Source organism: Alteromonas oceanisediminis (assembly GCF_018474025.1).
In the GTDB taxonomy this organism is placed as follows: Bacteria; Pseudomonadota; Gammaproteobacteria; order Enterobacterales; family Alteromonadaceae; genus Alteromonas_E; species Alteromonas_E oceanisediminis.
The window spans coordinates 1-57,156 of sequence record NZ_JAHCTA010000009.1; the positions used below are offsets into that span (position 1 = coordinate 1).

At 48.1% G+C, this 57,156-nt stretch carries 60 protein-coding genes and 1 pseudogene (1 of these 61 only partly in view); 26 read left to right on the forward strand and 35 right to left on the reverse strand.

The window, feature by feature from the left end:
- Positions 1-399: 399 nt before the first annotated feature.
- Positions 400-648 carry a hypothetical protein gene (locus KIU71_RS14680; protein WP_214132057.1) on the reverse strand — a complete coding sequence of 83 codons (249 nt, stop codon included), beginning with the start codon at positions 646-648 and terminating at the stop codon, positions 400-402.
- A gap of 191 nt (positions 649-839) precedes the next feature.
- On the opposite strand from KIU71_RS14680, the gene KIU71_RS14685 reads away from it, so the two are divergent.
- On the forward strand, positions 840-1,730 hold the full coding sequence (locus tag KIU71_RS14685) for a hypothetical protein (protein ID WP_214132058.1): 891 nt from the start codon (positions 840-842) through the stop codon (positions 1,728-1,730).
- 61 nt (positions 1,731-1,791) lie between these two features.
- Here the strand turns inward: KIU71_RS14685 and KIU71_RS14690 are convergent, their stop codons facing one another.
- Positions 1,792-3,714 (reverse strand): alpha/beta hydrolase family protein, encoded by a 1,923-nt coding sequence (locus tag KIU71_RS14690; protein WP_214132059.1) that lies wholly within the window; start codon positions 3,712-3,714, stop codon positions 1,792-1,794.
- Between the two features lie 93 nt (positions 3,715-3,807).
- Positions 3,808-4,470 carry an alpha/beta fold hydrolase gene (locus KIU71_RS14695; RefSeq protein WP_390881913.1) on the reverse strand — a complete coding sequence of 221 codons (663 nt, stop codon included), beginning with the start codon at positions 4,468-4,470 and terminating at the stop codon, positions 3,808-3,810.
- A gap of 190 nt (positions 4,471-4,660) precedes the next feature.
- On the opposite strand from KIU71_RS14695, the gene KIU71_RS14700 reads away from it, so the two are divergent.
- Complete coding sequence (locus KIU71_RS14700; protein WP_214132061.1) at positions 4,661-5,734, forward strand: CNNM domain-containing protein; 1,074 nt, start codon at positions 4,661-4,663, stop codon at positions 5,732-5,734.
- Positions 5,735-5,767: 33 nt separating this feature from the next.
- Here KIU71_RS14700 and KIU71_RS14705 read toward each other — a convergent pair whose 3' ends face one another.
- The gene (locus tag KIU71_RS14705; RefSeq protein WP_214132062.1) at positions 5,768-6,217 is read right to left on the reverse strand and encodes a DUF2059 domain-containing protein; all 450 of its coding nucleotides are present in this window, start codon (positions 6,215-6,217) and stop codon (positions 5,768-5,770) included.
- A 376-nt stretch (positions 6,218-6,593) separates the two neighbouring features.
- Here KIU71_RS14705 and KIU71_RS14710 point away from each other — a divergent pair, with 376 nt between their 5' ends.
- The 3 genes from KIU71_RS14710 to KIU71_RS14720 are packed head-to-tail and all read left to right on the forward strand — an operon-like array spanning position 6,594 to position 8,697.
- Positions 6,594-7,034 carry a DoxX family protein gene (locus tag KIU71_RS14710; RefSeq protein WP_214132063.1) on the forward strand — a complete coding sequence of 147 codons (441 nt, stop codon included), beginning with the start codon at positions 6,594-6,596 and terminating at the stop codon, positions 7,032-7,034.
- A 56-nt stretch (positions 7,035-7,090) separates the two neighbouring features.
- Positions 7,091-7,786, forward strand: coding sequence for a pirin family protein (locus tag KIU71_RS14715; protein WP_214132064.1), 696 nt, complete (start codon positions 7,091-7,093; stop codon positions 7,784-7,786).
- Positions 7,787-7,800: 14 nt separating this feature from the next.
- Positions 7,801-8,697: a LysR family transcriptional regulator gene (locus KIU71_RS14720; protein ID WP_214132065.1), complete on the forward strand. Its 897-nt coding sequence runs from the start codon at positions 7,801-7,803 to the stop codon at positions 8,695-8,697.
- Here the strand turns inward: KIU71_RS14720 and pdsS are convergent.
- Together pdsS and pdsR are read right to left on the reverse strand one after the other, a co-directional pair.
- Positions 8,687-10,858 (reverse strand): proteobacterial dedicated sortase system histidine kinase, encoded by a 2,172-nt coding sequence (pdsS, locus tag KIU71_RS14725; RefSeq protein WP_214132066.1) that lies wholly within the window; start codon positions 10,856-10,858, stop codon positions 8,687-8,689. The genes KIU71_RS14720 and pdsS overlap by 11 nt on opposite strands.
- A gap of 2 nt (positions 10,859-10,860) precedes the next feature.
- Entirely contained in the window at positions 10,861-11,559 is a 699-nt protein-coding gene (gene pdsR / locus KIU71_RS14730; protein ID WP_214132067.1) for a proteobacterial dedicated sortase system response regulator, read from the reverse strand.
- A 265-nt stretch (positions 11,560-11,824) separates the two neighbouring features.
- On the opposite strand from pdsR, the gene pdsO reads away from it, so the two are divergent.
- The 4 genes from pdsO (at position 11,825) to KIU71_RS14750 (ending at position 15,073) form a co-directional block, all read left to right on the forward strand.
- Complete coding sequence (gene pdsO, locus KIU71_RS14735; protein WP_214132068.1) at positions 11,825-12,544, forward strand: sortase-associated OmpA-like protein PdsO; 720 nt, start codon at positions 11,825-11,827, stop codon at positions 12,542-12,544.
- 170 nt (positions 12,545-12,714) lie between these two features.
- Positions 12,715-13,647, forward strand: a complete 933-nt coding sequence (locus KIU71_RS14740; RefSeq protein WP_214132069.1) for an ABC transporter ATP-binding protein — start codon at positions 12,715-12,717, stop codon at positions 13,645-13,647.
- Positions 13,644-14,414: an ABC transporter permease gene (locus KIU71_RS14745; RefSeq protein ID WP_214132070.1), complete on the forward strand. Its 771-nt coding sequence runs from the start codon at positions 13,644-13,646 to the stop codon at positions 14,412-14,414. The genes KIU71_RS14740 and KIU71_RS14745 overlap by 4 nt, the downstream gene beginning before the upstream one ends.
- On the forward strand, positions 14,414-15,073 hold the full coding sequence (locus tag KIU71_RS14750) for an SAM-dependent methyltransferase (protein ID WP_214132071.1): 660 nt from the start codon (positions 14,414-14,416) through the stop codon (positions 15,071-15,073). Before KIU71_RS14745 ends, KIU71_RS14750 begins: the two co-directional genes overlap by 1 nt.
- On the opposite strand, the gene KIU71_RS14755 is transcribed toward KIU71_RS14750, so the two are convergent.
- Entirely contained in the window at positions 15,070-15,792 is a 723-nt protein-coding gene (locus KIU71_RS14755; protein ID WP_214132072.1) for an EAL domain-containing protein, read from the reverse strand. The genes KIU71_RS14750 and KIU71_RS14755 overlap by 4 nt on opposite strands.
- A gap of 178 nt (positions 15,793-15,970) precedes the next feature.
- Between KIU71_RS14755 and panP the strand changes: the two genes are divergently transcribed.
- A complete protein-coding gene (gene panP / locus KIU71_RS14760; protein ID WP_214132073.1) occupies positions 15,971-17,584 on the forward strand; it encodes a pyridoxal-dependent aspartate 1-decarboxylase PanP in 1,614 nt (537 codons plus the stop codon).
- Between the two features lie 188 nt (positions 17,585-17,772).
- Here the strand turns inward: panP and panC are convergent, their stop codons facing one another.
- From panC to sfsA, 7 genes are all read right to left on the reverse strand, one after another.
- Positions 17,773-18,621, reverse strand: a complete 849-nt coding sequence (gene panC / locus KIU71_RS14765; protein ID WP_214132074.1) for a pantoate--beta-alanine ligase — start codon at positions 18,619-18,621, stop codon at positions 17,773-17,775.
- Positions 18,622-18,631: 10 nt separating this feature from the next.
- Entirely contained in the window at positions 18,632-19,426 is a 795-nt protein-coding gene (panB, locus tag KIU71_RS14770) for a 3-methyl-2-oxobutanoate hydroxymethyltransferase (RefSeq protein WP_214132075.1), read from the reverse strand.
- Positions 19,423-19,965, reverse strand: a complete 543-nt coding sequence (gene folK, locus KIU71_RS14775; RefSeq protein ID WP_214132076.1) for a 2-amino-4-hydroxy-6-hydroxymethyldihydropteridine diphosphokinase — start codon at positions 19,963-19,965, stop codon at positions 19,423-19,425. Before folK ends, panB begins: the two co-directional genes overlap by 4 nt.
- Positions 19,958-21,247 carry a polynucleotide adenylyltransferase PcnB gene (gene pcnB / locus KIU71_RS14780; protein WP_214132172.1) on the reverse strand — a complete coding sequence of 430 codons (1,290 nt, stop codon included), beginning with the start codon at positions 21,245-21,247 and terminating at the stop codon, positions 19,958-19,960. Before pcnB ends, folK begins: the two co-directional genes overlap by 8 nt.
- A 151-nt stretch (positions 21,248-21,398) precedes the next feature.
- A complete protein-coding gene (gluQRS, locus tag KIU71_RS14785) occupies positions 21,399-22,301 on the reverse strand; it encodes a tRNA glutamyl-Q(34) synthetase GluQRS (RefSeq protein WP_214132077.1) in 903 nt (300 codons plus the stop codon).
- 6 nt (positions 22,302-22,307) lie between these two features.
- Positions 22,308-22,757, reverse strand: coding sequence for an RNA polymerase-binding protein DksA (dksA, locus tag KIU71_RS14790; protein ID WP_214132078.1), 450 nt, complete (start codon positions 22,755-22,757; stop codon positions 22,308-22,310).
- A 192-nt stretch (positions 22,758-22,949) separates the two neighbouring features.
- On the reverse strand, positions 22,950-23,666 hold the full coding sequence (gene sfsA / locus KIU71_RS14795) for a DNA/RNA nuclease SfsA (RefSeq protein ID WP_214132079.1): 717 nt from the start codon (positions 23,664-23,666) through the stop codon (positions 22,950-22,952).
- A gap of 57 nt (positions 23,667-23,723) precedes the next feature.
- Here sfsA and pepB point away from each other — a divergent pair, with 57 nt between their 5' ends.
- Complete coding sequence (gene pepB, locus KIU71_RS14800; RefSeq protein WP_214132080.1) at positions 23,724-25,007, forward strand: aminopeptidase PepB; 1,284 nt, start codon at positions 23,724-23,726, stop codon at positions 25,005-25,007.
- A 58-nt stretch (positions 25,008-25,065) separates the two neighbouring features.
- On the opposite strand, the gene KIU71_RS14805 is transcribed toward pepB, so the two are convergent.
- Positions 25,066-25,248: a helix-turn-helix domain-containing protein gene (locus tag KIU71_RS14805; protein ID WP_214132081.1), complete on the reverse strand. Its 183-nt coding sequence runs from the start codon at positions 25,246-25,248 to the stop codon at positions 25,066-25,068.
- A gap of 128 nt (positions 25,249-25,376) precedes the next feature.
- On the opposite strand from KIU71_RS14805, the gene KIU71_RS14810 reads away from it, so the two are divergent.
- Positions 25,377-25,982 (forward strand): YhgN family NAAT transporter, encoded by a 606-nt coding sequence (locus tag KIU71_RS14810; RefSeq protein ID WP_214132082.1) that lies wholly within the window; start codon positions 25,377-25,379, stop codon positions 25,980-25,982.
- Positions 25,979-26,572 carry a DUF416 family protein gene (locus tag KIU71_RS14815; RefSeq protein ID WP_214132083.1) on the forward strand — a complete coding sequence of 198 codons (594 nt, stop codon included), beginning with the start codon at positions 25,979-25,981 and terminating at the stop codon, positions 26,570-26,572. Before KIU71_RS14810 ends, KIU71_RS14815 begins: the two co-directional genes overlap by 4 nt.
- A gap of 23 nt (positions 26,573-26,595) precedes the next feature.
- Here the strand turns inward: KIU71_RS14815 and KIU71_RS14820 are convergent, their stop codons facing one another.
- A complete protein-coding gene (locus KIU71_RS14820) occupies positions 26,596-27,540 on the reverse strand; it encodes a choice-of-anchor A family protein (RefSeq protein WP_214132084.1) in 945 nt (314 codons plus the stop codon).
- A 121-nt stretch (positions 27,541-27,661) separates the two neighbouring features.
- Complete coding sequence (rsmD, locus tag KIU71_RS14825; RefSeq protein WP_250207542.1) at positions 27,662-28,285, reverse strand: 16S rRNA (guanine(966)-N(2))-methyltransferase RsmD; 624 nt, start codon at positions 28,283-28,285, stop codon at positions 27,662-27,664.
- Positions 28,286-28,494: 209 nt separating this feature from the next.
- Here rsmD and ftsY point away from each other — a divergent pair.
- The 3 genes and pseudogenes from ftsY to ftsX form a co-directional block, all read left to right on the forward strand.
- Positions 28,495-29,472, forward strand: a pseudogene (gene ftsY, locus KIU71_RS14830) (signal recognition particle-docking protein FtsY); the annotation flags it as partial.
- 25 nt (positions 29,473-29,497) lie between these two features.
- Positions 29,498-30,187, forward strand: coding sequence for a cell division ATP-binding protein FtsE (gene ftsE, locus KIU71_RS14835; protein ID WP_214132085.1), 690 nt, complete (start codon positions 29,498-29,500; stop codon positions 30,185-30,187).
- Positions 30,184-31,167, forward strand: coding sequence for a permease-like cell division protein FtsX (ftsX, locus tag KIU71_RS14840; RefSeq protein WP_214132086.1), 984 nt, complete (start codon positions 30,184-30,186; stop codon positions 31,165-31,167). Before ftsE ends, ftsX begins: the two co-directional genes overlap by 4 nt.
- Positions 31,168-31,171: 4 nt before the next feature.
- On the opposite strand, the gene KIU71_RS14845 is transcribed toward ftsX, so the two are convergent.
- The gene (locus KIU71_RS14845; RefSeq protein WP_214132087.1) at positions 31,172-32,425 is read right to left on the reverse strand and encodes an EAL and HDOD domain-containing protein; all 1,254 of its coding nucleotides are present in this window, start codon (positions 32,423-32,425) and stop codon (positions 31,172-31,174) included.
- Positions 32,426-32,482: 57 nt separating this feature from the next.
- The gene (locus KIU71_RS14850; RefSeq protein WP_214132088.1) at positions 32,483-33,706 is read right to left on the reverse strand and encodes an EAL and HDOD domain-containing protein; all 1,224 of its coding nucleotides are present in this window, start codon (positions 33,704-33,706) and stop codon (positions 32,483-32,485) included.
- 283 nt (positions 33,707-33,989) lie between these two features.
- Between KIU71_RS14850 and rpoH the strand changes: the two genes are divergently transcribed.
- Positions 33,990-34,844, forward strand: a complete 855-nt coding sequence (rpoH, locus tag KIU71_RS14855) for an RNA polymerase sigma factor RpoH (RefSeq protein WP_214132089.1) — start codon at positions 33,990-33,992, stop codon at positions 34,842-34,844.
- Between the two features lie 78 nt (positions 34,845-34,922).
- Here rpoH and KIU71_RS14860 read toward each other — a convergent pair whose 3' ends face one another.
- The 4 genes from KIU71_RS14860 to pip are packed head-to-tail and all read right to left on the reverse strand — an operon-like array spanning position 34,923 to position 37,845.
- The gene (locus KIU71_RS14860) at positions 34,923-35,408 is read right to left on the reverse strand and encodes a SixA phosphatase family protein (protein ID WP_214132090.1); all 486 of its coding nucleotides are present in this window, start codon (positions 35,406-35,408) and stop codon (positions 34,923-34,925) included.
- Positions 35,409-35,452: 44 nt separating this feature from the next.
- Positions 35,453-36,358 (reverse strand): bifunctional GNAT family N-acetyltransferase/hotdog fold thioesterase, encoded by a 906-nt coding sequence (locus tag KIU71_RS14865; protein WP_214132091.1) that lies wholly within the window; start codon positions 36,356-36,358, stop codon positions 35,453-35,455.
- Between the two features lie 43 nt (positions 36,359-36,401).
- Entirely contained in the window at positions 36,402-36,839 is a 438-nt protein-coding gene (gene dtd, locus KIU71_RS14870; protein ID WP_214132092.1) for a D-aminoacyl-tRNA deacylase, read from the reverse strand.
- 37 nt (positions 36,840-36,876) lie between these two features.
- Positions 36,877-37,845, reverse strand: a complete 969-nt coding sequence (gene pip / locus KIU71_RS14875) for a prolyl aminopeptidase (protein ID WP_214132093.1) — start codon at positions 37,843-37,845, stop codon at positions 36,877-36,879.
- Positions 37,846-37,922: 77 nt separating this feature from the next.
- Between pip and KIU71_RS14880 the strand changes: the two genes are divergently transcribed.
- The 3 genes from KIU71_RS14880 (at position 37,923) to KIU71_RS14890 (ending at position 40,563) form a co-directional block, all read left to right on the forward strand.
- Positions 37,923-38,159 carry a hypothetical protein gene (locus KIU71_RS14880; protein ID WP_214132094.1) on the forward strand — a complete coding sequence of 79 codons (237 nt, stop codon included), beginning with the start codon at positions 37,923-37,925 and terminating at the stop codon, positions 38,157-38,159.
- Entirely contained in the window at positions 38,159-38,812 is a 654-nt protein-coding gene (locus KIU71_RS14885; RefSeq protein ID WP_214132095.1) for a DUF2959 domain-containing protein, read from the forward strand. The genes KIU71_RS14880 and KIU71_RS14885 overlap by 1 nt, the downstream gene beginning before the upstream one ends.
- Positions 38,813-38,979: 167 nt before the next feature.
- Complete coding sequence (locus KIU71_RS14890) at positions 38,980-40,563, forward strand: ABC-F family ATPase (RefSeq protein WP_214132096.1); 1,584 nt, start codon at positions 38,980-38,982, stop codon at positions 40,561-40,563.
- Positions 40,564-40,573: 10 nt separating this feature from the next.
- Here KIU71_RS14890 and KIU71_RS14895 read toward each other — a convergent pair whose 3' ends face one another.
- The 3 genes from KIU71_RS14895 to KIU71_RS18135 all read right to left on the reverse strand — a co-directional run bounded on the left by KIU71_RS14895 (position 40,574) and on the right by KIU71_RS18135 (position 42,860).
- The gene (locus KIU71_RS14895; protein WP_250207553.1) at positions 40,574-41,437 is read right to left on the reverse strand and encodes a virulence factor BrkB family protein; all 864 of its coding nucleotides are present in this window, start codon (positions 41,435-41,437) and stop codon (positions 40,574-40,576) included.
- Between the two features lie 64 nt (positions 41,438-41,501).
- Positions 41,502-42,386, reverse strand: a complete 885-nt coding sequence (metF, locus tag KIU71_RS14900; RefSeq protein ID WP_214132175.1) for a methylenetetrahydrofolate reductase — start codon at positions 42,384-42,386, stop codon at positions 41,502-41,504.
- A gap of 375 nt (positions 42,387-42,761) precedes the next feature.
- Positions 42,762-42,860: a hypothetical protein gene (locus KIU71_RS18135; protein WP_390881914.1), complete on the reverse strand. Its 99-nt coding sequence runs from the start codon at positions 42,858-42,860 to the stop codon at positions 42,762-42,764.
- Positions 42,861-43,260: 400 nt separating this feature from the next.
- Here KIU71_RS18135 and metJ point away from each other — a divergent pair, with 400 nt between their 5' ends.
- The gene (gene metJ / locus KIU71_RS14905) at positions 43,261-43,605 is read left to right on the forward strand and encodes a met regulon transcriptional regulator MetJ (protein WP_214132097.1); all 345 of its coding nucleotides are present in this window, start codon (positions 43,261-43,263) and stop codon (positions 43,603-43,605) included.
- A gap of 29 nt (positions 43,606-43,634) precedes the next feature.
- On the opposite strand, the gene KIU71_RS14910 is transcribed toward metJ, so the two are convergent.
- A complete protein-coding gene (locus KIU71_RS14910) occupies positions 43,635-44,888 on the reverse strand; it encodes a malic enzyme-like NAD(P)-binding protein (RefSeq protein ID WP_214132098.1) in 1,254 nt (417 codons plus the stop codon).
- A 518-nt stretch (positions 44,889-45,406) separates the two neighbouring features.
- Here KIU71_RS14910 and KIU71_RS14915 point away from each other — a divergent pair.
- Positions 45,407-45,724 (forward strand): hypothetical protein, encoded by a 318-nt coding sequence (locus KIU71_RS14915; RefSeq protein WP_214132099.1) that lies wholly within the window; start codon positions 45,407-45,409, stop codon positions 45,722-45,724.
- Between the two features lie 25 nt (positions 45,725-45,749).
- On the opposite strand, the gene rpmE is transcribed toward KIU71_RS14915, so the two are convergent.
- Complete coding sequence (gene rpmE, locus KIU71_RS14920) at positions 45,750-45,962, reverse strand: 50S ribosomal protein L31 (protein ID WP_214132100.1); 213 nt, start codon at positions 45,960-45,962, stop codon at positions 45,750-45,752.
- Between the two features lie 199 nt (positions 45,963-46,161).
- Between rpmE and priA the strand changes: the two genes are divergently transcribed.
- From priA to hslU, 4 genes are all read left to right on the forward strand, one after another.
- Complete coding sequence (priA, locus tag KIU71_RS14925; protein ID WP_214132101.1) at positions 46,162-48,333, forward strand: primosomal protein N'; 2,172 nt, start codon at positions 46,162-46,164, stop codon at positions 48,331-48,333.
- 45 nt (positions 48,334-48,378) lie between these two features.
- The gene (locus KIU71_RS14930; protein WP_214132102.1) at positions 48,379-48,915 is read left to right on the forward strand and encodes an SPOR domain-containing protein; all 537 of its coding nucleotides are present in this window, start codon (positions 48,379-48,381) and stop codon (positions 48,913-48,915) included.
- Positions 48,916-48,998: 83 nt separating this feature from the next.
- Positions 48,999-49,523: an ATP-dependent protease subunit HslV gene (gene hslV / locus KIU71_RS14935; protein WP_214132103.1), complete on the forward strand. Its 525-nt coding sequence runs from the start codon at positions 48,999-49,001 to the stop codon at positions 49,521-49,523.
- Between the two features lie 37 nt (positions 49,524-49,560).
- A complete protein-coding gene (gene hslU, locus KIU71_RS14940; RefSeq protein ID WP_214132104.1) occupies positions 49,561-50,889 on the forward strand; it encodes an HslU--HslV peptidase ATPase subunit in 1,329 nt (442 codons plus the stop codon).
- On the opposite strand, the gene KIU71_RS14945 is transcribed toward hslU, so the two are convergent.
- The 7 genes from KIU71_RS14945 to KIU71_RS14975 all read right to left on the reverse strand — a co-directional run.
- The gene (locus KIU71_RS14945) at positions 50,869-51,819 is read right to left on the reverse strand and encodes an ATP-grasp domain-containing protein (RefSeq protein WP_214132105.1); all 951 of its coding nucleotides are present in this window, start codon (positions 51,817-51,819) and stop codon (positions 50,869-50,871) included. The two genes, hslU and KIU71_RS14945, sit on opposite strands and share 21 nt — an antisense overlap.
- Positions 51,820-51,903: 84 nt before the next feature.
- Entirely contained in the window at positions 51,904-52,098 is a 195-nt protein-coding gene (locus KIU71_RS14950) for a hypothetical protein (protein WP_214132106.1), read from the reverse strand.
- A gap of 170 nt (positions 52,099-52,268) precedes the next feature.
- On the reverse strand, positions 52,269-52,526 hold the full coding sequence (locus tag KIU71_RS14955) for a hypothetical protein (RefSeq protein ID WP_214132107.1): 258 nt from the start codon (positions 52,524-52,526) through the stop codon (positions 52,269-52,271).
- 106 nt (positions 52,527-52,632) lie between these two features.
- On the reverse strand, positions 52,633-52,860 hold the full coding sequence (locus KIU71_RS14960; protein WP_214132108.1) for a helix-turn-helix domain-containing protein: 228 nt from the start codon (positions 52,858-52,860) through the stop codon (positions 52,633-52,635).
- The gene (locus KIU71_RS14965; protein WP_214132109.1) at positions 52,857-55,049 is read right to left on the reverse strand and encodes a peptidase domain-containing ABC transporter; all 2,193 of its coding nucleotides are present in this window, start codon (positions 55,047-55,049) and stop codon (positions 52,857-52,859) included. Before KIU71_RS14965 ends, KIU71_RS14960 begins: the two co-directional genes overlap by 4 nt.
- On the reverse strand, positions 55,049-56,299 hold the full coding sequence (locus tag KIU71_RS14970) for an HlyD family efflux transporter periplasmic adaptor subunit (RefSeq protein ID WP_214132110.1): 1,251 nt from the start codon (positions 56,297-56,299) through the stop codon (positions 55,049-55,051). Before KIU71_RS14970 ends, KIU71_RS14965 begins: the two co-directional genes overlap by 1 nt.
- A gap of 437 nt (positions 56,300-56,736) precedes the next feature.
- Positions 56,737-57,156: the 3' end of an amidohydrolase family protein gene (locus KIU71_RS14975; protein WP_214132111.1), read on the reverse strand. It continues 2,907 nt past the right edge of the window; 420 of the gene's 3,327 nt are visible here — the last part of the coding sequence; its start codon lies beyond the right edge, outside the window; the stop codon is at positions 56,737-56,739.

The window sequence follows — 57,156 nt, forward strand, 5'->3', positions numbered from 1 at the left end:
GTTGTGGCGAAAATCCTAGCGTAAGCGGGCACCCACACAGTGTATTCGAAAGGCCGCATCAGCGGCCTTTTTTGTGCGTGCGATTTGCTCTGTTGACTCATTGACGAGCGGGTTTAGCCTTCTCAAACACGCCGTGAATACGTCCGTGTAGGCTCGACATCTGCTTCCCTGCAGACGATGGTTTGCGAAGGCTAATCCCACTGCTGTACGCCTGAAACGTAGGACGTAGTCAAAACATTAAGAGTGGTAGCAGGGAAGCGAAGTTGGGCTTGTTGCGTCAAAGGCTGTTTGGCAAGGATGCCAAACACGCAGCCTACAAGGATGTATTGACGGCGACTTTGTAAGCAATTTGCCTGACTACGCTGGGAGTGCGGGGAACAACAGCGATTTAAAAGGAAGTTAACCACCAACTACTCCATTCATCACGCCCATACGCGTCCGACACGAACACGCTGAGCCAATAAGATCTTGCCGGCCTAATGGGCACGCACTGATTTTACACTCTTGGCAGTAACCAATATGACACGTAGACCCGAATGACACACTAGCAGGCTCTTCACCGTTGGCCTGTTTGCGTTCGCCATCTGTGTAGGTTACACACCCTTGTATAAGAAAAAGTACGGCCAAGAGGTATTTGATTTTTGTCATACAAAAAGTCCTTCGATTACATTTCACAATCTCATTATAGCCGTTTCAACCACGGCGCTTTTGTAGGCAGTTTGTATAACTGCCCTGGGAGTGCGGTAGACAGCAGCGACTTTCGACGCCGAGCACAGTCAGTTGCGGTTGTGTCTTTACTCCCCTATAGTTGATCATATCCTAGGGAATGAGCAATGCACGTGCATACTGTAATAATTTTGTTATTACTCTGTTTTATCAGTGCTGGCGTGTATGGCGATGACACGGACGTACCTGCACCCGCCGTGTTAGTGTTACATACAAAAACCGATTTTGAAGACGACTTAGCGTCGGACTCGGTCTTGGGACCTTTAACTCAAGCTCACAAACTACTCTTTGCCCAAATGGATCAGAGCGTAAATCTTGAGTTTACCTCATTGGCGCGCGCCGACCGATTGCTACAGAAGAGCCAGCCGGTTTGTGCCTTGTTTCGGCGCAAAACGCTCTCACGACAACAAGCCTATCTATTTTCATTGCCCATCGCGTTTGGCATCAGCCACGCACTATACCAACAGGCGCTCTCCGCGCCGATTGATCGCAGGTTTTTAAATGAGCAAGGTGAGGTGATGTCCTTATCGGCACTGTTTGATGCCCGACCTCATGAAAATATTGTTGTCATTGCGAACGCGTCTTATGGCAATGCATTAGATAATCATATTGCTGCCATCAATGCTGACCAGAAAGCGCTGCGGTATGCTGCGGATGTGAACAATTCCCAAGCGAAAATGTTGGCGAAAGGTCGCGCTACATTTGCGCTGCTTACGCCGGCGGAAGAGGCTGCTCACCGACAGCAGTATGGGCCACAAAATTTTAGAGTTTATACTATCGAGGGCGTTCCCAAGTTGGCAAAAGCGCATGTCATGTGCAATCGCCAGCCGGCATCGCGGCGTTACATCGCACAAATTAACCGTGCACTTGAGGCAGTGTACACCGCCCCGACTATGCATCAGGCCTACCAACAGACTCACAGCGAAAGCCATTGGGGTATTATTCGTTCCGCGCTGCAGGAGTATTCTAATCAAGCTCGCGTTACGAGCCTGGTAGAACCATAGCTTTCTGCGCGGCTTGCTTAAACCTAGTCTGAAACGTTTAGCAAATGCTCAAACTTTACGATTAGTGCTGCTGCAAAAATGCCAAGCTTTCCTCAAGTAAAGTTTGGCGTGTCGAAGACTGTGTAAACCAGTGGTCAGCTGACGGCGCAATCAACAATAGCGCATCGTTGTTACCCTGATTGGCGAGTTGCGCATACATGTTTTTTGAATGCTGAACGCGTACCACGGTATCGCGTTCGCCGTGAAGGAGCATGAGAGGTAGCGTGTGTTTTCCGCCCAATAGCTCAGGAGAGACCCGATTAAGCTTAGCGGTTACGTCATCGCCTTTAATATAGTGTTGGGCCAATATTTTAGGGTCGGCGCCTTTAATTTCTTCAATTTGAATGAGGTGCTTCAAATTGCTCACCCCAGCTGATGAAAGCGCACAGCGATATAAAGACTGCGCTTCTACTGCAGCCATCATCGCCACATAACCCCCATAGCTATGGCCCAGAATACAGGGTTTTTTACTCGCGACTTTGCCACTTTCCATTACGGCGCGTGTTCCTTCATACACATCTTGTTGCATCCGTTGCCCCCACTCACCAATGCCCGCTTCCTCATAATCTGAACCGTAACCCTCAGAACCTCTGAAATTGGGCTGGTAGACGGCGTATCCATTCGCAACAAAGAAGTCGCGGAGCCAGTCGAACGCAGCATCGTCGCGGCGGTGCGGTCCGCCGTGGGGAAGCACTAATAGCTCCGATTTTTCAGCAGTGGATTGCGGTAGCGTCAGGTATCCATAAATGGTTTTCCCATCACTTGCCTCAAAGTTAAATGCTTGTGTGCGCCCTAGCATCTCACCGCTTACTCGAGGGTAGGATTTGCCCAGCAAACTTAATTCGCCCGCTTTTTGATCGTAGAAAAAATATTGTGGCGCAAAACCGCCGCCGCTCACCCGTAAAGTATAGCGGTTGCGGTCGCGCGAATAGGATGTAATTTCGATCTGTGAATCAGGGAAAGTGGCCACTAAATCGGCATAAACCTTTTGTAACGGCTCATCGAAAACAAAAAAATGCTCCAAGTGGTCTCTTATGGCCGATACGCCAACCAGTTTGCCCGTGTGCAAGTCTTGGCGATAGGCATCATAAGTATCAAATGTGTCGAAGGTAACCAGCGGAGTAGGTTTTCCTTGCAAGTCATTCAGCGGCACTGAATAGAGCCCTAATGTAGAGGATGCAGACCGGCTTAAAATATACGCAGTTTCCCCTTTGACAGAAATGATTTGTGGCATAGCCAAGTCACGCTTGTCGTCAATCGTTGCTTGTGAGTAGTCATCGGTCTCGATGTCTCGCCATTGGGTTTGCCATTGCTCGCTGTTGTCGTCAAATTGTTGGTAGCCTAAAAGCTCACCTTCATCGTCCACGATCCAACGGTATCCCTCAGATTCAGCGCTGAAAAACGACTTGATCAGTGTCTGGCTCCCGTCAGACAGATTAATTTTAAACAAACCGATACTCTGAGGTTGTCTGGCGCCGGCACGATAATAGTTAGACACCAAAATAGCGTCAGGCTGTTTTGGCAGGGTATGAACGAGTTGAGCGCTTTGAACATTGTACCGATATCGCTCTCCCGTAAACGGCCAATACGCTTCGCCGGTTTGCGCGTTTAACAGTGCCGTACGGAAAAGCGTAACCCACATCTGTTTAGCTTCGTTGAAATAGGGAATGGACAACGAAAACATCATGCGTTCGTCACTGACCCAGCGTAAGCCGCGAATATCGCCTTCATTGACGGCAAAGACGACCGGCTTTTCACTTCCTGCTAACCCTTGTATGACGATAGCATAATTGCCTTTATTAAATTGCTTATACGCCAGTCGTTGTCCATCAGGAGAGATTTGCATCGATTCGACTTGAGGCATTTGCGCAAAGGCGTTGACCAGATTTTCATTTGCCAATAGTGAGGTTGTGAAGAAGTACAGTGCTGCAACGGCGTATTTCATGCAGAAATCCTTTTTTGGAGGGGCTATCCATGTTCCCCGATCATAGCCTGAACGTATCACTATTAGCAAAAGATCTGTGAGTGCAATAACACCTTATTTAATCAATTGGTACTGCTTCACGGCGGTATCGGTTTGCAACCCAAAATGACCCAAAACATAGGTATAAGATGCATTCTCATTCCAAATCCTGCTGCTGTGCACGCCGCCAACGCTGCACACCCCGGTAGCGCACACAATCTGATCGATATTACTTTTGATGGAATACACTCTGTCACCCAGAGGAGCACCGCTTAATCCATCTAAAAACGGGCTTTGAATTGATAATCCATAACGACCGCACGTGGATGACCAAACATTAAAAGGGTATGTACCGCAGGTGCGCAATCCACGAAATGCGCCAGCGATACCAACGAACGCGTCAACCCGGTTTGAAACGGCGAGTTTGTCTATCTGCTGTGCTGCCAAAGTCGCTCCCATCGAATGCCCAATCACGTCTATACGTCCTGTGCACGAGCGACTCAGTGCAGATTGGATAGCATTACGTACAGGCGTTTCCTCAGCGCCGCGGTGGTTATTGCATGCTGCACAGGTTTTGCTGCCCCAATTGGGCCGTAGGATGTCATTCGCTGCGTAGCCTTTGCTGCGCAAGTAGTTGTAGGTCTCGTCCCAACTATCGGGTGAAGCGGTGTTCCCGTGCACCAATACTACAGCATCTTTACAGGCAAAAACCGCGCTTGAGCACACAGCAACAAGCATTAACAAGGTAATTTTTAATAAGGATTTCATCGCCGTAATTCTCTTTTATGTTAATTGAATGTTAACAATAGAATGTGGCGCTGCGATTGAATATAGTACTTTGGTGCTGCTTTTTCGAACGAATTGAAATTCCCTTGCTCCTCAAGCTGCGCACTGCATAATAGACACTTAATTAACAAAGGACTTAGTCATGTTTTTGCTGTTGGTATATGTGCTCGTTGCGCTCGGATTTTCATTTTTGTGCTCAATAGCTGAAGCGGTGATCCTGAGTATTTCGCCAGCCTATATTTCGTCACTTAAACAGCAGAAAAGGCCATCAGGTAAGTTACTTGAAAAACTGACCGTTGATATAAACCAGCCCTTAGCAGCGATTCTTTCATTAAATACGATTGCCCACACAATGGGCGCAGCTGGTGCGGGGGCGCAAGCGGCGGCGGTTTTTGGTGATGCTTATCTTGGGTTGATCAGCGCTGTCCTAACCCTGCTGATATTGGTGTTTTCAGAAATTATCCCTAAAACGTTAGGAGCCACTTTCTGGCGTCAACTTGCGCCAATGACGGCATTCTTTTTGAAGTATCTAATCATCGCACTGTATCCGTTCGTAAAAATGTCAGCGTATCTCACTAAAGGCTTCAAAGAGGACTCGCCGTTAAGAGGCTTAAATCGCAATGAGCTGCAATTAATGGCTAAGCTTTCTGCTGAAGAGGGGCAACTGGCATCACAGGAAGTCGCTTTTGTGCAGAACGTATTGAACCTGCATAAGCTACAAGTGAAGGAAGCTGTCACACATCGTACTCAAGTGTTCTCAGTCGACGAAAATACCGCCGTTGAAGTCTTTTTTCACAAACATTCAGGTATTGAGTTTTCGCGCATCCCCGTTTTTGAAGACGGCGATAACGAGAAAATCACCGGTTACGTGATGCGCACTGACCTATTGCTTGCACAGGCTAGAGGGAACGGTGCTAAAGCGTTGCGTGAATACGTAAAGCCATTAGTGACGTTATTGGGAACCATGCCGTTGTCTTCAACCTTCAACTATTTCATTGATAATCAAGTGCATATGCTTTTGGTGGTTGATGAATACGGCGGCATTGAAGGGATATTGACGCTGGAAGACTTGCTCGAGAAACTACTCGGTGTCGATATTATCGATGAAAAAGACAACACTGTAAGCATGAAGCGTTTGGCGCGTTTGTTCGCCAAACGTCGAGATAAAATCCTCGCGGAGTCGAGCGTTGACCAAAATGCGGACGGTATTCAATAGCGTTGTATAAGCGTGAAATTGCAAAGCACCTAGTTATGACGGCTTTGTGTCCTCAATCATCTGAGTTAAATAAGGCCTTATCTTGGTCATGTATTGATGCCCATATTCGATCATTTCTTTATCTATCTCAGGTCTTAAGTCTTGATATTTTTTACCTGTTTGCGTTTCCAGAAAAGAAGATGGAGCGCCATTTTTAAAATATCTAATTAGTTCGTTTAGCTCCTGTTGATTAAACTTTTGAGAATAAATCGGCGTCATATTGTTACGCACTGGTACCCATGAGTAGTATTTTTGTTCCCATTTTTCGATTGTACTTCTATGGGGCTCTAGTGATGGATCACTCATGATGAGTATATCTGTCATTTTTCCTTCGTACTGTGCAAAAGATTCTTTCATACCATTTACTTCCAATAACTCATGAACCAAAGGATTTGCAAAGCTATTAGCATTGATAAAGAAAAGAAAAAATAAAACGAGTCTCATACACCCTCTAAAACAGTTATAGACACAATGACTTCCTGTGAAATCCTAGCCTGGGCATTTTCGTGGGTTAGCTGAAAGCCATCGGGTGCCGACCGGAACCATAATTAGTTTGCTTAAGACTAAATCATTTGGGGGCTGGCATGAATAAACATAGCATGATTTTTATCGACTCGGATACGCACAGCGAGTTCCACAAAGAAGCTTATTGGTAATCCATTAATTATTTAGCCCCTGCGAGGCTTGAAAGCCTTAATTCAAAAAATTTGAATGAGTTGTCTAAAATGTTCCGCTTTCAGTGGTGCGCTACTCACACCATAATTTACATATCAGCTCAGCTGAACATTTAAATATTTTGACAATACAAGGAACTAAAGCTATGAAATCAATCGTATCTACTGTACTTAAAACAGATGAAACCTTAGCACCTGTGGCATTGCGTTTAGTCGCAGGCATCATCTTTACTGCCCATGGAGCGCAAAAATTATTCGGCTGGTTTGGCGGGTATGGTCTAGAGGGTACCGGCCAATGGATGGCATCCATCGGCTTAGAGCCAGGTTACTTTATGGCGCTTATGGCGGGCAGTGCGGAGTTTTTTGGCGGGCTTCTGTTATTGTTAGGCTTGCTAGTGCGCCCGAGTGCGATAGTGTTGGCCATCACCATGCTGGTGGCAATTTTTACGGTGCATTGGCCAAATGGCCTTTTCATGAGTAACAACGGTTATGAGTTTGGTCTGGCGCTGTTAGCCATGGTCGCTGCACTGGGTATGAGTGGTGCGGGTAGATGGTCTTTAGACCGTGTAATCAGTGCAAAAGTGTAGGCTACCTAAGCGGTAGCCTTTTCCAAAAATGATTTGTTAATCTGAGGAGTATCATCATGATCACTACAAGAATGGCGAATGAACGTGGTAGCGCAAACTTTGGCTGGTTGAATAGCCAGCACAGCTTTTCGTTCGGGCAGTATTATGACCCAGCACATATGGGCGTATCTGCCTTGCGCGTGATAAATGATGATAAAGTGAGCGCAGGCGCTGGATTTTCCACACACGGCCACAGCAACATGGAAATCATTAGCTTTGTAACGCAAGGCGAGATGATCCATAAAGACAGTGAAGGCAATGAGCAACGTCTTCCAGCCGGTGAATTTCAGCTGATGTCGGCTGGGCGTGGTATTATGCATAGTGAGTACAATGCTTCTGCCACAGAACCGTTGCACTTTCTGCAAATATGGATCCAGCCGAATGTGCAGGGCGGACAACCGAAGTATCAGCAAAAACGCTTCGCGCGAAGAGAAGGGCTGTCGCCGGTTATCACTCCGGATGGTCAAAATGGTACGCTGTCAATAAAACAGGATGCTCAGCTTAGCGAACTGTACTTAACAGAGCGTCGTGCGGTAGATGTGAGCTTGGCGTCAGCAAGGCGCTACTATGTGCATGTAATAAGTGGCAGTTTGGAAGTTAACGGCGTGGCTTTATCGGCCGGTGATGGAGCGACCATCAAGGATGAGGCGCAATTGCAGCTCACCAAACACTCAGAACACGCTGTGCATGCATTATTCTTCGACCTTCCTTAATAGGAGTGTAAGATTTGGCCTACCCCATCAGTCTGGAAGCACTTAAGGTCATTGCGACGATACAACAGAAAGGCAGCTTTGCGGCTGCCGCTGAGGCGCTGTTTAAAGTGCCCTCTGCACTTACCTACACGGTCAGCAAGTTAGAGCAAGAGCTGGGCGTTACTGTGTTTGATCGCTCAGGTCATCGGGCGAAGCTAACCGCAGCAGGGCATCTGGTGCTATCCGAAGGGCAACAGCTACTGGATGCCGCACAGCGGCTAACTGAAAAAGTCAAAGAACTTGAGTCCGGTTGGGAGCCTCGCTTGACCATTGCTGTTGATACGGTATTGCCGTGCCAACCCGTGTTGCAAACGGTTGCTAGGTTTTGCGAGCTGCAAAAGCCGGTCAATATCCAATTATTAGAAGAAGTACTTGGCGGGGGGTGGGATGCATTGACTACGCAGCGAGCTGATCTCGCCGTGGGGTTAAGTGGCGAAACTGCCATTGGCAATTATGATGTAAAGCCAATCGCCAATGCTGAGTTTGTCTTTGCGGTAGCGGCAACGCATTCTTTAGCGTCTGCCCAAGAGCCGATTGCCAGCGACCATGTCAGTCAATACCCCGCGATTGTCGTAAAAGATTCATCGCGAACACTACCGGATCGTTCATCAGGCCTGTTTGCCGCTCGGCAAACCGTTCACGTTACCTCAATGGCGCATAAAATTGCTGCGCAAGTCAGTGGCGTAGGGGTGGGGTTTCTACCTTTGCATATGATCCGCCAGCATCTTGCAAATGGTGAACTGGTGATCAAATTCACTGATATCCCACGCCCGCCAATTCCCTTGTATATCGCCAAACGCAAAGACACTCAAGGCAAGGCTGCGCAATGGTTTTATCAGCAATTAAGCGATGTGAGCTGGTTTACAACATAAAACTGCACATCACACACACGCCGGTTTTGTCCGGCAAGTTGGTTATTTTAATATCACCGCGATGAAATTCAGCAATGATGCGTGCAATGTACAGCCCCAAGCCTAAATGAACTGAGCCGGGCGGTTCGTTCAGCTGTGCAGAACGGACTGACACCATGCTCTGGAAAAGCTCATTTTGCAGGCCATCGGGCAACAACGGGCCCTGATTAGTCACGGTAAGAAACGCTTTATTACCCTCGCGCCACAAGTGCAGCGTGATGGGCGTGCTTGTGCTGCTGAATTCAACCGCATTTGAGACAATTTTATCGAGCATTTGCGCGAACAAATCGGGAACGCCGTTTAGCGGTATCTGAGGCGCACTGCACTTCAAAGTAATCTCATTGGCGGTGTAGATGGTTCGATAGCTGTCTGCGCACCCATTCACCACGCTAACAACATCAAAAGACACTTTTTCGGTGCTGGCCAATGCCGATTCCAGCCGAGTGGCCTCGCTCATTCGTGTCAGAATATGGCTGAGCCGGTTGATGCCGCCTAATGCGCGCTCCACAAATGGCTGTTGCTGCTCGGCAGATTTTGCGAGCGACAAATTTTCCAGAGATGATCGTACAATCGCCACCGGTGTGCGCAATTCATGCGATAGGCGTGACGCCATGTTCTCCAGATACTGGTTATAGTGACTCAACCGATTTAACACATTTCCGAAGGATGCAGAGAGATCGCCAATTTCATCGAATCGTGCCATCGGCTTGAGCTGGCCGATGATCTTGCCGTTGTCATCAATCACGGCCTCGGTCTGATCGCGCAGTCGACGGATACGATTCGAAATTCGGGTTGAAAACAGCATGATCATTAAAATGGCTAAGGTCATCACCGCCAACATGCCATGAAACAGTTCTTCCAATGCCTGATTTCGAACGGTTCGAATGCCATTGGTCGTTTGTTCAACGATCACAGCACCAATCACTTTATCGGCCAAATAAATCGGGTGAGCTGCGCTTAAGATGACCGCTTTATTGTCTGGGCTGAGCCGCCACAATGCATCGGCCTGACCTGTCAGCGCGTTGGCGATATCTTTGCCTTGCAGCGCATAAGCATTATCCAATTCATCGATAAAGTCGTTACTTGGTTTCGTCAGAACGGTGTAATACAGCGGCAACAGGTAGTTTTGCTCCAGTTGATGCCACCATCGAGGCGCGTTCGACTGCCTGCGCACGGGCTGCAACCCTACGGCATCCTGAATACTCCCAGAGCGGGCGAGCACGCGCAGGTGCTTGTCTACCACCCAAACACGTGAATTAGTATATTGCAGGCTCTTCAACAATCGCTCAATGTCCGTTGACTGTGTGGCGATCGTACCTAAAGACTCCTGTTGATTAGGGTCAGCGGTACCGATAGCGCCCACTTTCGTTCGCCGGCGTGAATCGTCAACATCGACAAGCGCAAACGCTAAGTCACCGGATGTCATGGCTAACGGAAATCGAATTTCGATATTGTAGCCGTCGGGTGTATCCACCCAGCGCCCTTGAATGCGGTTTTCATTTCGTAGTGCTTCATAATTATCGACACCAGGTTTTAATTGGTAGCCATTAACCCAGCCGCTAGCGCGCGGTGAAATCACATAGCGCTGTACCTCAGAGTCTTGTGGAGTCATAGCAATAAGTAAGTGGTCACTCTCATCAACAGCTAAAGAGTTTGGCCCACGAAAAACCCAGACATCGTCTTTAACCGCAAACATCGCGTAAACCCATTGCTGATACTTGCCCACCGCATGGGTAAATGACAACGTATTCGCTGACATTGATGCTTGACCGATGTCAGGTATTTGATGTTGCTCATCATAAAAGCGCGTCAGCGGTAATGCTGACGTCCAGTCATTAAATTGCCCATCAAGTTTGATCGGTTCTCGCATCGGAACAGCGTAAAGATCGGTCCCCGGCCGCACAGTCTCGCGCTGGGTGGCGGGCGAGCTAAACAAGTTTTCGCGCTCGTGCAGTGCAGTAGCCACGGCTCGCGCCGTACCGATCATGGTTTGCTCTTGACCACTGCGCAAGTAGGCTTCTAACTCCCACACATAGCGATAACCGATGAGCGGAATAGCGAGCAGAAAACCTGACATCAACAGCAGTTGAAAACGGATGGGAACGCGTAAACGAAGTTTCATTACTATGAGGTCGTTGGGCTACGCCAGCGGTATCCCATACCATAGAGCGTTTCAATCGCATCGAAGTGTGGATCGATTTGCACAAATTTTTGTCGGATACGCTTGATGTGTGATGTGATCGTCGTGTCATCGACCACCATTTTTGAGTCATCCATCAATTGCTGACGACTCTTCACGTGTCCGTGATGTTTTGCCAAAGAAAATAACATCCAAAATTCAGTGACGGTCAGGTCAACCGGCACGTCGCGCCAACTGACTTGCATGCGATTACTATCAATGGACAGCTCATCAACGTGAATAATGCTGCTTTGGTCGATCGGCTTATTACTGAGCTCAAGCCGTCTGAACAATGCCGAAATTCGGGCAAGCAGGTGGGGCAATGAAATATCTTTGGTTAAATAGTCATCTGCGCCCATGCGCAGCCCACAGACGGTATCAATATCGTTATCGCGCGCCGTAAAAAATATAATGGGTAAACTGGCTGAAATTTGTCGAAGCGCCTGACACAGACGAAATCCGCCGTCATGCTCGTGTTTTAAGCCGATATCAATAATCACCAAATCGGGCAGGCGCTCATTCAGTGCTTTCTCTGCATCTGCGCGATTATCGTAACCGGTGACGTGGTACCCCTGGCTCTTAAGCGCTTCGGTGTAGTTTTCTCTTAGCGCGACATCATCTTCAACCAGTACAATTTTTTTCATGTTGTTGTTACTAATATTTGCCCAAGCCCTATTGTACCGCAGAAAAGCAATGCTGCTGACTTCGTGACACAAATTCCACGATGCTGCCACATTTTCGCCACATTAGGTGCTACAAACCGAATGATTTGGTCTCAACCGGTTTCGCCATAATGTCGACATAATTGTTCAGCAGATTGCCTCAATCCAGCCATGGTGGTGACAAGATTGATTGTTTTAATCAACCTAACAAAAACAGACTGTGGTTCAGCCACGAAAGGAAATTATCATGAAAACAACACGTCATCTTTTTACTGCCTCAGCGATTGCCTTAGCGTTAACCGTGAGCCCTTTAGCGGCAGCGAAGCAAGGTGAGAATGAGTCCAAATCGAACACCGCATTAGTTGGCGGTGCGACCGGTGCCACTATGGGCGCGATTGCAGCAGGTCCTATCGGTGCTGTGGTTGGTGGCGTTATTGGGTTAATGCTGGGGAATGGTGCGCAGCAAGATCAGGAAATTGCCTCGGCTAAAGCCGCATTGACAGAAAGCCAGCGCTCGCTAACTGCACTGAATCAGGAATTGGTTGCGTGGCAGCAAAAAGCGATGACGCAAACGGTCAGTGCAAGCGAACCCGTCTCACAACTGTTACCAGAGCTGAAAACAACGGTGCAGTTTCGTACTGGAAAGAGTCAATTGGAAGCCTCGTACGCAACGCAATTGAATTTGGTTGGTGAGCTGTTAAAAAGTTTTGATGACTTAGCTGTGCACATTACTGGCTATACCGACCCTCGTGGCAATGACGCCGATAATATTGCCTTGTCTCAGGCGCGGGCGAGTGCGGTACAACAGGCCCTGTTAGACCAAGGCGTTGACGCTGATAAAATTTCAATCAGCGGCATGGGTGAGCGTGGTGCTTCGAATGAGCAGTCACTTGAGCAGTATTTCTTTGACCGCAAAGCAGTGCTGATGATTGCACCTCGCGGTAAAGTGTTGACCGCGAAACAATAGCTTGCTATCCAACCGATAACACCAAAGCCCAGCAAATAACGCTGGGCTTTTTTATATGTGAGGTTTTTTCAGTCTGACACGGAGACTTGAATTTTGGCATAATGGTTATACTTAACTCTTCACCGTTTAAAAGGCAGCAAAGCTGTCTTTGTACTGACACTGGATGAAACATGTTTGCACTGGATATATCAGGCCTCACCAAAACATATAAAGGTGGCGTGCAGGCGCTCAGAGGCGTCGACCTTCAAGTCAAGGAAGGTGATTTTTTTGCACTCTTGGGCCCGAATGGCGCAGGCAAGTCAACCACAATTGGCGTTATCGCCTCACTGGTGAACAAAAGCAGCGGTGATGTGAATGTGTTTGGACATTCCATTGACACAGCACTTGAAAGCGCGAAGTCGTGTATCGGGCTGGTGCCTCAGGAATTTAATTTCAATCAATTTGAAACGCTGCAACAGATTATGCTCAATCAAGCCGGCTATTATGGCGTACCGCGTTCGGTCGCGAAGGAACGCGCGGAAGTCTACTTGAAGCAGTTGGACCTGTGGGAGAAGCGCAACGCGGCTGCGCGTGAATTGTCGGGTGGAATGAAGCGCCGCTTAATGATTGCTCGCGCGCTGATGCACGAACCCAAAATGCTCATCCTCGATGAACCTACCGCCGGTGTGGATATCGAAATACGCCGTTCAATGTGGAAGTTTTTAAAACAGATCAATGACCAAGGCATTACCATCATTCTGACTACCCATTATCTTGAAGAAGCCGAAATGTTGTGTCGCAATATTGCCATTATTGATAAAGGCAACATTGTCGAAAACACCAGTATGAAGTCGCTGCTTTCGAAATTGAATGTAGAAACTTTTGTGCTGGATATTGCGCCGGTGAAGAGCGCACCCGAATTAAACGGTTTTACATCTCGACTGATAGATGATCATACGCTGGAAGTCGATGTGGAGAAGTCAGAAGGGCTTAATCCCGTGTTTACTCAACTGAGTACCCAAGGTGTGCAAGTCATGAGTATGCGCAACAAATCAAACCGCTTGGAAGAGCTGTTCGTGCGGTTGGTAGAGTCGGGAAGACAGGCTCAGGGGGATGCGGCATGAATCATCTATATTTTGTGGCGTTACGCACTATCTGGATTAAAGAGTGCACGCGTTTTTTACGCATCTGGATCCAAACCCTGGTGCCACCGGCTATCACCATGAGTTTGTATTTTGTGATTTTCGGTAGCTTAATTGGCAGTCGAATTGGCACCATGGGCGGCTTCAGTTACATGGAGTTTATCGTGCCGGGTCTGATCATGATGGCAATCATCACCAATAGCTATTCCAACGTGTCATCGTCCTTTTTCAGTGCCAAGTTTCAGCGTAACGTCGAGGAATTGCTCGTTGCGCCAGTTCCCACGTGGGTCATCATCATGGGCTTCGTTGGCGGCGGTGTCGCGCGGGCAATGCTCATCGGCGTTATCGTCACCTGCGTGTCGATGTTTTTTGTTGATGTACATATTCACCACTTCGGTGTGATTATTCTGACTTTAATCCTCACCAGCACCCTTTTCGCTACGGCGGGATTGATCAATGCAATTTACGCAAAAACGTTCGACGACATCAGTATGGTGCCGACCTTTGTACTGACCCCACTGACTTACTTGGGTGGGGTATTTTACTCGTTGAGTTTGCTGCCTGAGTTCTGGCAATGGGTAAGCAAAGCAAACCCAGTGGTCTACATGGTGAACGGCTTTCGGTATGGTTTTCTGGGAGTGTCTGACGTGAATGTTGGCATTTCTGTAGCGCTACTGATTGGCTTTAACGCCATTTTGTTCAGTATTGCCTACGTGCTTCTGCAACGTGGCACCGGAATACGTAGCTAGTGCACAGTCAAGCAAGAGCTGTTACGACCACACAACTTGCGCCGCACGAAAAAGTCGCTGAATTGGCATTGCGCTACCGAGACAGTCACACACACAAACCCGTCAGTGAGCACACGCAGAATGCTTTTGGCGAAGTCAGCGATTGGTTAGGCGACTGGCGGGGAGAGTTAATCATTGATGCCTGTTGCGGCGTGGGCGAGAGCACTGCCAAGATTGCCCGGCTTTATCCTGATGCTCGGATTATCGGTATCGACAAATCAGCCGCTAGATTGAATAAGCACGACCATTACGCCACTACGGCGCAAAATTACTGCACTGTGCGTGCTGATGTGATCGATTTCTGGCATTTGGCGGTGCAGCACAAGTGGCGCACCACTCGGCAATTTTTGCTTTACCCGAATCCCTATCCAAAACCGGCGCAGTTACAAAAACGCTGGCATGCCAGTTCGTCCTTGCCTCATATCGTGGCATTGGGAGGCGAGATCCGTGTTCGCAGCAATTGGTTACTCTATTTGCAGGAGTTTGGGATTGCGCTAAGCGTTTATGATAAGCCCTCTTGTATCAGCAAGATTGATAACCAAGCGCCACTGACGCCGTTTGAACGTAAGTATCAGGAAAGCCAGCAGGATTGTTGGGAGTTACGTGCTGCGTTGAACTAGGAAGTTGGCTTGACTGTGGGGTAGGGATGGGAAAACAAAAAGCCTTGAGCATATCGAATTGACAGCGTTTTTATTAAGGCTAAAGCGGCTTCATCTTCGATGTGTTCAGCAACCACACAAACGTTAAATTCATGGGCTTTTTCACACACGTGCTCAACGAAGTCTCTGACGGCCGCATCTTGCCCACAGTGTTGGATCAACGCACCGCTGAGCTTAACGCCAGTGATGGGCAAGCGCAGAAGTCGTCCAATGTTGACGGAGGAAGCGCCCAGATTATCAATGAAAACCCCAATGCCGCAGTCCTGACATAAAGAGACAAACTGCGTAAGTTCACGTTCATGCTTTAACGCAGCATGCGCGGTTAACTCTACGCTAATACGTTCGCTGTGGGGATATTCGGCAATCAAATCCCTGATGAAAGGCATTAGATTGGGATTGAGTAAATCTTGTGTGTCGAGATTAATATTCCAGCGCATCGTATTGTGGCGGAAGTATTGTGCGCTTTGTAGCATCATCGTTTCGGTCAGCGCATATACCCAATTGTTACGCTCAACTAAACTCAAAAATTGGCTTGGTAGAAACGTATGTTCCTGCTCATTGATTAAACGCGCCAGACATTCGTAGCGCCACACGCTACCCGCGTGCAAATCCATGATTGGCTGAAAAAAAGGCACAATTCGTTCAAGCGTAAAACTTTCTGTGATCTCTTTTATTGGCATTCAGTAGATATCCCATGATGTCTGGGTACTGACTATAGCAGATTGGAATCGGAACGCCACGCGGGTTTATAGTCGGAATGAGTGGCAATAATTTGGTTAATTGTGCCATCTAAGGTAAAGTCCGCGATCACCAAATCTTTTGGTCTTCGTTCTAATCTACGGTGTTTAAGGATCCTGTGTGAGTAAAGCACAAGTCAGTATGAGCCACCTTATTCGGGTGTTCACCAAGCCTGAGCAATTAAGCTCTACGCTGGCTAAAATTGAGCAGCAGTTATCAGACAATCTTGCGGATTTTCTGTCTCAGCATGTGGTTGCCAAAAAGACGTCTTTGGAAGAAATCGAGAAAGATTTTGACAGTGCTGTGGTGCCTGAGTCGCCTGAGTTTGTTTCGACACACGCGGAAGTACTACTGGACAAACTGGTAGCGCATTCAGTGAACACCTATTCACCCACGTTTATTGGTCATATGACCTCAGCGCTTCCTTATTTCCACCTGCCATTGGCAAAACTGATGGTGGGGCTGAATCAGAACCTGGTTAAAATCGAAACATCAAAGGCATTTACGCCTTTGGAACGACAAGTGTTGGGTATCATGCATAATCTGGTTTACCGACAACCAGAATCGTTCTATCAAAAACACCTGCACAGTGCGCAGCATTCTTTAGGGGCTTTTTGTTCGGGGGGCACCGTCGCCAATATGACGGCGCTGTGGGTTGCGCGTAACAATTTGCTTGGGCCAGATAAAGGCTTTTCTGGCGTTTCAAGAGCTGGACTCGCCAATGCTTACCGCCATTACGGCATCGAAGGTATAGGCGTCATTAGCTCTAAACGAGGTCATTACTCGTTAGCGAAAGCGATGGATCTTCTCGGTGTGGGCCGGGATTCGATGATTACTCTCGATTGCCCCTCTCAGACGTTATCGGCCGAAAAAGCATTAGCAGAGGGCAAGAAGTATCAACAATCGGGTAAGAAATTATTAGCTATCGTAGGCGTTGCTGGAACCACCGAGACCGGCCATGTTGATCCGCTTGATGAACTGGCAGACGTGGCAAAAGAGCTTGGTTGCTGGTTTCATGTTGATGCAGCCTGGGGCGGTGCCACCTTATTTTCTGAACGATACCGAGATAAGCTCAAGGGCATTGAACGTGCTGACTCGATTACACTCGACGCGCATAAACAGATGTATGTGCCAATGGGTGCAGGAATGGCGTTGTTCAAAGATCCAAAGCACAGTAATTCGGTTCGTCATCATGCTCAGTATATTTTACGACAAGGTTCTAAAGATCTTGGCTCAACCACGCTGGAAGGTTCGCGCAATGGAATGGCCATGCTGGTGTATGCATCGCTGCATATATTGGGGCGGGAAGGCTACGAACTGCTGATTAATGAAAGTATCGAAAAAGCACGCCGTTTTGCTGATTTGATTACGCAGCACGCTAATTTTGAACTGGTCACCTCGCCAACACTGTCGCTTCTCACCTATCGGGTTCTGCCGCAAGGCCTCAGCGAGACGCTACAACGGGCACCACATCAGCAGCGACAAGTCATCAATGAACTCGTTGATCAATTGACTGTGACCGTGCAAAAACAGCAGCGCGAAGCAGGTAAATCTTTTGTATCTCGAACCCGACTTTCGACCCACACCTACGCAGATTCGCCAGTAACGGTGTTTCGAGTCGTATTGGCCAATCCACTCACGACCGATGAAGATTTAGCGCATATTCTTGAAGAGCAGCTTACCATTGCTCAAACCACACAGACGTGGACAAAGCTGCAAAACTATTTAACCTAAACTTGGGATAAGCATTCTGCAAGACTGTGAATTGATAGCTTATCTTAATTAAAGCTGGCCAACAGTGCCTTAATCTCAAGGTTTAGGCCCAGCGCTCGGGTCGAGTCCCAATAATCCACGCTTTTTGTTGTGAGCTATTGGGACCTCTACGTTGCATGATATGAAAGAACAACAGACCCTAGGCTAAACTACAGCCTAATTTGAACATTATCGATTAGCCGCGTTTTTCCTAAAAATGCCGCGGCAAGAATGACCAAGTCATAATCTTCGTGGCCGGGCTGGAGCAGGCTGTTGGCGGCGCGAACTTCGATGTAATCCGGCTTAAAACCCGCATCAACAAGCTCTGCTTTGACCTGTGAGATAAGCAATGAAAAGTCTCTTCGTCCCTGAATGATGTGGTCTGCCATCTCAGAGATACAGGCAAACAGCTGGGGCGCAATTTGACGTTGTTCTGTGGTGAGATAGCCGTTGCGTGAGCTCATCGCCAGCCCGTCACTTTCGCGTTCAGTCGGTACACCGTGGATCTCAAGATTCATCGAGAGATCAGTCACCATGGCTTTGATGACTTGTAGTTGCTGAAAATCTTTTTCACCGAAATAAGCTTTATTCGGCTGTACCATATTAAATAGCTTACACACGATGGTAGCAACCCCCCGAAAGTGGCCGGGTCGACTCGCACCACAAATCATGTATGACAATCCAGGCACTTCAACGAAGGTTTGCTGCTCCAAGCCACGCGAATAAATATCGCTGGCGAGCGGTGTAAACACCACGTCAACACCCATTGCCTCGAGCTGGTCGAAGTCATTCTTAAGGGTGCGCGGATAGGCGTCCAAGTCTTCATCCGGTCCAAATTGCAATGGGTTTACAAAGATCGAGACTACGACCACATCAGCATGACGCTGCGCGTGTTCAACCAACTTCAAGTGGCCTTTGTGTAGATTGCCCATCGTCGGTACAAAGGCGATAACATCGCCATTCAATTGCCATTTCCGGCGCTGCTCACGCATCGCCATGATGTCTTCAATAATTTTCATAGGTCAGATCTTAGTTGAAACTATGCTGTTCGCCAGGAAAGGTTTGGTGAGTCACTTCGTCGATGAAGTTTCTAACCGCTTGACGCACGTCGCCGCAATCAGCCAGATAATTTTTGGAAAACTTCGGCATGTAATTGGCACTGACTCCCAACATATCATGCATAACCAGTATTTGACCGTCGCAATGCACACCCGCACCTATACCGATAACAGGGATGGTTAGCGCATCTGCAACGCGCTTACCTAATGCGACTGGTACACATTCAAGCACTAACATCTGTGCACCGGCTTGTTCCAAAGCAATCGCTGATTCGACCAGCTCATCAGCCTGCGCTGCCTGCCTACCCTGAACTTTGAACCCGCCCAGCACGTGCACCGACTGGGGGGTTAGCCCCAAATGCCCACACACCGGAACGCCACGCACTTTGAGACCTGCAATCGTCTCGGTTAACCAGTCGCCGCCCTCTAATTTAACCATACTCGCGCCATTTGCCATTAACTTGGCGGCATTCTGGTAAGTTTGCTCTGGAGTCGCGTAACTCATAAAGGGCATATCAGCGACAACCATCGCCTGAGTTACGCCTCGTCTTACGCTGCGCGTATGGTAGCTAATGTCGTCAATGCTAACACCGAGCGTATCGGGCTGACCCTGAAGTACCATTCCCAGAGAATCGCCAATCAGAATGATATCGATACCTTCCTGATCAAATAATTGAGCAAAGCTGGCATCATAAGCTGTAAGCGCACTTATCTTTTCGTCATTTGCCTTTTTTGCCTGAATGTCGGCAATCGATTTTGCTTTCATGAACTCAATTCCTCTGCATTACTGGTATCCTTATGGAGTGACTTTACACGCTTTAATCCTTTGAGCGAGCATTGCGCAACCCACGCAGCTATTGGGCGGCCGTCGGGCATGACCATGTCGGGAGCCAATTCGTACAATGGCACGAGAACAAATTCACGTTCGGCCATCCCGTAATGCGGCACGGTAAGTCGCTGACTGTGGATCATTTGTTGGTCAAACAGCAATATGTCCAGATCAAGTGTTCTGGGCCCCCAACGTTCTTGTTTTCGCTCACGCCCAAAATCTAACTCAATGCGCTGCAACAAATCGAGTAACTCATCGGCGCTGGCTGCGCAATTCAGCTGTGCAACGGCATTGGCGTAATCTGGCTGATCGGGAGGCCCCATCGGCGCGCTGGCATAAATCGATGAGACGGATATGACCGTCAACTGCTCCTGAGCAGCAAGAATCTTAATTGCGCGTTCAATTTGAGCCTGTGGCGAGCCAAAATTGGGATGCTGCAAGTTGCTGCCCAGACCAATAAATACTTGCTCATGCATCGGGTTTCTTTGCCTTTCTAGGGCGTCTAGGACGGCGACGTGAAGCCCCTCCTTTGCCACCGCTGTTGGCCATTTTTCGGCGAGCGTCCGGGCTAGCGTCTTGATATGCCGTCCACCACTGTGCAACTTCTAACGTATCGCCCCCTTCTATTTCACCGCGTAGTAATAAAAAATCATACGCAGCACGAAAACGAGGATGCTCAAGCAGTTGCGATGCCCTGCGACCATAGCGTTTAGGCAGTCGCCACTGGAGCTGCCAAATCTCACGCATGGCCGTACTGAACCGCTTGGGGATCATAATACGTTGGGTTTGCTTGCCGAGCACATCACTCATGGCGAGTAAAAATGCATCGTGTGGTTGCAGACCTGATTCGGTGATTAAGCGCTGGGAATGTTCCTCAAGCGGATACCACAAAAAAGCCGCTAATAGGAAGGCTGGAGTGACCCGTTGCTCATTATTAATACGGTTATCCGTGTTGATCAGTACCTGTTCTATCAGTTGATATTCGCGGCTGTCTGGTTTGCTTAAGCTGTCTTTTAATTGAGGGAATAGTGGTGTGAGCAACCCATAGTGTTGCATTAACTCAAAGGTTTTGAGGGCATTGCCAGACAAAAACAGCTTTAGGTATTCTTCGAATAAACGCGCCGCAGGAATATTACTAAGCAGACCGGAGAGCGTATGGATCGGATCGCCCGTTCGCGGCGTTATTTTCATATTCAACTTTGCAGCAAATCGTACGGCGCGTAACATTCTTACTGGGTCTTCGCGATAGCGCGTTTCAGGATCGCCTATGAGCTCTACTTCGCGACGCTTTATTGCCTGCACGCCGTTGGCGAAGTCACTTACGCTGAAATCGGCGGCACTGTAGTACATGGCATTGAACGTGAAATCCCGTCTCTCAGCATCTTCATTGATGCTACCGAAAACGTTATCTCGCGTGAGTTGCCCTTCATCACTACTGCGGCCCAGTTCGGTGGGCTTCTCGTCGGCGCCATGATGGCCACGAAACGTAGCCACCTCGATGATTTCGCGCCCAAACAGGATATGCGCCAAGCGGAAACGGCGGCCTATAAGTCGGCAATTGCGAAATTGGGCTTTAATTTCTTCTGGCGTAGCATTGGTGACCACATCGAAATCTTTAGGTTGCTGACCAAGCATAATATCTCGTACACAGCCGCCTACGAGATAAGCGTCGAAACCAGCATCGTTCAACCGGTGTAACACTTTAAGTGCATTATCACTGATGTCGGTGCGGCTAACCGGATGCTCAGCGCGGGGGATGACAACGCGCTGGATCTGGTTATTTTGCGCAGTCCGCAATGCACTGCTTTCGGATCGAATAGCGTTGCGCATTTTATTGAATACTTTTGAGATGATAAGCGTTGGCTCCTTCGCCACAAATTATCTGTGATAACTGCGTATAATAAGCTGCTTAGCCCTTAGGAACAATCACTTCGCGCACGCGCGGGATTTTAGCGAAGTCAACATGCTCAAGCGCCCATTGCAAAATAGCCTGTACCGAATCATTGCACAGCGTTTTGGGGCAGGTGATCCCGAGTTGGAGCAACGCGTGAATAAGATTCTGTTTTGCATGGCGATGATCAACCGCAGGGGCATGGTTTTGCTTGCTCAGTTTTTGCTGTGCAGACGTGCTCATCACGGGTAAGTGAAGATAGGACGGTGGTGTATGGTTCAAGGCTTCGTAGAGTGCCAAGTGACAGAAGGTGGTGTCGATAAGGTCAGCACCGCGCACAATATGCGTCACGCCTTGTAAAATATCATCGCAAACCACGGCAAGATGATAGGCATAAAGTCCGTCGCGGCGTTTTAACACAAAATCTTCTGATGCGAGTGAGTGAGCCACGTCAACGCTGCCCTGCAATTCATCTGTGAAAGTAGAACGTGGCGATTGGTTGAGAAAGCGCAATGCAAACGGCATGTTTTGTGGCGCTCGATTGCGGCAGGCCGGATCGTGAATTCCTTGATTTTGGCGAATAGATGCCCGAGTGCAATCACATTCATAAAGGTGCGCATCGAGTTTTGTCAGTGCGGCTGCATAATCGTCATGGTGATGAGATTGATAGCGGACTTCGCCGTCCCACTCAAGACCATGTGCGAGCAGACACGTTTTGATCTGCTCGTCTGCACCGGGAACCGATCGCGGGTGGTCGATATCTTCAATCCGCAGCAACCACTTTCCGCGGCGCTGCTTTGCGTGAAGGTAGCTACCAAGTGCAGTGGTGAGTGATCCAAAGTGCAGGGGCCCCGAGGGCGATGGGGCAAACCGCCCCACATAGTTTGAACCTGTATTTATGCCAGCGTCAGCGCGCGACATGGCATACTAACCCTGAAGCTGTTTCTCTTTTATCTCAGCCATGGTTTTGCAATCGATACACAAATCAGCCGTGGGGCGCGCCTCAAGACGACGAATACCGATTTCGATGCCGCAAGAGTCGCAAAATCCAAAATCATCATCTTCGATGCGTTTAAGTGTTTTCTCGATTTTCTTAATCAACTTGCGCTCACGGTCGCGTGTGCGTAATTCAAGACTGAACTCTTCTTCTTGTGCTGCACGGTCAACAGGATCAGGAAAATTTGCCGCTTCGTCTTTCATATGAGTAACGGTGCGGTCCACTTCTTGACGAAGCTGATCGCGCCATGCGCGTAAAATCAAACGGAAATGCTCCATTTGTTTGTCATTCATGTACTCTTCGTTAGCAGACTCTTGATAGGGTTCCAACCCTGCCAGTGCTAGCAAGCCCAACGGTTTGTTTTCTTTTGTTGTTGGCATTTGACACTTCTCCCAGAAAGGACCGGCGCTGATGTGACGTGTGTACCAGCCCAGTCTTTATCGGCGGGCCATGATGGTGTTAATGGCAGGCCGCCGCGCTTAATTCAATGCAGGCTATGTAAATTAGCGCTGACTACATTCAAAAATCAAGCGGCAAATATGGCGCTGTCTCAGCAAAAATCAACCGCTTTTTCAAAAAACGGTGTTGAGGGTTTGATTTATAAACATTTTTTTATCGTCGATTGTGCAACCCAATGCAATCACATTGACACCGGAGTCCATCGCGTGCCTCAATGCATCGGCGTAGTTGGGGTCGATATGTTTGGCCACGTTAACCTCTTTCACGCCACTGTGCTGAACGCAAAAGACCAGTGTACATGCGGTTTCCTCTGTCGCAAATTCAGCAAGCTCAAGGCAATGCCGGGCACCACGCGCGGTGACGGCATCGGGGAAGTAACCCACCCCGTTTTCATTCAACGTCACTGACTTAACCTCGACGATACATGCTTTCGGTAAAGCGTCAGCGACAGGTTCAGACAAGAGAAAGTCAAAACGTGACTGAGCGCCTTGCGGCCTAACTTCTCTGCGCACCTGAGCAAAACCGGCGAGTGGCTCAATGTGCCGCGCCAACAACGCCTCTTCGACTAATTTGTTAGCACGATGCGTATTAATACCAATCCATTCTTTTTTATGGTTTTGCGCCAGTTCCCACGTGTATTTCAGCTTTCGTTTCGGATTAGTCGATTCGCTTACATACGCGGTAAAACCCGGTTCTGCGCAATGGGTCATCGCGCCCGTGTTGGGGCAATGCGCAGTGACAACCGTACCATCAGTAAGCTCGACATCAGCGAAGAAGCGTTTGTAGCGTTTTATTAACGTGCCGCGCAGTAACGGCGCTTTGAAATGCATGGATTCCCTGTGTGGGTTTGGTAGAGTACAGCCACAGATTATCAAAAAGGAATCATCATGTCGGTTTTTAGTTTACGACTTTCACATCAGCCTGCCTCTGGGGCGTGGAGTGATAAAGCCATACTGTCCTATGACAGCAAGGGCGCAACCATACACATAGAAGCAAATAAGTTAAGTTCTCGGGAGATACAAAAAGCGGCACGCTTACTTGAAAGTAACGCCCTGACTGCCATTGCGCTTGAAGGCGACTGGATGAGTGAACAACAGTGGGCTTTCGTGAGCAGTTTTCTGTCAGCAAAGAGCCAGACCAAGGTGCATTTTTGCGATAATGCCGACAAGGCCGATTTAGAAAAACGGCTTGCAGCTCTCATGTTTACACGTGAGCTAATCAATGAAACACCTGAAGTTATGAGCCCTGAGTATTTGGCCAATGCATCAGCAGAGTGGCTGTCATCGCTGGCGCCGGAGCATACGTCAACCCGTTTTATCGTAGGTGATGAATTACAGCAAGCTGGATGGACAGGTATTTATAACGTCGGTCGCGGCAGCGAGCGTCCACCCGTCATGCTAGAGCTGGATTATAATCCTACCGGGAACGCTGACGCGCCAGTAGACGCTGCGTTGGTGGGCAAAGGTATTACTTTCGACTCAGGCGGTTACAGTATTAAGTCCAGTCAGGGCATGTTGGACATGAAGTGTGACATGGGCGGAGCTGCCACCGTCGTGGGTGGGCTTGGGCTCGCTATTTCACGAGGGCTTGCGAAGCGCGTCAAGCTGTACTTATGCTGTGCTGAGAACTTAATCAGTGGCCACGCTTACAAACTGGGCGACATATTGACGTACAAAAACGGGCTCACTGTTGAGATCGTAAATACTGACGCGGAGGGGCGTTTGGTTCTGGCAGATGGCTTGTTGGCTGCGAGCGAAACACAAGCACCGCTTATCATCGATGCCGCCACGTTAACGGGGGCGGCCGTCGCGGCTGTCGGGAACGACTACAATGCGCTGTTTACGTTAGATGATGCATTGCGCCAGAAAATGCTCGACTGTGCAGCTTCAGAACATGAATTGACCTGGCCATTGCCCTTGGCAACTTGGCATCAAGAAAAGTGCCCCTCTAACTTTGCTGATACAGCAAACAGCCGGGCGGTTAAAGGCGGTGGAGCCGGTGGTGCGTCAAATGCGGCAGGTTTCCTTTCACGATTTGTTGATCGCAATGGTCAGGGGTGGGCGCATTTGGATCTGGCAGCTGCCTACAATGGCAGTGCGACAAGTACCATGCCTGCCGGCGCGACGGGCCAAGGGATCCGCACAATCGCACGCGCGCTGGTGGATTTGTAGAGCGTCGTCATGCGAACTGCATAAGCGGTTCGCATTCTTACTTTGAGTCGCTTGAAGGTTAGATACCGCCGAGGCGTTCAGCTAGCTGTTTATAACGTTCAACATCTTCGCGGGCAAAGAGGGGTTTGTCATTACCGTCCTTTTCTTTTGCTATTAGCAAGCTTTCACGTTCCAGTCGTTCAACACGAATTTCTTGCACGCCCAGGTATTCAGCAACTTCGCTGACATTCATAAGACTCATGACTTTACCTCTATCATTTGTTTTTAAGGTTTAGTTCATTAATGTAAACCGTATCGGTAATTTTCGCTATAATGCGCGCCAAATAAATTTATGCTGCTGTTGTGCAGGCACGTCACCGAGGAATGTTTATGGATACGCTATCGGCTGCGATCATGCTGTTTTTGATCATGGATCCGCTAGGCAATCTGCCGGTGTTTATGTCTGTGCTAAAAATGATAGAGCCAAAGCGACGCCGGATTATATTAATCAGAGAGCTGCTCATCGCACTGGCGATTTTGTTTATTTTTCTGTTTTCAGGCCAAGCGGTACTCAATTTCCTTAACGTAGGTCAGGAGACCGTGCGTATTGCCGGTGGGGTTATCCTATTTTTAATAGGCCTGCGTATGATTTTCCCCACGCCGGGTGGCGTAACAGGGTTAGCGGTGGGCGATGAACCTTTTATCGTACCTTTGGCTATTCCCATGATCGCGGGCCCCAGTACGCTTGCAGCACTCATTTTGTTAAGCAATCAAGATCCAACACGCATGCTCGATTGGTCGCTTGCGCTAGGTGCTGCATGGTTAGTTTCTGCCCTTATACTGATGTTCTCCGGGTTATTTCACAAACTATTAGGCGAGCGCGGGCTGAACGCGATGGAGCGCCTTATGGGAATGATCCTGATCATGATTGCCATTCAGATGTTACTGGACGGCGTTAGCGCCTACATAATTCACGCCTCGGAGTTAGCACGATGAATCAGAAGTTAACCGTTTTTGCACAGGTAAGAGAGCTTCCACTCGCTGCGGCAGTCGGGTTTTGTGCAACGATGCTTGAACGTCAACTGCCCAATTTTAAATTGTTTTGTGAAGTGGCATCAATCGACGATGAGAGTCAGATGTCCAAAGCATTGGCGCAGGTTTGGCTGGCTTATCAGGCACTTATCAGCGGAAAGAAGATCACGACCAATATGGCGTTACTGCGAGAAAAAGTTGAATTAATTTCACCACACAGTGCAGATCACGATAATTTCGGTGTTTACCCCGCCATTGATTGTGCGATGAGTATGGTAGCAACACTTAACCTACTGGCAAAAGAAGAGGATGCAGGTGCGGTTGTTGTGAGTAAACTGTCGCAAGGCAGTGTTGAACTGGTCATTCTGGCCACCGAAGGTGACGATCTCAGTAATGAGGCGATTAAAGCGCATCCTTTAATGCAGCGTGAAGTCGACTTTCAGCAGCAGTTGTTGGCTGTGCTTAACGTGCCCAAACGCGATTTGCCCTCGGTTGAGCAACTTCAACAACTGGCACACCATGACGGCGCCAGCAATATTGGGATAGAGCCCTAAAGGGACTAGGGCTCAGGTCACTATTATACGTTAGAGCGTTTGAATCGACCTATCAACAATGCACCCAGCCCGAGCAATAATAGCGCGGCGGCATGGGGTTCGCTGACCTGTTTTATGTCAAGCGGTGGTGTGTCATCTGCGTTGAATGGTGCATAGTTTAGTTGCGTGCCACCGTTGATCCCCGTCGTAAAACTATTGGCAATGAACTGACCATTGATCATACCCCCAGTACCGAAAACATCGGCATTCGGCGCTAAAACCGAACCATACAGCGATGTATTGATGGTTAATGACGTCGCCTCATAGAAATTAAACAGAACATTGGACGCATCGTGCTGTAACCAGCTAGTGGTTTTGAGCAACCAGTCTTTGGCGCCCATGGTAATATCATTGCCACTGATGTTGAGAACGATTCTGGAACCAAGCTGTTCCGGCGCAGTAAACACGGACGTGAAATCGCTAAACTGGCTCGGCGAAATATGTGCAATCAACGTGTCTTGGAACGCGGCGCTTTGCAGCGTCAACTGACTCCACTTAGCATTTGCATTGGCATTATTTGCAACACTCAGTGATTCAGACAGTGAAATAAAATGCGCTTGAGAAGCGATGCCCATCTCTGGTGCTGCACGCAGCGCATTGGTGTTACTCACTGACGCAGTGCCGCCAACATAAGCCAGTCCATTCACATCGCCGCCCACTAAATCAAGATTACCACTCACCGTGAGCGCTCGTTTGTCAGCTTGATTCAGGGTGCCAACCGTGTAGCCCGTTAATGTTGCGTTACCGCCAACAATCAATGAACCTTGTGAGTCATTGTATTTGCCCACGAAGTCGCCAAATACGATGGCATTAGCGTCACTGATATTGTCAAAACTGATCACAGCCGCCAATGCAGGCGTTATGATAAATAGTGACAGCGCTGTCACTGAAGTGAGGAGTCGAACGGGTTTTGCGAAAAGATTGAACATAATACTCGGCTTATTCAATATAAAAGACGTGCGCATTATACGCAAAGCGGTTAAAAAATCTACTGGTCGTACCAAAAATCGTCTTAACCGTTTTAGGCTGGAGGCTTGACAATAGAAGGCTCTAGCCGATTCTGCTTGACCACAACGAGTAAGTCACTTGGTGCGTGCTTTTCTGCTTTTTCAGCGCGAGAGGATAGTGACTTGCATCGAAATCCAGCGCCTTTTCAGCTTCGATATAAATAAGGCCATCAGTCGCTAGCAATCCGGCACTGAAAATAGCATCAAGGGCGGGTTGTAGCAGATTCTGTTCAAACGGAGGATCAAGAAAGATAATATTGAAGGCGCGCTGGCACGCGCTCAGATAGCGTAGCGCATCGCCCTGAACAACCTCAAGCTGTTCGCTACTCAGCTTAAGTTGCTGTGCGTTCTCACGGAGCTGAGCTGCGCCCGGCGGGTACTGTTCCACCATTGTAACTGAGGCAGCACCCCGCGACAGCGCCTCAAACCCCAGCCCGCCGCTCCCGGCAAACAAGTCTAAACAGTTTGCATCGTAGACATCGTGCATCAACCAGTTAAATAGCGTTTCTTTGGTACTGTCGGTAGTCGGGCGCAAACCTTGCGCACTGAGCACGGGTAGCTTTCGTCCTCGCCACTGACCAGAGATAATCCGGATACTGCCTTTTTGTTGAGCTTGGGCGGAGCGTTTGCTGCGCTGCCGTTGCGGCATTTTTGTATCTCGCTTCATGCGGTCGGTCAATGATATAGTTAGTACAATGAATGCTGCCAGTTTAGCTGAAACTGGCACCCACGTAGAGATGGAAACGCGATTAAATGTCGAAATTTTTGGATTGGTTTAGTAAAGAGAAGAATAAACCAACAACACCCAGTGTCGAAAAGAAGCCGGAAGATACCGCCTCACTGCCAAGCGAGCCGAACAACGCCCACGCCGAACCGGTTGCAGAGCCAGAGCTGCCCGCGCAGCCCGAATCACCAGCACCGAAGCCTAAATTTTTTGAACGTTTAAAGGCGGGTTTGTCGCGTACTAAGCAAAATATTGGCACCGGCTTTGTCGCTTTATTTCGCGGTAAAACCATAGACGACGAACTTTATGAAGATTTAGAAACTCAATTGCTTGTCGCTGATTTGGGCATGGACACAACGACAAAAATCATTAAGAACCTGACTGAAAAGGCTAAGCTATCACAATTAAAAGATGGCGAGGCGCTGTACAGCTTGCTTAAAGAGCAACTACGAGACATGTTGCAGCAGGTAGAGCAACCCTTATCGCTGAACACTGACACTGGGCCTTTTGTAATATTAATGGTGGGTGTGAACGGTGTAGGTAAAACCACTACCATCGGTAAGCTTGCTAAGCAGTACCAACAGCAAGGTAAAAAGGTGATGTTAGCTGCTGGAGACACATTCCGAGCCGCGGCCGTTGAGCAGTTGGAAGTGTGGGGTGAGCGCAATAATATTCCGGTTATCGCCCAGCATACCGGCGCAGATAGCGCATCAGTTCTGTTCGATGCACTTCAGTCAGCGAAATCCAGAAACATTGATGTGTTAATTGCAGATACGGCTGGGCGATTGCAGAACAAAGATAACTTGATGGAAGAGTTGAAAAAAGTGGTTCGCGTGATGAAAAAGATCAATCCTGACGCACCGCATGAAGTGATGCTTGCGCTGGATGCGGGCACTGGGCAAAACGCGATTAGCCAAGCCAAGCTTTTCAATCAAGCGGTTGGGCTAACGGGTATAACGTTGACCAAACTGGATGGTACTGCCAAAGGTGGTGTGATTTTCGCGATAGCGGACCAGTTTAACATTCCCATCCGGTACATCGGCGTGGGAGAAGGGATAGACGATCTCCGTCGGTTTGATAGCGGTGAATTCATCGACGCGTTGTTTGCCGAAAACGAAAACATCGAGTAGCGCGCTGATAAGGTAAACTGAAATTATGATCAAGTTCGCCCAAGTAAGTAAAACCTACGCTGGTGGCCAGCGAGCACTGCAAAAAGTCAGCTTCCATCTCAAACAAGCTGAGATGGGCTTTTTAACAGGGCATTCAGGCGCAGGTAAAAGCACGCTACTTAAGCTTATCAGCATCATGGAGCGCCCCACAGTGGGTAAAATCTTCATTAACGGGCATGACCTCAGTAAAATTTCGCGCAACCAAGTGGCTTATATACGCCGCGACATCGGTATGATCTTTCAAAACCATCACCTCCTGATGGATAAAACCGTGTTCGACAATGTGAGTTTGCCATTGGTCATCGAGGGCTATTCACACAAACAAATTCACAAACGCGTGGATGCCGCACTGGAAATGGTGGGCCTAGCCGACAAGCAGCGTCAGTTGCCAATGGCGCTATCCGGCGGAGAGCAACAACGTGTTGGTATCGCTCGAGCGGTGGTTAACAAGCCACCATTACTGTTGGCAGACGAACCCACAGGTAATCTAGACCCGAAGTTATCTATGGAAATCATACGCTTATTCGAAGATTTTAATCAGGCCGGTGTATCGGTGTTGATCGCAACGCATGACCTAGGGCTAATTGCTCGCATGCGGTACCGCACACTGACATTGAAGAACGGCCAGATGATTACGGATGGCTTGACTGAGAGTGACGGGGAGATTGACGCGTGAGCTTGCTCTTTAAGGAACGAGATACCGGCGGAGCGCGCAGCGCGAAAGTGAACTTCTCGCAACGATTTCTAATGTTTTTTGTCAATCATTTGCGTCAGGCTGTGCATAGTTTAGGTGAGCTATGGCGGCAACCGGTAGCGTCGCTGATGACCATTGGCGTATTGGGCTTAAGCATCACCTTGCCCAGCACCTTGTATATTTTAGTCGCGAATGTCGAAAAGCTGAGTGAGGGCTGGCAACAAGCCTCAGAAATATCACTGTTTCTAAAACCTACGGTGTCCCAACAACAGTCGCAGCAACTGGTGAACAAACTATCCGTCTTCGATGAAATAGACAGCGTGGTGTTTATTCCCAAAGATGAAGCGCTAATCGAGTTTGAAAAGCTTTCCGGGCTCGGTGATGCGATTGCGTATTTGGATGAAAATCCCATTCCCGATGTGATCTTGGTCACGCCTACCACGATGCACTCTAGTCCGACAGCGGCTCAGCTTTTACTCGATAAGTTGCTCAAAGAGCGCGAAGTTGATATCGGTAAGCTAGACATAGAGTGGCTGGAACGCTTGTACGCGTTGGTGAATGTGGCACGTGAATTAGTCACCTTTATTGGTTTGTTGCTCTTTTTGGCTGTCGTGTTGATTATCGGCAATACTATTCGCTTAAATATTCTTAGCAAGCACGACGAAATTCTTGTGATGAAATTAGTGGGCGCGACGGATGCGTTTATTCATAGGCCATTTTTGTACACCGGATTTTGGTTTGGTTTATTAGGCGGCCTGATCGCGTGGTTCGCTGTACTCGCCATATTGTGGTGGATGGACGCGAGTATTGAGCGCTTTGCCGAGTTGTATCAAAAGCAATTCAACATTACCAGCCTTGATGCGCAGGCGCTGGTGGTTATGTTGGGTGTGTCAATTTTGTTGGGTTTGCTGGGATCGTTTATTTCAGTTCAACGCCACGTAAAACAAATCGAACCAAAATAAAGATTTAGGCGCTTTTTTCCGGCCTTACGAGCTTTTTCGGAAAGTTAGACGATAACGTCTGGCGCACGCCATTACCCCATACAATGGCTTGATTGTAGAGTCCGTGAAGTTCTTTTTGATCGATCTCAAGCTGTTTTGCCACTTTAATGACATTGAGCCACAAGCCACTTTCAAACGCGCGTACAGCAATAAAATACGGGTTAAACTCCGCACTTTGACCGAGTAAGCCTTGGTTCACTTCATCAGACAGTGGAAGCTGGTGAAGTATGTCAGCAATGTCTTGATCCAGTAGTGCATCCAATAACGAGAACAAGCCAATCAGAAATCCCACCGGTGGGTTGCTTCTAAACGCTCTGCGTTGTGAGAGCAAGTCAAAGAATTTAGCGCGCACTAGCGACATATGGGTTAATTCAAGGGGCTTTTCATCGCTTAAGGTTGCCAATGACAGCAAGGCGATGAATTTTTTGATTTCAACTTCGCCCATGTAATTCAGAGCATGCCGTAGCGAACTGATCTTATACCGCTTGTTGATCAGTGGGTTATTGATAAAACGTAGTAGCAGATAAGACAACGCCGCATCGCGTTCAATAATTTCATTGATGCGTTCAAAATTGAACAGCTCATTGCTACTTTCGCCCATCAAATCAATTAATGTCAGTTTATTCGCAGGCAGGTCTCGTTGTAGGCGCGCCTCTGGCTGCGAAAAGAAATAGCCCTGAAAGAATTGAAAGCCGAGCGATTGCGAATTGGCAAAATCATCATAGGTGTTAATGTGTTCAGCGATTAAATCCACAGACGCATCAGCCAAACGAGGCAACTGAGATTCCAGGACTTCAAGGCGAATAGCGTGCAAATCTACTTTGACAATATCAACAAGCGGTACCAACGCGGCTTGTCGATTTAAAAACTGCGGATCATCCAGCGCTAACTGAAAGCCTAAATTTTTGATGTGTTTGCACGCATCCATCAAGCCTGCATCGCCCGACGGGTCACGGTTAAGTTCAATCACAATGCGATCAGGATCTAAATCGGATGGCAGCCCGGTAATCAGTTTTTCGGGTGTAAAGCTAATGAATGACTTTTTATCCCCACTGATATCGTCTAGCCCCAGCGCATGAAAATGCTGAGCAATATACGCTGATTTTTTTTCATCATGTTCAGGATACGAGCCTTCTTGCCCATCGCGAAACATAAGTTCATAAGCGTATACATCTTTTTCTTTGTCCAAAATGGGCTGGCGCGCGATAAAGGCGAACATATTAGTATCCTGTCCTTAGGGAATTGATAGCTGCTAGGCGTTGTAACCTACAGAGTTTCATTGGTTTAGTGCACTCATCTGCATGGCATGACCCCACTTAATAGCTTCATTATAGAAACTGTGGATCACGTTTTTATCCACTTTATATTTTATTGAGAATTTTTCAATTGCTGGCCAATTGCCGGATTCAAAGGCACGAGAAACTACAACGCACTCGTGCAAAACGTTGGGTTCTCCGCGCAGGGCCTGTTTGACATCGTCGACCACGGGCAGCTTTTCAACCAAGCTCGGCATGGTTTGCTCCAAAATACTGTCGAGCAGGGAAAATAATCCCGTTAAAAACCCAGTTGGTGGGTTTTCATGTTGATTCAACTTAATCGACAGGAGTTCACAAAATTTCGCCCGTACCAGCGACATGTGCATTAATTCATGCGGCTTGCCGTCGCTTAAATTAGCTAATGCCAATAGCGCAATAAATTTTTTAACTTCCACTTCACCCATGTAAGTCAGCGCGTGGCGAAGTGAATTGATGCGGTTACGCTTGTTAAAGAACGGGTTATTAATAAAGCGCAGCAACATAAAAGAAAGCCCCACGTCGCGCTGCAGAACCTCATTCACCTTATCGTAATCGAAGTTGTGCGAAGAGCTGACAGAAACCAGTTCCAACAAAGACAACTTAGAAGCACCTAGTTGCTTGTGTTTTACCACTTCTGGGCGGGCAAGATAATAGCCTTGAAAATAGTCAAAACCCAGTTCGCGATAGGTATGAAATTCATTCAGCGTTTCAACTTTTTCGGCGACCAACTTCACCTTATGCTCTTTCAACTTATGAATATGCTGCTCTGTGGTCGCTAGCGGGCACTCCTGAATGTCGACTTTAACGATATCGACAAATGGCAGGAACACGTCCCATTTCGGATCGAAATCGTAATCATCCAAAGCGAGTTTGTAGCCAAGATTTCTAATATGGCGGCAGGCAGACACCAGTTCTTTGGTCACTTCAATGGTTTCAAGTATTTCGATGACAACCGCATTTGCGTCTAATGAGGTCGGAAAACGATACAACAGCGTGTCTTTGTGGAAATTAATAAAAGCCGTTTTGTTGCTGCAAATTTCTTCAATGCCCAACGATAGATGGCTTGATGTCAGAATTTTAGACGTGGCTTCATCGGCGGAGATATCAGGAAAGCAATTTTTTTCGCTGTCTCTGAATAGCAGTTCGTAGGCAATCACGTTCTGCTCAGTATCAAATATAGGCTGTCGAGCAATATATGCGAACATGCGATCGTTATCTCAAAGGTTAACGTACAAAAGGCAACGTATTATGCCCAAAAAATAGTCGAATTGTTAGAGACAAGAATGAAACTTTTTATTTGAATCATGGGTCTTGATATTACATAGAATGATATTATATTTCTGATGCGACCGTTAGTCTTGCGCCATTCTGTGTTACTTTGGGTAACAGATAAGATTAACGGCTCAGAAATTTACTCGATTAACGCCTGAGGCCATTGGCTAAATTTAACTGCCTTTGGTACAATTTCTGGATGGATAGAGGTAACAAATGAGTACAAAAATGCAGTCTTTAGCATTAGCTGTTCCTCGCAGTGGTAGCATAGAAAGCTACATTCAAGCTGTCAGTGGGATCAATATGTTGACCGCTGAAGAGGAGCAAGCCTTAGCCCAGCGTCTTCGTGATGAAGATGATCTCGGTGCTGCCAGAAAATTGGTGATGTCACACCTACGTTTTGTGGTGCACATTGCCAAGTCTTACTCTGGATATGGCTTACCCCAAGCTGATTTAATCCAAGAGGGTAATATTGGGTTGATGAAAGCCGTCAAACGATTCGACCCCACTGTTGGAGTCCGCTTAGTGTCTTTTGCTGTGCATTGGATCAAAGCTGAAATACACGAATTCGTTCTGAAAAACTGGCGTATTGTTAAAGTGGCAACCACAAAGGCTCAGCGCAAATTGTTCTTCAATTTACGCAAGGCGAAAAAGCGTTTGGGCTGGTTTACCCATGACGAAGTTCAGAAAGTGGCTCAAGAGCTTGGTGTAAGCACTAAAGAAGTGTTGCAGATGGAAGCCCGAATGAGTAGTCAGGATCAGGCGTTTGATTTGTCTGCTGACGATGATGAAAGCGGCAGCTTTGCACCGGTTCAGTTTCTGGAAGATAAATCTGCTGATGTTGAGCAAGACGTTATTGATAGTAATTGGGATCAACGTGCCTCTAAGCGTTTGTATTCAGCCATAAGAACGTTGGATTCACGCAGTCAGGAAATTATTGAGACGCGTTGGTTATCAGACGACAAAACCACGTTGCAAGATTTGGCTGATAAGTATCAAGTATCTGCCGAGCGCGTGAGACAAATTGAAAAGAACGCCATGAAGAAACTACAGGCAGCAATGGTTGCTTAGTAGAAAAGCGTACTTTTAGTGTTAAAAAACCGGCTTCATCGCCGGTTTTTTGTTTTCTAAATAACCGCAAGCGGTGATTCAGTCGACTGTTAGTTGCTCAAGCGATGATACCACTGAGGTTTTCGAAGGGGTATCTCCCGACACATCCCAGTCGATCTTAATGATAAAGACAACCCCATAATCCTTTTCTGCAAGCAGCATTGCTGAGCCACCGAGTTTTTCAACGAGTGCAGGAATGGTATTACTGTGGCCTAAGATGAGGCTGTTTTGTTGGTCAGTCCGAAGCTGCTCGACTAACGACTCAGGTTGACGAGGGTCGTAAATCTCTACCGGCAATCCCAGCGATTTGGCGGTTGGCGCAGCACTTTGGCGAGTACGAAGATAGTCTGTACTGAATATCCGCTCAATACTCAATGGTTCCAATAAACTCGCTAACGCCAGCGCCTGCTGTTGGCCGCGTGCAGTGAGTGCGGGGTCGGCAAAGGCCTTACCATCAGTATCAGCGTCAACTTTTTCAAAATGTCGAGAGAGCACGATGGTTTGCACATTTTGTGCGCCTGCCATTACGCTGTAACTCAGGGCAACGATAAGTAATAGGCCTCTCGCTATCATTTAGCGTTGACCGGTAATACCCAAAACACACCTTTGAATTCTGCAACAGGGGTATCGTTGTCTAGTATATCCACCTGAAGCTTGAGGACCGCTTTCTTATTTCGGCGTAGGTTGTCGACGCTACCCGTAATTGCATCGACAATGCAAATGGCTCGAGGTTGGCGCGTGATCGGTTTGTGGTAATGAATATCGCCGTCACCTAATACAATATCGCCCAGCAGTCCTTGCTCTTTCAACATCAGGTGAATGATCCCCCATCCGGTCAGTGTGGCAAGGGAAAAAATACTACCGGCAAACATGGTACCGTGAATGTTGATGTTCTTATTCAGTGAAGCACGGGTTTCAAATGTCCGACCGGTATATCGGTAGATTTTTATACCCATGTGGTCACTGATCGGTATCGTATCATGCCAGATAGACTGTAGTTCTTGACACCATTTAGGGTGGCGCATCAAAACATTGTTGTCGGTCAGTGGTTTCACCATTTGAGAGCGCTTTAAACTATTGAGCTCATTGGGTGCTTCCGCTTCCACTTCAAAACCGCAGCTTTGGAAAAACGCGATAGAGGTTTCACGACTGTTTGTGATGGCTCGTTCGGCGCCTAAAGAGCGAGCAACATCTTCCAAGGCTGACACAATCATTTGCCCGAGGCCTTGACGTTGATGTTCAGCAGAGACCGCGATATGCCGAACCTGTGCTTCCTCAGACGTATTCAGATGAACTCTTCCACAAGCCACAATATTGCCTTCCTCGTCAAGCAGCATGCGATGTTCGCTGACGGTTTCATACTCATCTTTCTCAGAGCCGGGTGGATAGTTCCATGGCTTTCTAAGGACTTCCCAACGAAACTGAAAATAAGCCTGAAATTGTTCGTCGGTAGCGGGTGTTGTGATTTTGAACAAAGCGACCTCAGTGTAAACGAGCGTGATAGAACAAAACGTTATCTTAGCATTGAAGTGAGAAAGTCACAGGCCCATCGTTGACCAGACTGACCTGCATGTTGGCACCAAACTCCCCCGTTTGCACGTTGGGGATATGTGCGCGAACCGCATCGATAAAATGTTCATACAGCGCCTCTCCCAACGCAGGCGGTGCTCCACGAGAAAAGCCCGGACGATTCCCTTTCTGTGTGTCGGCGACTAATGTGAACTGAGAAACAACCAAAAGCTGACCGTTGATATCGACCAAACTGTTATTCATCTTGCCAAGGTCATCGGCAAACACGCGATATCGCAGCACTTTTTGTGCAAGTTTTTGTGCGTTAGCCTGAGTATCACTTTTCTCTACTCCAAGCAGCAAAACCAAGCCTTGTTGAATGCTGCCAACGATACGCGAATCAACACTCACTGAAGCTTGTGTGACGCGTTGAATTAATCCGATCATGTTTTACCTTCTGTACAACGTTGCGACAATGAAAAGATTACTGGTTTGCCTGCAAAAATGCAGCAAAGTCTTGAGTAGCCTGTACCAAGGCCGCGCTTATACCCGTTTCAGACAGGCTATGACCTGCGTCAGGAATAATCTGCAATGTACTGTTGTGCCAGCGTTGATGAAGCGAATAAGCGGCTTCCATTTTGCAAATCATGTCGTAGCGGCCATGGATGATAGTCGCTGGCAAATGGGTGATGTGATGAAGATTCTCAAGAATATAGTTTTCAGGCAAAAAACACCGGTGGCGTAAGTAGTGACACTCCAGCAAAGCCAGGCTTTTCACAAAATGGAAATCACGTTGACTGATGTGCATGGGAAACGGCAGAGTCAATCGCGAAAGTCTCTCTTCCCAACTAAACCACAGCCTGAGCGCTTGCGTTTGTTTAATTTGATCGGCGTGGGTAAATAGTTGATAAAATTGTTCACACACTTGTTCGCTGTCTTGCGTATCGGTGAGTAGTTGTGTAAATGCGCGATAATGTTCAGGGAAAAGCGACGCTGCGCCGCCGCTAGCGCTTAAAAACCAAGCGGTATCCTGTGCCCGGGCAAGAAAAGTACCTCTCAGTATCAAGCCGCTGACATGAGCAGGATACCGAATGGCGTATACGAGTGCGAGCGTGCTTCCCCAAGACCCACCAAACAATAACCAAGTGGAAATGCCTAAATAGTGGCGAATTTTCTCAATATCTTCGACCAAATCATCCGTTGTATTGTCATTCAGATCGGCAAAAGGCTGGCTTTTTCCGCATCCGCGTTGGTCAAACCCGATGATAAGGTAACGCTCTGGGTCGAATAGGCTGCGGTAGCTCAGTGATAGCCCAGCCCCCGGCCCACCGTGGATGTAGAGCACAGGAATACCATCAGGGTTGCCACTCAATTCGAGATAAAGCGTGTGCCGCTGGTCTACTGACAACTGCTCAGTGCTAAAAGGCGTGAGACTTGGAAACAGTTTTGGCATTAAACTTGTTTATTACCTAACGTTCACCTATGTTATGAACAGTTTTACCATAAATTCAACCGCAAAAGTGAGGAAGTATGTCAGGACAAGGTTCAGGTGGTAACGTGATCGCTGCGATTTGCAGCTTTTTTATCCCCGGTTTAGGCCAATTAGTTCAAGGCCGCATTTTGGCTGCGTTAATGTTTTTCCTGATAGTAGGGGCCTGTTACGGTGCTGCTGCTACGGTTATTTTGTTCTTCTTATGGCCTGTTGGGGCCGTGTTTCATTTGTGGTCAATTATCAGCGCCGCACGCTATCGTCCAGTGGGGATGTAATGAGTCAATATTTAAGTATTCGTTTATTTTCGCTGATCGCAGCCATTGTGCTGCTTTCAGCTTGTCAGTCTGCCTACTATGCGGCTTGGGAAAAAGTTGGTGTGGAAAAACGCGATATTTTGGTTGATCGTGTTGAAGATGCCCGCGAAAGTCAGGAGGATGCACAGGAGCAGTTCGCCTCAGCGCTTGAACAGTTCAGTTCGCTGATTAATTTCGATGGTGGTGAGCTTCAGCGTGTTTATGAAACGCTCAGTGACGAGTATGCATCCAGTAAGGCCTCTGCAGAAGACGTGACCAACCGCATCAACAGTGTGGAAAGCGTTGCAGAAGCCCTGTTCGATGAATGGGAATCTGAGTTAGACAATTACTCGAACGCCAATTTAAAGCGCGACAGCGAGCGACAGCTGAAAGACACCCAACGCCGGTATAAAGACATGCTGAAAGCCATGCGTAAAGTTGAGCGCAGCATGTCGCCGGTGCTGGAAAAGCTCGAAGACAATGTGCTCTATCTTAAGCACAATTTAAATGCCAGTGCGGTGGGTGCATTGCAAGGCGAGTTAAAAACAATCACTCGGGATGTAGGCGCGTTAATCAAAGAGATGAATGCGGCGATTGCCCAATCTGATGCATTTATAAAAACCATTCAAGGCTAAATAGTACATCAGGGCTAGCATTCTGCTGGCCCTGACCTCGCTGTCTTTTCTTTCTGCGGTGTAAATCCAGACTTTTTTGGGTGTTAAGGTTTATCGAAAGCGCCTTTTAGGGTAAAGTGCGCGCGCTTTTTAACCACCCCATTTCTCGCTTTTTTGGAATTCATCTTTTGATCACCACAGCAAACATCACCATGCAGTTTGGCGCAAAGCCGCTGTTTGAAAACATTTCGGCAAAATTTGGCAACGGCAATCGATATGGATTAATCGGCGCAAATGGGTGTGGAAAATCTACCCTGATGAAAATCATGAGCGGCGAACTAACACCCACTTCCGGAAACGTATCGATTTCGCCCGGCGAGCGAATTGGCACATTGAATCAAAACCAGTTTGCATTTGAGCAGTATTCGGTTGTCGATGCGGTGATCATGGGTGATACACATCTTTGGGAAGTGAAAAAAGAGCGCGATCGGATCTATTCTCTGCCTGAAATGAGTGAAGACGATGGCATGAAAGTCGCCGATCTGGAATCGGAATTTGCTGAAATGGACGGTTACACCGCTGAAAGCCGTGCTATTGAGCTTTTGGTTGAAGCGGGCATTGATGAGCGTTTTCATTTCGGTCTGATGTCGGAAGTCGCGCCGGGCTTAAAACTGCGTGTACTGATTGCACAAGCTCTCTTCTCCGAGCCCGACATTTTATTGCTGGACGAGCCAACCAACAACTTGGATATTTACACGATTAAATGGCTAGAGGATGTGCTTAATCAGCGCAAATCAACCATGATTATCATTTCGCATGATCGCCATTTCTTAAATGCAGTGTGTACGCACATGGCCGATATTGACTATGGCGAACTACGTATTTATCCGGGTAATTACGAAGCTTATATGGCTGCGGCGTCGTTAGCACAAGAGCAACTGCTTAATGAGAATGCCAAGAAGAGTGCTGAAATTGAAGAACTGCAAAGCTTTGTAAATCGGTTTTCTGCCAACGCGTCTAAAGCGAAGCAAGCTACCTCTCGCGCACGACGCATGGAAAAAATCCAGTTGGAAGACGTGGTTGCTTCCAGTCGGCAATCACCTTACATCACTTATAAACAGCACAAAAAGTTACATCGTCTGGCGCTGGAGTTGCACGATGTAGAACATGGTTTTGAAGGTAAAACCTTATTTAGAGGCGGCGATATTCTTCTGGAAGCGGGCGCGAAGCTTGCGGTCATTGGTGAAAACGGTGCCGGTAAAACCACGCTCCTACGTTGCTTGGTGAATGAGTTGAGCGCCAACAATGGTGTGATCAAATGGTCTGAAAATGCCGCCATCGGTTACTTACCTCAGGATGTAGGCCGTGACTTTGCAGAGCCGATGAACTTGTTTGACTGGATGTCGCAATGGCGTACGCCGCAGCACGATGATTTAGCGGTACGAGCTATTTTAGGGCGTCTGTTGTTTAGCGCGGATGACATTGTTAAAGACGTGCGCGTGTGTTCCGGTGGCGAAAAGAACCGTTTGATGTTCGGTAAGTTAATGATGCAGGAAATCAATGTGATCATTATGGATGAGCCCACCAACCATATGGATATGGAAGCCATAGAAGCGCTCAACAAAGCACTGAAAGACTTCGATGGTACGCTCATCTTTGTAAGCCACGACCGTGAATTTGTTTCGACACTGGCCACATCGATCATCGAAATCAAAGATCAAAAGCTACGTTACTTTCAAGGCACCTATGACGAATACGTCAGTGGCCGATAAGCAAAAGCCTTTACTCTTCTTCGGTAACCTTTCGTGGCTCTTGGGAGATAGGCTTTTCAAACACTTCGGTGACGGCGCAGGTGAACTCTGCGCCGACTAATACCACAATCCACGATAGATAAATCCATACAAACAAAATCGGTACAACGGCGAGTGCACCGTAAATCAATTCGTAAGACGGGAAGGACGTCACGTAAAGCGAGAACCCTCTTTTGGTAAATTCGAAGAGAATACTGGCCAGAATGGCACCGCTTATCGCGTGCTTAAAGCGCACCCGCCGGTTCGGCACCAACATGTATAAAATCAAAAAGGCTGACAGTGCCAGAACGCTTGGAACGAGACTCAACAGCATCGTGCCCAAGCCGGGCGTGTATTCTTCAGCAAAATTAGCCAGCCCGATAAGGTACGAACTCACCACTACACTGGTACCCATTAACATGGGGCCAAGTGATATAACCATCCAGTAGATAGCTAATGTATACACGATTGGGCGCTCACTGGGCGTGCGCCAAATGGCGTTAAGCGTTTTATCAACATTGGAGATTAACAGTAACGCCACGATCAGCAGTGACAATATGCCTACCGCGCCCATCTGCGATGCGTTACCAACAAATTCTGACATGTAATTTTGTACTACATCGCCAGAAGCGGGAACAAAGTTGTTGAAAATGAAATTTTCGAGTTTTTCGCGAGCCTTTTCAAAAGCTGGGAAAGCCGACATTACGGTGAAAAAAACCATGATGAACGGAACGAGAGACAGTAGCGTTACATACGCCAGGTGTCCGGCCGATACGGTTATCTTGTCTTCTTTACTGCGCGCGATGAAAGTCTTCGCGACAGCGAAAAACTGTGGTTTTCGGCGCTTCCACCACATTTGGGCATCATTCATACAGGCTTTTAATTGCTTCACTCGAATTCACAATATTGCCAGTGTACCGCTAATCGGCGCGCAAACCCAACATATGACAAATCGCATAACTTAATTCACTGCGATTGAGCGTGTAGAAGTGAAAGTGTTTCACCCCTTCTTTGGCTAAGACCTTAACCATGTCCATCGCAATGTTGGCCCCCAACAGATTACGCGTTGTCTGATCAGCTTCATCTAAACCATCAAACTGTTTGTGCAACCATGCAGGCACGTGCACATTTGTCATCGTAGCAAAACGCTGTAGCGTCTGGTAATTCGTAACAGGCAGAATACCTGGCACAATATCCAGATCAATACCCGCCGCTGCCGCACGATCTCGAAAGCGCAAAAACACACTCGTGTCGAAAAAGAACTGGGTAATGGCTTCGCTTGCTCCCGCTTCATTTTTGCGTTTTAAATTGAGCAAATCAAACTGATCGCTACGTGCCTCTGGATGCTTTTCCGGATAGGCGGCGACAGAAATATCAAAATCAGCGACGCCTTTCAGTAAGGCAACCAGATCAGATGCGTACATATCGGGTTTTTGCCCCTGTTCAGGCAAGTCACCGCGCAGCGCGACAATGCGCTTGATCCCGTTCTGCCAATAGTCTTTCGCAATTTGAGTCAGTTCTTCTTTGGTGGCATCAACGCACGTCAGGTGGGGAACGGCGGGTACGCCGATCTCATGCTGGATGCGTTTAACCACATCATGAGTTCGTTCACGCTCACCACTGTTTGCCCCATAAGTCACCGACATATAAGCAGGTTTGAGTGGGGCCAAACGCTCTACCGATTTCCATAACGTGTTTTCCATCGAAGGCGTTTTCGGCGGAAAGAATTCAAATGACACGTCGATGTTGTTGAGTTCAGAAAGCGATTGGTTAAGAGCGTCAATGCCCTGTGCGTAAGAGACCATAATTGTTTGTTTTTTCACATATAGACGTTTAGACGTCTAAAGTAATTGCATTCATGCACTGAGTCAAGCATTCATCTGTAGTCGCTATAGCTAATCTGGCGTTTAAGTGTAAGGAGCTTGGCTCAACTTGGCAGGTAGTAAAAGGTCAAGGGCAGTAGTAACAAAATAAAATACGAAGAATCGTCATCGTGATGAAAATCACGACCTCCATGGAACTCAATAAGGCTTACTATTAATTTACCAAAGTTGCGGACAAATCTTCCCAATTGGTATTCTCTGTACTGATAAGTTGCTGTTTCCACGCTCTATGCCAATTTTTCAATCACTTTTCTCCTAATCTGGCATTTTCGATTTTGAAAAAATGTTTGAAATATGTCAGCTTATGTAGACTGTATTTTTGTATTGATGTATTCGTCGAGCGAGGTTGCTGGTAACGCCAATGTGCAGTGTTGTTTTATGGGTATTGGCAATGATATACGAGCAGGGTTACTTCATCTATCGAATCCATCTGAAATCTTTCTATTTAAAACTCCCCAGCTCATTTCACTATAACGGTTCTGTGAATCGGTTTTAATCGGCTTTACTGTATTCCAAGGAGGTCGTGGCCTCCGCCACGATGACTCTTCTTCGCAGAGGCAGCGTGACGATTCTCCCTTGGTCATGTCCGCGATACGTACATCAAAGATGATTACGTTTAATCACGCTCTGTTTTAAAGAAAGTCAGATTAAATGATGGCTCCAATGGCATTCTAACCAATCATATTCAGTCACGCTTCACCGAATGGCTGATTGACCTTTGGGCTACAACGTTTAGAATTTCGCAGCATAAGACTACAATGATACGTCAATAACAAAAACCATTAGAGGCTGATCAATGGCAAAGTGGAATGGCAAATACATTCACCCCTACGCAGAGCACGGAAAGAAAAGTGAGCAGGTGAAAAAGGTAACGGTCTCAATACCGACGAACGTTCTTAAAGCATTGACGGACGAGCGCACCCGACGCCAGATTAATAACTTACGACACGCAACGAATTCTGAATTGCTGTGTGAAGCGTTCTTGCACGCATTTACCGGGCAACCATTACCAAATGACGATGATCTGCGCAAAGATAATCCAAATAGGATCCCTTCTGAAGCCCGCAGCATCATGCAAGAAATGGGCATCGAAGATTTTCAGGGAGAGAATGATCTGGACGATAGCAAGGCCAGCGATTAACACGCAGGCCTGACTGAGCGTTTTCCGTGTTAATTTTTATCTTGCATGTAGCCTTCCGGTAAAGCCTCAAGCCTTGCCACACCCGAATCAATCGCTGCTTGGGCAACCGTGGTGGCGATCTTCGAGCACAATCTTGGATCCATTGGTTTAGGAATGATGTAGTCTTTTCCGAAGGTGAGTGATGTTGAATTACTGGCTTTGAGTACTGAGTCAGGCACAGGCATTTTCGATACTTCACGAATCGCTTCGACAGCCGCGACTTTCATTTCATCGTTGATAGCCGACGCGCGCACGTCCAGCGCACCGCGGAAAATGAATGGAAAGCACAGTACGTTGTTGACCTGATTCGGGTAATCGGATCGACCCGTCGCCATGATCAAATCGTCGCGCACTTCATGCGCCAGTTCGGGTTTAATTTCCGGGTCCGGGTTTGAGCAGGCAAACACGATAGGATTTGGTGCCATTAGCGCCAAGGTTTCTGGGGGTAGTAGATCAGGCCCAGACACACCAACAAAAATATCAGCGCCATCCATCACGTCTTCCAGCGTGCGTTTGTCCGTGTTGTTGGCAAACAGTTGTTTGTGCGGCGTTAAATCGTCTCGGCGCGTGTGTATCACGCCTTTGCGATCCAGCATGTAAATTTTTTCACGTTGCGCACCGCATTTTATCAGCAATTCCATACAGGCCACTGCCGCCGCGCCTGCACCGAGGCATACGATAACAGACTCATTGAGTTCTTTGCCCTGAATGTCGAGCGCATTGAGCATACCCGCCGCAGTAACAATGGCGGTACCGTGTTGGTCGTCATGAAACACTGGAATTTTACAGCGCTGGATTAACGCTTGTTCAATTTCGAAACACTCAGGGGCTTTAATGTCTTCTAAGTTAATACCCCCAAAGGTATCAGCGATATTGGCTACCGTGTTGATAAACTCTTCGGTCGTGCGGTGTTTCACTTCAATATCAATCGAATCGATACCGGCGAAATGCTTGAATAATAACGCCTTACCTTCCATGACCGGTTTCGAGGCTAAAGGCCCAAGATTGCCCAGGCCTAGAATGGCAGTGCCGTTTGAAATAACAGCCACCATGTTGCCTTTAGCGGTATATTTGTAGGCAAGTTCCGGGTCATCGGCGATTTCGCGAACCGGTTCGGCAACCCCCGGGCTGTAAGCTAGCGCAAGATCGCTAACGCTCGTCGCTGGCTTGCTCAGCTCAATTTTTATTTTACCCGGAGTGGGTTTAGCGTGGTAATCCAGTGCTTTTTGTCGAAAATCTGACATAAGTGAAAGATCCTTGATAGAGAGTGTGTAGGGTACAGCGATTAGTCGCCTTATTGTTTTAAGCAATGTAGCACACCGATGTCACAGCGCATATCGGATGTGACGATGTTATTGACGCTACCATAATTCAAATAAAAGGTAATACCATTCAACAAGAAATGGAAAATTCTTTACATTCATTGCGTGAATGTATAAATAATGACCTATGAAAGCTTATTGGGTTTTAATTTCTGCATTATGCTGGAATGGCCGAGATCCCAATGCCGACGATTGAATAATGTGCTGCAACTGGAATAACGTGAAGTACCGCCAAGCCCGCTGAATCAACTAAAGACCAAAAAGACTGAGACACCAATATTGCCTTATGTGGTGAAGTAAAACGTGCATTGGTGATGGATCGCTGCAACAAAGCTCGCTATGCTGTCATCCACAAGAAGAGGAGCTCAGAATGAATCGCGTATTACGCATAAAGCTGGTTCGCCTGCTGTCTGATAAGGCACAGCAGCGGCAGTAGTAACATGAACATAAAACGATTTATTGATCGATTCGAGTCGATCCAGCACCTTCCCAGAGAGTCTCAGTTCACTGTGTTGGAAAAAGCGTACCAACAGACTGCGAGATGGAAATTTTCTGCCGTTGCGGCGTTATCGCCGGTGCTCTGTGTGTGTTTGCTAGCGCTGTGTGGTTACTATCTTTTCGATGGCTCAGTGGTCGCTATTGGGGTGGGGGTTGTGCTTGGCTTATTGCTATCTCGTGTGGTGGTATCAGAATGCGAGTCGTTTTGGATAGCGTCAGCACTGAAGACCGAATTTGCCCACAAAAAAAGCGCCGAATAGGCGCTTTCCAGTCGGTGCGAGAGCCTTACTTTTTGCTCATCGCGCCAAAACGTTTCTTAAAGCGATCAACACGGCCGCCGGTATCAACATTACGCTGCTTACCAGTGTAGAACGGGTGACACGCTGAACAAACGTCAAGATTCATGTCTTTGCCAAGGGTCGAACGGACCTTGATCACGTTGCCACAAGAACATGTTGCTGTCATTTCTTCATACTTAGGATGGATATCTTGTTTCATGGGATTACCTCATTTAAGGCCGTATCGCTATTCCGCCCGAAGCTGAACACCATACGTTATAAAAATATGCTCGCGCCGGTGCGGTATTAATCCACAGGGCGGTTGCCGTAAAGAGCGGCGCATATTAATGTAGAGGCCTGTATCGATCAAGTGATTTTATGACTTTCCCGCCTATTTTTTGCTCAATTTCGAGGTCTATGTGTCAATAGTTCAGGTGGCGCTGCCAGTTCCCATGCGAAAACTGTTCGACTACCTGTCACCGTCCCTATTGCCGGGTACGCGCGTGTTGGTCGAATTTGGTCGCCGCGAATTGGTGGGGATTGTCATTGCGTCGCGCGGTGATGCTTCAGTAGAGCATGATAAGCTTAAGTCAGTTAAATCAGTGCTTGACGATAAGCCGGTATTCGACGCACCGATGCTCGCCTTAGGCCAATGGTTGGCAGGTTATTTACACCACCCCCTTGGTGACTTGTTATCCAGCATGCTGCCAGCGGGTTTGCGTCGCGCTCAGCCGCTTCCCGATATGACCATCGAAATGCTGGAACTCACCCCAAAAGGCGAGCGTCAACTTGAACAAAAGATGCGCGCTAAGCAGCAACAGGCATTGATGTCACTGCTTACCCAAGGCGCGATACCGTTAGAGCAGGCCCGAGAGCAGTTCAGTTTAGCAGTAATAAAAGCCTGCTGTGACAGTGCATTTGTCGTGCGCAAGTCTGTGCTACGCGAGCCTTCGCTGGATTGGCAAGCTCATATCTCGTTGGGCAATATACCGGTGCCGACATCAGAGCAGGCATTGGCGATTGCTACCGTCACAGCGCGCCTAGGGCGTTTTATCACCTATCTACTGGAAGGTGTTACGGGAAGCGGTAAGACAGAAGTTTACCTGCAAACCATTCAGCCGGTTCTGCTTAAAGGGCAGCAGGTTCTGGTTTTGGTACCCGAAATTGGGTTGACACCACAAACGGTAAAGCGTTTTGAGCAGCGGTTTGGATTACCGATTGGGTTGCTGCATTCCGGATTGAACGACAGACAAAGATTAACCGTGTGGCAACAAGCGAGAAGTGGCGAAATCGGATTAGTGATTGGCACGCGCAGCGCCGTATTTACCCCGTTCAAGTCACTGGGGCTGATTATCGTCGATGAAGAACACGATGAATCATACAAGCAGCAAGATGGCCCTCGCTACCACGCTCGCGATGTTGCCGTCGTTCGAGCACAACGAGATGAGATCCCCTTGATATTGGGCAGTGCCACACCGTCGCTTGAGTCACTGAATAACGCACTGCATCATAAATATCAGTTATTGCAGTTACACCAACGCACTGGCCATGCAAAGATGGCACAACAAAATATCATGGATGTGCGTAGTCATTCGCTCAGCTATGGATTAGCCGATCCGATGGTGCAAAAAATGCAAACGCATTTGCGTGCAGGTGGTCAGGTTTTAGTCTTTGTGAACCGTCGGGGTTACGCGCCCTCGCTTGTCTGCCACGCCTGCGGGCATGTTGAGCTCTGCCAGCGCTGCGATGCACCCTTTACCGTGCATAAAAGTGTGGGGCGATTGCACTGCCACCGATGTGAAAATGTTCGGCCTGTGCCCCGTCAATGCGCGCAATGCGCTAGCCACGATGTACTCTCCCAAGGCGTTGGTACCGAGCAACTGGAAGAGGGGCTGCAAAGACTATTTCCACAGTATTCCAGCGTGCGGGTCGACAGTGACAGCGTGCGCGGTAAAGACAAGCTACCTCAGTTGATAGACGCCATTAACCGCAACCAGCATCAAATACTGATTGGCACGCAGATCCTGTCCAAAGGCCATCATTTTCCACGAGTCACTTTGGTCGTTATCATGGATGTAGACGGTGCCCTATTTAGCGTGGACGTGCGCGCCACTGAGAAACTGGCACAGTTAATTACTCAACTTTCCGGTCGTGCTGGGCGAGAAAACCGCCATGGCGAAATGTGGCTGCAGAGCCATCACCCAGATCATCCTCTACTACAAGATTTAATTCACAATGGTTATGCTCACTTTGCTCGTCATGCGTTGTCTGAACGCAAGGCAGCTCATGCCCCACCCTTTGTGCAGCAAACTTTATTTCGCGCAGAAGCGACTGAGTTGAATGCGGCGTTTGAATTTTTAAATGAGACAAAAGCGTTATTTACTCACAACGCTGCGGTACAGGCGTTGGGTCCTTTTCCTGCCGTGCAGTTTAAGCGCGCAGGCCGGTTTCGCATGTTGCTGACCGTGCAATGTTATTCGCGTAAAACACTGCATGCCAGCATCGCTGAATGTTTACCGGTGATTGAAGCAAGTAAACGAGGAAAGAAGGTGCGTTGGTCTATTGATGTGGCGCCAACTGATGTATCCTAGCGCGTCAATCATCGAGGTGACTCAGTCTGAACCGTATAGAGTAAAATGTCGCAAAAAGATTATGTGAAGCGGGGCCGTGGCCCTTCAAAAAAAGTACCGCCAAAGAAACCTATGCCGTGGGTTAGTGTTGTTATAGCGCTGGTACTCATTATGGGTTTTATCGCGTTTTTATGGCAAATCAAAGACAACGCGCCGGATGCTGAAGCGCCAGTGAAGGTGCCCGAGATAGTCTCACCACAGACTGAAGAGGAACTTCCAGAGCTGGTTGAGGAAGAATGGGACTTTATTAAGACACTTCCAGGCTACGAAGTCGAAATTGACGAAACGGAACGGCCGGTCTCAACGAAACGCTATTTATTGCAGTGCGGCAGCTTCCGGCAAGAAGCGCGAGCTGAAGAAATGCGTGCGCAAATTGCCTTTGTAGGTCTTGAAGCTGCCGTGCGCCCCAGTGACGGAAGCAATGGGCGTTGGTATCGTGTAGTGTTGGGTCCCTTTGACAGTAAACGAGACGCTGAGCGCGGCCGACATACCATTCGGGATACGGGTATTCGCACCTGCCAAATTCGCTACTGGACAACCTAGCAGAGCGAGTGAACCTGTCGGGCGACTTGAAAAGCCGCCCGAAAGCCCCACCTAGTCCTCATTGAGTACGTAGAGGATTTCATATGACCACAATCGTGTCGGTGCGGCGCAATAACGAAGTCGTGATCGCGGGAGACGGGCAAGTTTCACTCGGTAATACTGTAATGAAGGGTAATGCCAAGAAAGTACGCCGTCTATATAACAATAAGGTGATTGCCGGTTTTGCTGGCGGTACGGCTGATGCGTTCACACTGTTTGAACGCTTTGAAAGCAAGCTGGAAATCCATCAGGGGCATCTTACTCGCGCTGCGGTAGAGCTAGCGAAAGACTGGCGAACCGATCGGATGCTACGCCGACTCGAGGCTTTATTGGCAGTGGCTGATCACACTGCTTCTTTCATCATTACGGGTAATGGCGATGTTGTGCAGCCTGAAGACGACTTGATTGCGATTGGCTCTGGCGGGCCCTTTGCGCAGGCCGCAGCGACTGCCTTGCTGAAAAACACGGAATTAAGTGCGGGTGACATCGCTGAGAAAAGTTTGTCGATCGCAGGCGATATTTGTGTCTTCACCAATCACAGCCACACGGTTGAAACGCTGAGCTATTAGCTCGCCACCTCCCCCTATTTTGTAGAGAATATTAACTATGTCCGAAATGACACCCAGAGAAATTGTCCACGAATTGGACCGTCACATTATTGGTCAGCAGGATGCAAAGCGCGCAGTGTCTATCGCGCTGCGCAATCGCTGGCGACGCATGCAACTGGACGAAGAGTTGCGCCAAGAAGTGACCCCGAAAAACATCCTGATGATCGGCCCCACTGGCGTGGGCAAAACAGAAATTGCCCGCCGTTTAGCGAAACTGGCCAATGCGCCATTTATAAAAGTTGAAGCGACAAAATTTACAGAAGTTGGCTATGTTGGTAAGGAAGTTGAGTCGATCATTCGTGATTTAGCAGACATCGCAGTTAAATTGACCAAAGAGCAGGAGATGGCCAAAGTCAAATATCGCGCGGAAGAAGCAGCGGAAGAACGCGTACTCGATGCGCTGATCCCGTCACCGAAAGACGTGTTCGGTGAATCTGAAGAGGTCTCCAATAAGAACACCCGACAGGCGTTCCGAAAAAAGTTGCGCGAAGGCCAATTAGATGACAAAGAAATAGAAATTGATGTTGCGTTGCCGCAGGTTGGGGTTGAGATCATGGCACCACCGGGCATGGAAGAAATGACCAACCAGCTTCAGGGAATGTTCCAGAATTTGTCGGGCTCACAGAAAAAGAGCAAGAAGCTGAAAATCAAGGATGCGTTCAAGTTACTGGTGGAGGAAGAAGCGGCCAAGCTAGTCAATCAGGAAGAGCTGAAAGAGAAAGCCCTGTTCAACGTTGAGCAACATGGAATTGTGTTTATCGATGAGATTGACAAAATCTGTAAACGTGAAGGTACCGGCAGCGCAGACGTTTCTCGTGAAGGGGTGCAGCGTGATCTATTACCATTGGTAGAGGGATCAACGGTATCCACTAAACACGGTATGGTCAAAACCGATCATATTTTGTTTATTGCATCCGGTGCATTTCAGATGAGTAAACCCTCTGATCTTATCCCAGAGCTGCAAGGCCGTTTACCCATTCGTGTTGAATTGTCAGCCCTTAAAGTCGAAGATTTTGTGCGCATTTTAACTGAACCCAATGCTTCGCTGACTGAGCAATATGTCGCTTTAATGAAAACTGAAGGTGTTGATGTGGAGTTCACTGACAGCGGCATTCAGCGTATCGCCAGCGCTGCATGGACGGTGAATGAACGTACTGAAAATATCGGTGCACGCCGATTGCACACAGTTCTTGAACGCTTGATGGAAGACATTTCTTACGATGCATCAGAAAAAAGCGGTGAGAAAGTGACCATCGATGAGAACTACGTGAATGAACATCTTAACGCTTTGGTGGATAACGAAGATTTAAGCCGGTTCATTCTGTAACGATGTCACATAACGCCCCTGACGGGTGTTTGGGGTGCTACACAATAAATGTGCTAGTGCTTCTGTAATGGGTAAGCCGGTGGCGCGTTCAAGTTCAACAAACATCGGGCTTGGGTTCGCCTCTAAAAAGAAATAACGCCCGTCGCTGGTTCGACGCCAATCTATTGCAGTCCATTGCATTCCAAATCCGCGCATAATTCGTTTAGCTAATTGCTGGATAGCGCGGGGAGTTGGAATAGCGAGTGCCACTGCCAGCTTATCATCGCGATAGTCGATGCTGTTAGAGCGGATCAGCGCGCTGTAGACCTTATCACCAATGACAAACGTCCGGATGTTTTCACCATCAATGTAAGCTTGCAAAGTCCACGGCCCGCTCGACAGGAGTTGGGCCAGTTTCTCGTTGCGTTGCCCTAACTGGGGGAGAACAATCGTATGGCATCCGCCATGAGTCGGTTTAGCAACAACCTCTTCATATTGCGACGCAAACGCAATGGCCGTGTCGAGCGAGCTTCCGACGTAGGTGGCAGGAATTGACGCTCCCAGATATTGTGCATAATACAACTGGCGCGGTTTTATCTTATGGCTTTCGATGGCAGCGCGAGGATTAACCCAGTGTATGGTGGGGGTATCTAGGAATGTTTTGAGCATGCAAACACTGTTCGCGGTGTCAGCATTGGTATCGTTGATCGGCCGCGGCGCATATATCGTCCGCCAGTACACTGAACCAATGCGGTTAAAACTGATGCGCTGCTCACTCAGTGTGATACTGCCTATGTTATTTTCTACGCGGAAATCGATGGGGTTGCGCTGAGGGTACTCGCGCGTATCAAAGTGATAAACACACCTGCCTTGTTGTTGTAAGGCTTGAGTGACCTGCTGAACCTCAGGTTCGTGCTGGCAGCCAAGGATAACAGTACATTGTTTCGGCATAAGGTTTTTCACTGGTAAAGTACCAATTAAGTGAACGAGGATCTGGGCCTGTAGCCACAGCACCCACAATCCTCAGTGGCAGGCCTACAGTAAATCAGGCTCTGGTAAACTGCCGCCATCCTCACCCAATGCCTGCGTATAGGCGACAGGTGGGCGAATAATCGGACTGGGTTTCACGTCGTTGTCGCCTGGGTAGGGAAAAGGAATCGCCGATTTAGCGCCGCCTTGTACATCGGCCAAGTCTTGTGTGGCTACTTCTTCAATATTTACGTTTTTCATGTCTAACTCCATTTAAATCATTATTAACTCAACAACGGGTGCTGCTGAGGCTCGCATCGGTGGCAACCGTTGGTCGCATCGGTGACAACCGTTGATTGCATCAAGCAAGCACCTACAGCTTAGCACTTGCCAACTCCCTGTCGCCTGTACTGAAGCGCGGTTATGCCGTGCTATTTGATACCGTCACGGTTGTAGGGCATATCTTTTAGCGTGTCAGAAGCCCCACGCAAATAAGAATGTTTTACCGCGCTACGCATCGCCAATATCCACACCATGTTGCAGATAAAAAAGCCCATCCAAAAGTCAGGTTTTTGTGCAGTGACGAGAAAATAAAAAAAACAAAAACCGCCCACTGCCAATAAGCTAAATAGTGAGTAGAGCAAAATGAGTTCGCGGTAAAACGGTAGTTTTTCAATTAATAGGCCCACGCTAATGTCTCCAACGGTTGGGAAATATGGTTAGCGAAGCCGCTTCCACATCAGTTAGTTTAAATACAGGCGTCATCATTACACGCTATCCCGCTGTGGAACAGCGCTAGTGCGCCGCTAATCCTGAATATATCGCCTTGAAGTAAGCGGCCATCAGCTTGCCTCTATTACTAATGTCCAGTTTGCGGTAAATGTTCGCGCAATGGAACTTGACGGTTCGTTCACTGATGAATAGCTCCCGTGCAATGAGTTTATTGGGCAAACCGTCCATAATTTTCATGGCCACTTGTAATTCTCTGCGTGAAAGTGTTTCTAATTGCTCATTAATGTTCATGGTGTTTCTCCTGGGTGTTGAGGTAGTGAATAGTGTCCGAGCTGTTCGAACTGTTTTTCTGCTAAACGGCCGTCAGCAATCTCGACGATACGGTCAGCGGTTTTAATCGTGTGTAGTCGATGAGCCACTACGACACGAGTAATATTTAATTGTTTGAGGTGTTGATTCACCCGATTTTCATTGGTCATGTCCAGATGACTGGTCGCCTCATCCAGAAACAAAATGGTCGGTTGGCGATACAAAGCGCGAGCAAGAAGAATGCGTTGTTTTTGCCCTCCGCTAAGACTCGTGCCCATATCACCAACCAAGGTGTTGTACTGCATGCTGGTGGCAACGATGTCATCATGAACGCAAGCCATGTGAGCGGCCCACACCACGCGTTCAAGATCCACTTTGTCATCAAAGCACGCGATGTTGTCAGCGATGGAACCGCTCAATAGCTGATCGTCCTGCAACACGGCTGCAATTTGGTAGCGATAAGCGGGTTGCTCTTTGATGTCGGTACCATCAATCAATATGCGACCGCCAGACAGTGCAAAAAGCCCCATTAAGCATTTAAGCAAAGTGGTTTTTCCACTGCCACTCGGGCCGACAATTGCCAGTGTTTCGCCAGCATGTATGCGTAAATTTAACTGCGAAAAAGTGGGCGCATCTATCGTGCTATAACTGAAACTGGCGTTTTCTGCGACAAGCTCGCCGGTTAACTTTTGCGTATTGATCGGGTGGGTTATCGAATCATTAGATAGAAGCATCGGGTCTTGCGTGGTGAAAACAATATCGGCCAGCCTGTCGAAGTGAAGGTCGAGCATTTTGAACTCAATCCATTTAGCGATGAGCCCGTCCATTGCACTGATAAAGCGTGACTTATAGCTCACAAAGGCAAACAGCATGCCGACCGTGATGGCGTTGCTCATAACGGCGAGTGCCGCGAAAAACACAATCAGAATGTTCTCAAGGCCAAAAAGAAGCTGATTAGCGGTACCAAAGCCAATATCCCAACGTGCAATCTGGATCTTTTTGTTCATCGCTTTCGCGAGCGTGTTTAGCCATTGGTGTTGACGCTCACTTTCCTGACCAAACAACTTGATGGTTTGCGCTGCCCGCACGGACTCCATAAAGTGACTATTTTCTTTTGCGCTCGCCAAAATCGCCTCTTCGTTGAGCAAGCGGATGGGGCGATACAGAAAAAAGCGCAACAGCGCATAAAGCAACACCACACCGACCACGATGAATGCCAAGGTACTATCGTAAACAAACATGACACACAGCGTGATCAGCGCCATCAATCCATCAATAACGACAGCGACCAAGCCTGTCGTCAGTAATTCGCGGATAGTGCCAAGTGAGCTGAATCGACTGACCACATCACCCATGTGGCGTTTTGCAAAGTAATCCATAGGAAGACGGATCAAATGATGAAACACATTGGAAGCCATCTGAATGCTGAGTTTGCTGGAAAGGTGCAAAATGGTAATTCGGCGCAATACGGTCGTTCCGGTTTCGATGAGCAGGAGCAATCCGAAGCCGAGCGCAAGCACGGTGAGCAGGCTGGTATCGCTGCGCAGGATGACATCATCAATCACCGTTTGCATATAGTAAGGGCTGACAATAGCAAACACTTGCAGCAATAGAGACAGGGCTAAAACCACTCCTAGACTGCGTTTTATGCCAGTGATGTTCGACCAAAAATGCTGGATCGTCAGGCGCTGTTTATCTTTTTTCGGCGTAAATGATTCATTGGGCGTTAACTCTAGCGCTACCCCAGTAAAACTTTTATCGACCTCAGACAGTGGGATGCGGCGTTCGCCCACGGCAGGATCATGGATAACAATCGCGTTTTTATGGCAACGTTTTAACACAACGAAATGTTTCATTTCCCAATGCAGTATGCACGGGGTTGACAACTGTGGCAGGTGTTCTAAATCGAGTTTCAGGCCGCGGCAGGTCAATGAAAGCTGCTCTGCCACTGACATTATTTGTTTGAGTGTTGCACCATGCGCCGAAATCGAAAAGCGATGGCGCAGACGCGTTAGATCGGTGTGTAGCCCATGATACCCCGCAACCATAGCGACGCAGGCTAACCCACATTCCGCCGCTTCAGTCTGTACAATGAGTGGCAGTGTGCGGCGATGGACAAAGCGCAGTAATGATTCAGCTCTGGGTGAGGCGCTCAATGACTTGGCCAGCATCACAGTTTCCCCTGTAAACTAAGAATGGGTTCAATGATCCATTCCAGCAGCGATCGTTCGCTAATTTCGATATCGGCGGAAAACGTCATATCAGACTTCAGCTGTACTTTTTCGCCAAAGGCGTGGATGTAGGTGGAATCGAGTTCGACACTCACTAGATAAACAGGCTCCTGAAACGCAACCGGCGCGTTGGTCAGTTCATTCGGCAGGACCACCGTGTTGCTTACCGCACTGAGTGTTCCGCGGTAGAGACCAAACTTCTGATAGGGAAACGCATCGTAGCGTATATCCACTTTTTGACCGGGGAACAGGAAACCCGCCGCGCGCACAGGGATAAGCATTTGCGCCTGAAGGTCGGCATCTGATGGCAGAATGGTCATCAGGGGTTGTTGTGTCGCGACAGTTTGGCCCAGGCGAGCATGAAGATTCGTGACAAAACCGTCTTTGGGAGCGCTGATGATGTACTCCTGCTGCCCGCTCACTTGCGTGATGTGCTGTTGGAGTTCACCCACTTGGCGGTTGAGTTGTGTGATTTGTTGTTCATGGGTTTGCGGCAAAATCTGACGCTCGGAAAGCAACTGGGAAACATGGCTTCGTGCTGCTGAACGTTCGCGTTCAAGACTGAGGATCTCGCCTCGTAGACCCAACTGCTGCTCGCTCAGTAAATCAATATCATGTTGAGCAATGTGCCCAAGTATATGCATATTGCGCAGTCGCTGAAGACGGTTGTTCACCAAAACCTCACGCTGCTGCAACGCGATGTACTGTTGATTAATTCGTTCGACGTCGCTCTGCCCAACCTGAATCGCTTTGTCTAGCGCTGCACTTTCAACGCGGTAGATAGCCTGTAGATGAGCCTGTTGAACGTCGATGTCGTCAAGTTGTTGGCTGTATTGACTCAATAGCGCCTGCTCAACACTGCGACCATCTGTCAGCTGGCGTTCGGTGCCTATTCTCATCAGTGCATCACCTTTTTGCACCTTGGCACCGTCCGCAACCAGGATCGCTTGAATAATACCCTGTTGCGGTGCGCTGATTTTGGCGATACCCGAGGGTGGCTCAAGCCAACCTTGGACGGTTTCTTTGCGTGCATAATTGCCTAACGCCAGCCACACTAAGCAGGCAATGACCCAAAGCACAATACTATTGGTCAGCACAACTGCTGAGGTCTGAGGAAGCAGTAAAACATCGCCATGCAAACGTTGCTTAAGATGATTGATGGCATTTTGTCGAAACAATGAGATTGTCACTGTTAGCTCCTTCGTCAGTAAAGAGTGAGTTATCCATCCATGGATTATCTGGCTGTCCGTGCCAGCGACTCACTGTAAGTCCCTGTTAATTACACATCTCGCTATGCCAGCATTCCTATGCTGTGGTGAACTCCTTGACGTCTGATCCCTGACATCTGCCTGTTCGCGTATCGTGATATGTTCTCTGCCAAGTGGTTTAAAAAACACCTGCTTGGCCATCAACGTTGTCCCTGTTGACGGAATCAAAGTTAAGCAACTGCCCGGTTTTGACGTAGAGTAGAGTCGACTGAGGCCCCGTCAGACGTGAACTGCACAGTGGATGTCCTTTGAGTGAGAGTGATGTCGCTAGCGTGAGAGAGGTTGTCTTTACAGACGGATAAAAAAATCCCCGCGAGAAATATCTGGCGGGGATTTGAACAAGCGCTTAAGCGAAAGCGTTAGTGCTTCCAGTGGTACTTGGTCGCTTTTGCTTCGATTTCTTTTTCCGTGTCCGCAGGCAGGAACAACTGGTTATTGTCTTCGAAGAAGAATGGTTTGCGAGCAACTTTGCTATCCAACTCATTCATCGTTGCTGCTTCATAGACTCGACCGTTAAGTACGGTGTAGGTCACATACTCGCTGCGTTTTAAATCGCTTAGCACGTCGCCTTTGATAATTGCCATGTCAGCCAGCTTGCCCACTTCGATACTACCGATGTCGGCGTCCATACCGAGGTGGATTGCGCCGTCGATGGTGCCGCCGCGAATTGCTTCCCATGCAGTAAACCCGCCTTGCTCCATGATCCAAAGTTCCCAGTGTGCGGCCAGGCCTTCCCGTTGTCCGTGTGCGCCAATGTGCACTCGCACGCCATTATCGCG

Coding starts and splice junctions, on each gene's coding strand:
- KIU71_RS14680 (WP_214132057.1), bottom strand. CDS start 648: ATGACAAAAATCAAATACCTCTTGGCCGTACTTTTTCTTATACAAGGG.
- KIU71_RS14690 (WP_214132059.1), bottom strand. CDS start 3,714: ATGAAATACGCCGTTGCAGCACTGTACTTCTTCACAACCTCACTATTG.
- KIU71_RS14695 (WP_390881913.1), bottom strand. CDS start 4,470: ATGCTTGTTGCTGTGTGCTCAAGCGCGGTTTTTGCCTGTAAAGATGCT.
- KIU71_RS14700 (WP_214132061.1), top strand. CDS start 4,661: ATGTTTTTGCTGTTGGTATATGTGCTCGTTGCGCTCGGATTTTCATTT.
- KIU71_RS14705 (WP_214132062.1), bottom strand. CDS start 6,217: ATGAGACTCGTTTTATTTTTTCTTTTCTTTATCAATGCTAATAGCTTT.
- KIU71_RS14710 (WP_214132063.1), top strand. CDS start 6,594: ATGAAATCAATCGTATCTACTGTACTTAAAACAGATGAAACCTTAGCA.
- KIU71_RS14715 (WP_214132064.1), top strand. CDS start 7,091: ATGATCACTACAAGAATGGCGAATGAACGTGGTAGCGCAAACTTTGGC.
- pdsS (WP_214132066.1), bottom strand. CDS start 10,858: ATGAAACTTCGTTTACGCGTTCCCATCCGTTTTCAACTGCTGTTGATG.
- pdsR (WP_214132067.1), bottom strand. CDS start 11,559: ATGAAAAAAATTGTACTGGTTGAAGATGATGTCGCGCTAAGAGAAAAC.
- pdsO (WP_214132068.1), top strand. CDS start 11,825: ATGAAAACAACACGTCATCTTTTTACTGCCTCAGCGATTGCCTTAGCG.
- KIU71_RS14740 (WP_214132069.1), top strand. CDS start 12,715: ATGTTTGCACTGGATATATCAGGCCTCACCAAAACATATAAAGGTGGC.
- KIU71_RS14745 (WP_214132070.1), top strand. CDS start 13,644: ATGAATCATCTATATTTTGTGGCGTTACGCACTATCTGGATTAAAGAG.
- KIU71_RS14755 (WP_214132072.1), bottom strand. CDS start 15,792: ATGCCAATAAAAGAGATCACAGAAAGTTTTACGCTTGAACGAATTGTG.
- panC (WP_214132074.1), bottom strand. CDS start 18,621: ATGAAAATTATTGAAGACATCATGGCGATGCGTGAGCAGCGCCGGAAA.
- panB (WP_214132075.1), bottom strand. CDS start 19,426: ATGAAAGCAAAATCGATTGCCGACATTCAGGCAAAAAAGGCAAATGAC.
- folK (WP_214132076.1), bottom strand. CDS start 19,965: ATGCATGAGCAAGTATTTATTGGTCTGGGCAGCAACTTGCAGCATCCC.
- gluQRS (WP_214132077.1), bottom strand. CDS start 22,301: ATGTCGCGCGCTGACGCTGGCATAAATACAGGTTCAAACTATGTGGGG.
- dksA (WP_214132078.1), bottom strand. CDS start 22,757: ATGCCAACAACAAAAGAAAACAAACCGTTGGGCTTGCTAGCACTGGCA.
- sfsA (WP_214132079.1), bottom strand. CDS start 23,666: ATGCATTTCAAAGCGCCGTTACTGCGCGGCACGTTAATAAAACGCTAC.
- pepB (WP_214132080.1), top strand. CDS start 23,724: ATGTCGGTTTTTAGTTTACGACTTTCACATCAGCCTGCCTCTGGGGCG.
- KIU71_RS14805 (WP_214132081.1), bottom strand. CDS start 25,248: ATGAGTCTTATGAATGTCAGCGAAGTTGCTGAATACCTGGGCGTGCAA.
- KIU71_RS14810 (WP_214132082.1), top strand. CDS start 25,377: ATGGATACGCTATCGGCTGCGATCATGCTGTTTTTGATCATGGATCCG.
- KIU71_RS14815 (WP_214132083.1), top strand. CDS start 25,979: ATGAATCAGAAGTTAACCGTTTTTGCACAGGTAAGAGAGCTTCCACTC.
- KIU71_RS14820 (WP_214132084.1), bottom strand. CDS start 27,540: ATGTTCAATCTTTTCGCAAAACCCGTTCGACTCCTCACTTCAGTGACA.
- rsmD (WP_250207542.1), bottom strand. CDS start 28,285: ATGAAGCGAGATACAAAAATGCCGCAACGGCAGCGCAGCAAACGCTCC.
- ftsE (WP_214132085.1), top strand. CDS start 29,498: ATGATCAAGTTCGCCCAAGTAAGTAAAACCTACGCTGGTGGCCAGCGA.
- KIU71_RS14845 (WP_214132087.1), bottom strand. CDS start 32,425: ATGTTCGCCTTTATCGCGCGCCAGCCCATTTTGGACAAAGAAAAAGAT.
- KIU71_RS14850 (WP_214132088.1), bottom strand. CDS start 33,706: ATGTTCGCATATATTGCTCGACAGCCTATATTTGATACTGAGCAGAAC.
- rpoH (WP_214132089.1), top strand. CDS start 33,990: ATGAGTACAAAAATGCAGTCTTTAGCATTAGCTGTTCCTCGCAGTGGT.
- KIU71_RS14860 (WP_214132090.1), bottom strand. CDS start 35,408: ATGGCAGGCGCACAAAATGTGCAAACCATCGTGCTCTCTCGACATTTT.
- dtd (WP_214132092.1), bottom strand. CDS start 36,839: ATGATCGGATTAATTCAACGCGTCACACAAGCTTCAGTGAGTGTTGAT.
- pip (WP_214132093.1), bottom strand. CDS start 37,845: ATGCCAAAACTGTTTCCAAGTCTCACGCCTTTTAGCACTGAGCAGTTG.
- KIU71_RS14880 (WP_214132094.1), top strand. CDS start 37,923: ATGTCAGGACAAGGTTCAGGTGGTAACGTGATCGCTGCGATTTGCAGC.
- KIU71_RS14885 (WP_214132095.1), top strand. CDS start 38,159: ATGAGTCAATATTTAAGTATTCGTTTATTTTCGCTGATCGCAGCCATT.
- KIU71_RS14895 (WP_250207553.1), bottom strand. CDS start 41,437: ATGTGGTGGAAGCGCCGAAAACCACAGTTTTTCGCTGTCGCGAAGACT.
- metF (WP_214132175.1), bottom strand. CDS start 42,386: ATGGTCTCTTACGCACAGGGCATTGACGCTCTTAACCAATCGCTTTCT.
- metJ (WP_214132097.1), top strand. CDS start 43,261: ATGGCAAAGTGGAATGGCAAATACATTCACCCCTACGCAGAGCACGGA.
- KIU71_RS14910 (WP_214132098.1), bottom strand. CDS start 44,888: ATGTCAGATTTTCGACAAAAAGCACTGGATTACCACGCTAAACCCACT.
- KIU71_RS14915 (WP_214132099.1), top strand. CDS start 45,407: ATGAACATAAAACGATTTATTGATCGATTCGAGTCGATCCAGCACCTT.
- rpmE (WP_214132100.1), bottom strand. CDS start 45,962: ATGAAACAAGATATCCATCCTAAGTATGAAGAAATGACAGCAACATGT.
- KIU71_RS14930 (WP_214132102.1), top strand. CDS start 48,379: ATGTCGCAAAAAGATTATGTGAAGCGGGGCCGTGGCCCTTCAAAAAAA.
- hslV (WP_214132103.1), top strand. CDS start 48,999: ATGACCACAATCGTGTCGGTGCGGCGCAATAACGAAGTCGTGATCGCG.
- hslU (WP_214132104.1), top strand. CDS start 49,561: ATGTCCGAAATGACACCCAGAGAAATTGTCCACGAATTGGACCGTCAC.
- KIU71_RS14945 (WP_214132105.1), bottom strand. CDS start 51,819: ATGCCGAAACAATGTACTGTTATCCTTGGCTGCCAGCACGAACCTGAG.
- KIU71_RS14950 (WP_214132106.1), bottom strand. CDS start 52,098: ATGAAAAACGTAAATATTGAAGAAGTAGCCACACAAGACTTGGCCGAT.
- KIU71_RS14960 (WP_214132108.1), bottom strand. CDS start 52,860: ATGAACATTAATGAGCAATTAGAAACACTTTCACGCAGAGAATTACAA.
- KIU71_RS14965 (WP_214132109.1), bottom strand. CDS start 55,049: ATGCTGGCCAAGTCATTGAGCGCCTCACCCAGAGCTGAATCATTACTG.